Annotated in this window: 41 protein-coding genes (1 of these 41 only partly in view); 25 read left to right on the top strand and 16 right to left on the bottom strand. The window is 67.5% G+C overall.

Features of this window, described 5'->3' with window-relative positions:
• On the top strand, positions 1-1825 hold part of the coding region annotated (locus RV045_RS08735) for an SdrD B-like domain-containing protein (protein WP_423235396.1) (this coding region is incomplete at its 5' end). 1947 nt of the annotated region lie to the left of the window's left edge; 1825 of 3772 annotated nt are visible.
• A gap of 131 nt (positions 1826-1956) precedes the next feature.
• Here RV045_RS08735 and rpsT read toward each other — a convergent pair.
• On the bottom strand, positions 1957-2259 hold the full coding sequence (gene rpsT, locus RV045_RS08730; RefSeq protein WP_423235395.1) for a 30S ribosomal protein S20: 303 nt from the start codon (positions 2257-2259) through the stop codon (positions 1957-1959).
• A 140-nt stretch (positions 2260-2399) separates the two neighbouring features.
• Here rpsT and murJ point away from each other — a divergent pair, with 140 nt between their 5' ends.
• The 5 genes from murJ (at position 2400) to RV045_RS08705 (ending at position 16623) form a co-directional block, all read left to right on the top strand.
• Positions 2400-3956, top strand: a complete 1557-nt coding sequence (gene murJ, locus RV045_RS08725) for a murein biosynthesis integral membrane protein MurJ (RefSeq protein ID WP_423235394.1) — start codon at positions 2400-2402, stop codon at positions 3954-3956.
• 40 nt (positions 3957-3996) lie between these two features.
• Positions 3997-5184 (top strand): AI-2E family transporter, encoded by a 1188-nt coding sequence (locus tag RV045_RS08720; protein WP_423235393.1) that lies wholly within the window; start codon positions 3997-3999, stop codon positions 5182-5184.
• Entirely contained in the window at positions 5177-5950 is a 774-nt protein-coding gene (locus RV045_RS08715; protein WP_423235392.1) for an HdaA/DnaA family protein, read from the top strand. Before RV045_RS08720 ends, RV045_RS08715 begins: the two co-directional genes overlap by 8 nt.
• Before the next feature lie 34 nt (positions 5951-5984).
• Positions 5985-7001 carry a 1-aminocyclopropane-1-carboxylate deaminase gene (locus RV045_RS08710; protein ID WP_423235391.1) on the top strand — a complete coding sequence of 339 codons (1017 nt, stop codon included), beginning with the start codon at positions 5985-5987 and terminating at the stop codon, positions 6999-7001.
• A 262-nt stretch (positions 7002-7263) separates the two neighbouring features.
• Positions 7264-16623: a VCBS domain-containing protein gene (locus tag RV045_RS08705; protein WP_423235390.1), complete on the top strand. Its 9360-nt coding sequence runs from the start codon at positions 7264-7266 to the stop codon at positions 16621-16623.
• Between the two features lie 77 nt (positions 16624-16700).
• On the opposite strand, the gene RV045_RS08700 is transcribed toward RV045_RS08705, so the two are convergent.
• Genes RV045_RS08700 through RV045_RS08680 form a run of 5 tightly spaced genes read right to left on the bottom strand, consistent with a single transcriptional unit; the run spans position 16701 to position 24378 of the window.
• The gene (locus RV045_RS08700; protein WP_423235389.1) at positions 16701-17690 is read right to left on the bottom strand and encodes a hydroxymethylglutaryl-CoA lyase; all 990 of its coding nucleotides are present in this window, start codon (positions 17688-17690) and stop codon (positions 16701-16703) included.
• The gene (locus RV045_RS08695) at positions 17687-19429 is read right to left on the bottom strand and encodes an AMP-binding protein (RefSeq protein WP_423235388.1); all 1743 of its coding nucleotides are present in this window, start codon (positions 19427-19429) and stop codon (positions 17687-17689) included. The genes RV045_RS08700 and RV045_RS08695 overlap by 4 nt, the downstream gene beginning before the upstream one ends.
• Complete coding sequence (locus RV045_RS08690) at positions 19426-21567, bottom strand: ATP-binding protein (RefSeq protein WP_423235387.1); 2142 nt, start codon at positions 21565-21567, stop codon at positions 19426-19428. The genes RV045_RS08695 and RV045_RS08690 overlap by 4 nt, the downstream gene beginning before the upstream one ends.
• 11 nt (positions 21568-21578) lie before the next feature.
• Positions 21579-23186, bottom strand: a complete 1608-nt coding sequence (locus tag RV045_RS08685) for a carboxyl transferase domain-containing protein (RefSeq protein WP_423235386.1) — start codon at positions 23184-23186, stop codon at positions 21579-21581.
• A gap of 13 nt (positions 23187-23199) precedes the next feature.
• On the bottom strand, positions 23200-24378 hold the full coding sequence (locus RV045_RS08680; RefSeq protein ID WP_423235385.1) for an isovaleryl-CoA dehydrogenase: 1179 nt from the start codon (positions 24376-24378) through the stop codon (positions 23200-23202).
• A gap of 217 nt (positions 24379-24595) precedes the next feature.
• On the opposite strand from RV045_RS08680, the gene RV045_RS08675 reads away from it, so the two are divergent.
• The 4 genes from RV045_RS08675 (at position 24596) to RV045_RS08660 (ending at position 28319) form a co-directional block, all read left to right on the top strand.
• Positions 24596-25501, top strand: a complete 906-nt coding sequence (locus RV045_RS08675; RefSeq protein ID WP_423235384.1) for an ABC transporter substrate-binding protein — start codon at positions 24596-24598, stop codon at positions 25499-25501.
• Between the two features lie 8 nt (positions 25502-25509).
• Entirely contained in the window at positions 25510-26379 is an 870-nt protein-coding gene (locus tag RV045_RS08670) for an amino acid ABC transporter permease (RefSeq protein WP_423235383.1), read from the top strand.
• Entirely contained in the window at positions 26376-27146 is a 771-nt protein-coding gene (locus RV045_RS08665) for an amino acid ABC transporter ATP-binding protein (RefSeq protein ID WP_423235382.1), read from the top strand. Before RV045_RS08670 ends, RV045_RS08665 begins: the two co-directional genes overlap by 4 nt.
• 120 nt (positions 27147-27266) lie before the next feature.
• Positions 27267-28319, top strand: coding sequence for a PDDEXK nuclease domain-containing protein (locus RV045_RS08660; protein WP_423235381.1), 1053 nt, complete (start codon positions 27267-27269; stop codon positions 28317-28319).
• An 86-nt stretch (positions 28320-28405) separates the two neighbouring features.
• Here RV045_RS08660 and RV045_RS08655 read toward each other — a convergent pair whose 3' ends face one another.
• From RV045_RS08655 to RV045_RS08640, 4 genes are all read right to left on the bottom strand, one after another.
• Entirely contained in the window at positions 28406-29476 is a 1071-nt protein-coding gene (locus RV045_RS08655) for a diguanylate cyclase domain-containing protein (RefSeq protein WP_423235380.1), read from the bottom strand.
• Entirely contained in the window at positions 29463-34880 is a 5418-nt protein-coding gene (locus RV045_RS08650) for a response regulator (RefSeq protein WP_423235379.1), read from the bottom strand. The genes RV045_RS08655 and RV045_RS08650 overlap by 14 nt, the downstream gene beginning before the upstream one ends.
• A gap of 110 nt (positions 34881-34990) precedes the next feature.
• Positions 34991-36061 (bottom strand): MBL fold metallo-hydrolase, encoded by a 1071-nt coding sequence (locus RV045_RS08645; RefSeq protein ID WP_423235378.1) that lies wholly within the window; start codon positions 36059-36061, stop codon positions 34991-34993.
• A gap of 5 nt (positions 36062-36066) precedes the next feature.
• Entirely contained in the window at positions 36067-37296 is a 1230-nt protein-coding gene (locus RV045_RS08640) for an MFS transporter (RefSeq protein ID WP_423235377.1), read from the bottom strand.
• 146 nt (positions 37297-37442) lie between these two features.
• Between RV045_RS08640 and RV045_RS08635 the strand changes: the two genes are divergently transcribed.
• Entirely contained in the window at positions 37443-38387 is a 945-nt protein-coding gene (locus tag RV045_RS08635) for an exopolyphosphatase (protein ID WP_423235376.1), read from the top strand.
• Between the two features lie 70 nt (positions 38388-38457).
• Entirely contained in the window at positions 38458-38796 is a 339-nt protein-coding gene (locus RV045_RS08630) for a P-II family nitrogen regulator (RefSeq protein ID WP_423235375.1), read from the top strand.
• Positions 38797-38893: 97 nt separating this feature from the next.
• Here the strand turns inward: RV045_RS08630 and RV045_RS08625 are convergent, their stop codons facing one another.
• On the bottom strand, positions 38894-40186 hold the full coding sequence (locus RV045_RS08625; RefSeq protein ID WP_423235404.1) for an MFS family transporter: 1293 nt from the start codon (positions 40184-40186) through the stop codon (positions 38894-38896).
• A gap of 63 nt (positions 40187-40249) precedes the next feature.
• On the bottom strand, positions 40250-41116 hold the full coding sequence (locus RV045_RS08620) for a ChbG/HpnK family deacetylase (protein WP_423235374.1): 867 nt from the start codon (positions 41114-41116) through the stop codon (positions 40250-40252).
• A gap of 177 nt (positions 41117-41293) precedes the next feature.
• Here RV045_RS08620 and RV045_RS08615 point away from each other — a divergent pair, with 177 nt between their 5' ends.
• The 10 genes from RV045_RS08615 to RV045_RS08570 all read left to right on the top strand — a co-directional run bounded on the left by RV045_RS08615 (position 41294) and on the right by RV045_RS08570 (position 52991).
• Positions 41294-41704 (top strand): DUF4332 domain-containing protein, encoded by a 411-nt coding sequence (locus tag RV045_RS08615; RefSeq protein ID WP_423235373.1) that lies wholly within the window; start codon positions 41294-41296, stop codon positions 41702-41704.
• Positions 41705-41790: 86 nt separating this feature from the next.
• Complete coding sequence (locus RV045_RS08610) at positions 41791-43404, top strand: peptide ABC transporter substrate-binding protein (RefSeq protein ID WP_423235372.1); 1614 nt, start codon at positions 41791-41793, stop codon at positions 43402-43404.
• Positions 43405-43434: 30 nt separating this feature from the next.
• On the top strand, positions 43435-44355 hold the full coding sequence (oppB, locus tag RV045_RS08605; protein WP_423235371.1) for an oligopeptide ABC transporter permease OppB: 921 nt from the start codon (positions 43435-43437) through the stop codon (positions 44353-44355).
• Positions 44356-44364: 9 nt separating this feature from the next.
• Complete coding sequence (locus RV045_RS08600; RefSeq protein ID WP_423235370.1) at positions 44365-45297, top strand: ABC transporter permease; 933 nt, start codon at positions 44365-44367, stop codon at positions 45295-45297.
• Positions 45298-45326: 29 nt separating this feature from the next.
• Positions 45327-46373, top strand: a complete 1047-nt coding sequence (locus RV045_RS08595) for an ABC transporter ATP-binding protein (RefSeq protein WP_423235369.1) — start codon at positions 45327-45329, stop codon at positions 46371-46373.
• Entirely contained in the window at positions 46370-47395 is a 1026-nt protein-coding gene (locus tag RV045_RS08590) for an oligopeptide/dipeptide ABC transporter ATP-binding protein (RefSeq protein ID WP_423235368.1), read from the top strand. The genes RV045_RS08595 and RV045_RS08590 overlap by 4 nt, the downstream gene beginning before the upstream one ends.
• The gene (gene bioD / locus RV045_RS08585) at positions 47388-48188 is read left to right on the top strand and encodes a dethiobiotin synthase (protein WP_423235367.1); all 801 of its coding nucleotides are present in this window, start codon (positions 47388-47390) and stop codon (positions 48186-48188) included. The genes RV045_RS08590 and bioD overlap by 8 nt, the downstream gene beginning before the upstream one ends.
• A 96-nt stretch (positions 48189-48284) precedes the next feature.
• Positions 48285-49301 (top strand): biotin synthase BioB, encoded by a 1017-nt coding sequence (bioB, locus tag RV045_RS08580; protein ID WP_423235403.1) that lies wholly within the window; start codon positions 48285-48287, stop codon positions 49299-49301.
• Positions 49302-49304: 3 nt separating this feature from the next.
• Entirely contained in the window at positions 49305-50687 is a 1383-nt protein-coding gene (locus tag RV045_RS08575) for a cytochrome P450 (protein ID WP_423235366.1), read from the top strand.
• Between the two features lie 180 nt (positions 50688-50867).
• Positions 50868-52991, top strand: a complete 2124-nt coding sequence (locus RV045_RS08570; RefSeq protein ID WP_423235365.1) for a sialate O-acetylesterase — start codon at positions 50868-50870, stop codon at positions 52989-52991.
• Between the two features lie 17 nt (positions 52992-53008).
• Here RV045_RS08570 and RV045_RS08565 read toward each other — a convergent pair whose 3' ends face one another.
• Entirely contained in the window at positions 53009-53278 is a 270-nt protein-coding gene (locus RV045_RS08565; RefSeq protein ID WP_423235364.1) for a hypothetical protein, read from the bottom strand.
• A gap of 7 nt (positions 53279-53285) precedes the next feature.
• The gene (gene orn, locus RV045_RS08560; RefSeq protein WP_423235402.1) at positions 53286-53852 is read right to left on the bottom strand and encodes an oligoribonuclease; all 567 of its coding nucleotides are present in this window, start codon (positions 53850-53852) and stop codon (positions 53286-53288) included.
• Positions 53853-54074: 222 nt separating this feature from the next.
• On the opposite strand from orn, the gene RV045_RS08555 reads away from it, so the two are divergent.
• Entirely contained in the window at positions 54075-55433 is a 1359-nt protein-coding gene (locus RV045_RS08555) for a M48 family metallopeptidase (RefSeq protein ID WP_423235363.1), read from the top strand.
• Positions 55433-56467 (top strand): ribosome small subunit-dependent GTPase A, encoded by a 1035-nt coding sequence (rsgA, locus tag RV045_RS08550; protein WP_423235362.1) that lies wholly within the window; start codon positions 55433-55435, stop codon positions 56465-56467. The genes RV045_RS08555 and rsgA overlap by 1 nt, the downstream gene beginning before the upstream one ends.
• A 37-nt stretch (positions 56468-56504) precedes the next feature.
• Here rsgA and RV045_RS08545 read toward each other — a convergent pair whose 3' ends face one another.
• Together RV045_RS08545 and RV045_RS08540 are read right to left on the bottom strand one after the other, a co-directional pair.
• The gene (locus RV045_RS08545; RefSeq protein WP_423235361.1) at positions 56505-56822 is read right to left on the bottom strand and encodes a helix-turn-helix domain-containing protein; all 318 of its coding nucleotides are present in this window, start codon (positions 56820-56822) and stop codon (positions 56505-56507) included.
• Positions 56815-56925: a type II toxin-antitoxin system RelE/ParE family toxin gene (locus RV045_RS08540; RefSeq protein ID WP_423235360.1), complete on the bottom strand. Its 111-nt coding sequence runs from the start codon at positions 56923-56925 to the stop codon at positions 56815-56817. The genes RV045_RS08545 and RV045_RS08540 overlap by 8 nt, the downstream gene beginning before the upstream one ends.
• A 167-nt stretch (positions 56926-57092) precedes the next feature.
• Between RV045_RS08540 and ahpC the strand changes: the two genes are divergently transcribed.
• On the top strand, positions 57093-57656 hold the full coding sequence (gene ahpC, locus RV045_RS08535; RefSeq protein ID WP_423235359.1) for an alkyl hydroperoxide reductase subunit C: 564 nt from the start codon (positions 57093-57095) through the stop codon (positions 57654-57656).
• Positions 57657-57671 lie beyond the last annotated feature (15 nt).

Here is a 57671-nt window from a genome sequence, read left to right as displayed (position 1 = left end):
TGACAACAGCAACTCCGGCTGGAGCGCGCCGTTCACGCTGTCGCAAGGCCAGCAGGTCAGCATCGACGCGGCGGCTTCTGAAAACATGGGCTCCACCATCAAGGGCATCGTCTGGCAGGACGCGGGCGGCGGCAAGGGCTACTGGGCGGCGAGCCAGGGCAGGCCGGGATCGAACAATGGCCATCTGAACGACAACGAGATTGGGGTCACAACGCCGGGCATGCAGGTCGATCTGGTGACCAAAGACGGCCGGGGTGAGAACATCTACAAGACGACCTATCTCGACTCCAGAGGCGAGTACCGTTTTGAGGGTGTGACCGAGCCTGGCACCTACTACATCATGTTCAACCGCAACGCGGCCAATCCCACCCCTTTCTGGATGACGGGCGAGGCCTCCGGTGACACAAACAGGGGCACTCAGGTGACCGGGCCGTACTGGGGCTCCAGCCACCTGGGCTACACGGACGTGTTCCGGGTGTCGGGTCAAGGGGGCGAAGTGATCCAGCGCAACGGGGCGTACCAGAGCCCGATCGCGCTTGATCTGAACAACGACGGCCAGATCAATACGGCCGGTCTGGATGCGGCCGGGCACGCCTTTGATCTGCTGGGCACCGGCGATAAGGTGCACTCGGGCTGGCTGGCCAAGGGCGATGGCTTCCTGGTCATCGATACCAACCACAACGGCAAGATCGACAGCATCAACGAGATGTTCGGTGGCGCTCTGGGGGCCGGTTTTGGCAAGCTGGCCAAATACGACACCAATGGCGACGGCTATATCAATGTCCATGACGCCGAATTTGGCACCTTCAAGGTCTGGGTGGATACCAACGGCGACCGCATCACCGATCCGGGCGAGCTGAAAACGCTGGCTGAGGTGGGTATCGTCGCGCTGAAAGTCTCTTACGAGATCGACCCCAGCAACGACGGCCACGGCAACATCGTGATCGAGAAGAGCACGGCCATCATGGCCAACGGCCACGAAGTGCTGATGGGCGATGTCTACTTCCAGGTCGACATGGGCACGCTGAGCGAAGCCAACCTGGCGGCGCTAGCCAAGTCTGCTGCGGAATCCGAGGCGCACCTGGCCACGCTGACCGATGCCGAGCGCGCTGCCATCGCCCAGGGCCAGGCGGACACGGATGCCCACAAAGCCACCGAAGTCGATGCCCACAAATCGGCCGCGCATGACGATGTGCCGGTGGTGGCGGACACGCACGAGGTGGCGGGCCACGACGACGTGCCCGTCATTGCCGACACGCACCAGGTGATGGGGCTGGATGCGCCTGTGGTTCCTGCGACGGTGGACAGCCATGCCGCCGCCGACAGTCACGCGCTGGCGTCTGATCTCAAGACGGTGCTGACCGAGGCGCGTCCCATGCTGGAGGAGCTGGCCGAAAACCACGGCTTCATCGCCAGCAGTTTCGACGCCGCGCCGCTGATGGCCGATGTCTTCACCTGGGCCAGCACGCAGATCGGCGATCCGGGCGAGCCCCACGTCACCGTCATCCCCGATTTCAATGCGGCGGCGGTGGAGGAGGGCGGCGACGTGCTCAACCTGAAGGATCTGCTGCAGCCGGCCGATCAGGCCGCCACGCAGGATCTGTCGCAGTTCCTGCACTTCGAGAAATCCGACGAAGGCACGGTGATCCACATCAGCCAGTCGGGCGGCTTCGCGCAGGATGGCTCCAACGTGTCCAGCACCGAGAACCTGCAGATCGTGCTGCAGAACGTCGATCTGACGCACAGCATGCACGGCACGCCGCTGACCGACCATCAGATCATCAATGACCTGATGAAGGTGGGCAAGCTGGTGACCGATCTCTGAGTCAGAGGTGAGGGGCTGCCCTGCAGCCCCTGTTTGGGCCCGGGCCGTTCTGGCCTGGGCTTTTTTTGCCGTGTGGCGCAGACGCAAAAAAACCAGCCATCGGCTGGTTTTTTTGTGGGGCAGCGGGCGGCTTAGGCGGCAGCGACCGACAGGGCGCGGACCTGCTGCGACAGGCGACGCTTGTGGCGCGCGGCCTTGTTCTTGTGGAAGATGCCTTTGTCGGCCACCGAATCCAGCACCGACTGGGCGTTCTGGAAAGCGGCTTTGGCCTGGTCGGCGTTGCCCGTGGCAACCGCCTTGCGCACGTTCTTGACGGCGGTGCGGAACTTGGAACGCAGCGCGGTGTTGGCGGCGTTGAGCTTGACATCCTGGCGGGCGCGCTTGCGGCCGGATGCCAGACGAACGGTTTTTTTCTTTTTCGCAGAAGTGGCCATGGTGTGTCTTGAAAGGAAAGGGGTGAAAACCAGATGGCCAGATCGGCCGCAAAGCCCAGTCAGGGCATAATCGCGGGATTGTAGCAGGGCTGTCCGGGGTACGCAACGAATCCCGCGGCCTCGCGTGTTTGGATGACTGTATGAACCTGTTCCGGGCCGCCTCGCTGGTCTCTTTTCTGACCCTGCTGTCGCGCATCACGGGCCTGGTGCGCGAGCAGATGGTGGCCGCCATGTTCGGCGCCAGTGCCGTCACCGACGCCTTCAACGTCGCCTTCCGCCTGCCCAACCTGCTTCGGCGCCTGTTCGCCGAAGGGGCTTTTTCGCAGGCCTTTATTCCGCTGTTTGCCGCCACCCGCGCCCGCGATGGCGACGCCGCCACGCGCGATCTGCTGGACGCCGTGGCCTCGGTGCTGGTCGCCGTGCTGCTGGCGGTGTCGATACTGGGTGTGGTTTTTGCGCCCGTGCTGCTGTGGCTGATGGCGTCTGGCCTGCAGGCCGAAGACCAGGCGCTGTGGATGACGCGGGTGATGTTCCCCTACATCCTGCTGATGTCGCTGGTGGCGCTGGCCGCCGGGGTGCTCAACACCTGGAAGAAGTTTGTGGTGCCTGCGGCCACGCCGGTGCTGCTCAACCTGTCGATGATCGCCTGCGCGGCGCTGCTGGCGCCGTGGTTCAGGCGCCATGGCATCGAGCCGATTTACGCCATGGCGGTCGGGGTGATGATCGGCGGCGTGCTGCAGCTGGCGGTGCAGCTGCCCGCGCTGTGGCGCCTGGGCATGGTGCCGCGCCTGCACCTGACGCCGGGTGGGCTGCGCCGCTCCTGGCATCACCCGGGCGTGCGCCATGTGCTGCGCCAGATGGCCCCGGCGATTCTGGGCGTGTCGGTGGCGCAGATTTCGCTGCTGATCAACACGCAGCTGGCGTCTCACGTGGGGCCGGGCGCGGTCTCCTGGCTGACTTACGCCGACCGGCTGATGGAGTTCCCCACCGCGCTGCTGGGCGTGGCGCTGGGTGTGGTGCTGCTGCCCCAGCTGTCGGCCGCGCGGGCGAAAAACGAGCTGGGCCAGTACTCGCAGCTGCTGGATTGGGGCCTGCGCCTGGTGCTGCTGTTCAGCCTGCCCTGCGCCGTGGCGCTGCTGCTGTTTGGCGAGCCGCTGGTGGCGGTGCTGTACCACTACGGCGCCTTCCGCCCGGTGGATGTCGCCGAGACGGTCGTGTCGCTGCAGGGCTACGGCGTGGGCCTGCTGGGTCTGGTCGCCATCAAGGTGCTGGCGCCGGGTTTTTACGCGCAGCAGAACCTGCGCACACCGGTGAAGATCGCCGTGGCGGTGCTGGTGCTGACGCAGCTTCTTAATATCTATACCGTGCCGCGCTTTGGCCAGGCCGGGCTGGCGCTGTCGATCGGCATTGCCGCGCTGTGCAACGCGGGCCTGCTGCTGACCGGGCTGCTGCGCGGGGGGCTGTATCAGCCTCAGCCGGGCTGGGGGCTGCTGGTGCTGCGCATCGTCATTGCGGCGCTGCTGCTGGCCGGGGCGCTGTACTGGATGCAGCATCACTGGAGCTGGCTGACCCTGCCCAAAGGCCAGCGCGTGGCCATCGTCAGTGGCTGTCTGGCGGCTTCGGTTGGCCTGTATTTCGCGGCCCTGGCGCTGCTGGGCCTGCCCTGGTGGCGTATGCTGCGCCGCGCTGCCCTCTAACTGCCCTTTTAACCATCCTGCCTTTGCTGGAGTTGCCCGCATGAGCCCCGAGCCCCGACCCTCCCGGCACAGCCTGTTTCCGCCGGGCTGGAACAGCCGCGCCACCTGGACCTGGCTGGCCTTGATCGTCCTGACGCTGTGGTTGCTGTGGCTGCTGGCGCCCATCCTCACGCCTTTTGTGGTCGGCGTGGTGCTGGCCTATGTGCTGCAGCCGGCCGTTCGTGCCCTGGTGGCGCGGCGGGTGCCGCCCTCGCTGGCGGTGGTCGGCGTGCTGGTGCTGGTCATCCTGTCGCTGCTGTCGCTTTTTCTGCTGCTGGTGCCAGTGGTGATGACGCAGGTGCCCAAGCTGGTGACGCAGGTGCCGCTGCTGGCCGAGCGTTTCAACGACACCGTGGCGCCGCTGCTACAGCGTCTGGGGCTGGACGTGCAGATCGACGTCGCGGGCGTGCGCCGCCTGGTGCTGGAGCATTTCCAGGTCAATTCCGAGGGCTGGATGACCCAGGGCCTGGCCTGGCTGCGGACGGGCAGCGGGGTGGCGCTGTCGGTGCTGGGCAATGCGGTGCTGATTCCGCTGGTCACCTTCTTCATCCTGGCCGATTTCGCCACGCTGTCAGCCAAGGCCAAACGCCTGGTGCCGCCGCGCTGGCTGCCTGCGGTGCAGTCCTTCATGGCCGAATCCAACGAGGCGCTGGGGCAGTATCTGCGCGGCCAGCTCAGCCTGATGCTGGTGCTGGCGGCCTACTTTTCCATCGGCTGGTCCATGGTCGGCCTGAGCGTGGCGCTGCCCGTGGGCGTGTTCACGGGTCTGGCCTTCTTCATTCCTTATGTGGGACCGGGCCTGGGCATTCTGCTGGCGACGCTGTCCGCGCTGCTGGACGCCACAGGCTGGGGCACGGTGGCGGGGGTGATCGGTGTGTTCATCACCGGCCAGCTGCTGGAAAGCTTTGTGCTGACCCCGCGCCTGGTGGGCGAGCGCCTGGGCATGAGCCCGGTGGCGGTACTTTTTGCGCTGATGGCGTTTGGCCACCTGCTGGGCTTCACCGGCGTGCTGATCGCGCTGCCCGCCAGCGCCGTGCTGCTGGTGGCGCTGCGCCGTGCCAGCGGCTGGTACCTGGCCAGCGATATTTACACGGGCGATGACACGCAGGACGATGCTGACAACGACAGGCCAGGCGGTGCTGACGCCGTAAACCCGTCGCGCCGCAATCCCAGTGGCCGTGATGCCTGACGCCGTGGGCCAGCGGCCTCAGCGCCAGCTCAACCTGCCGCTGCTGCCCGAGACCGAACCCCGCCTGGCCACGCTGCGCCCCGGCCCCAACGCCCTGGCGCTGCAGCAGGTGCTGCAGTGGCTGGACGATCTGCCTGCCGGGCCTGACGCTGACGCCTCCAGCGTGGTCAGCCCGCTGTTTGTCTGCGGGCCGCAGGGCAGTGGCAAGACGCATGTGCTGCGCGCGCTGTACGCCGAACTGCAGTCGCGCGGCGTGGGTTGCGCCTGGTTTGACCCGCGCGCCGACTGGACGCCAGTGCGCCAGCCGCACTGGCGCGTGCTGTTTTTTGACGGTCTGGACGCCGTACAGGGCGACGGCGTGGCCGCGCGCGCCCGCCAGGAGACCCTGTTCGCACTGATGGGCCAGGTCTGGTCGGCGGGCGGCACCTGGGTGGGCAGCGCTCAGCCCGCGCCGGGCCGTCTGGCGCTGCGCGACGACGTGCGCACCCGCCTGGCGTCGGGCACCGTGTGCGCCTGGCAGCCGCCGGGCGAGGCCGACATGGCGCGCATCCTGCAGGATCTGGCTGACGAGCGCGGCCTGCACCTGCCGCCCGAGGTGCTGTCCGACATGCTGGCCCGCCTGCCGTGCCGCCTGTCGGTGCTGCGCGGTGTGCTGGTCCAGCTGGACGAGTGGACGCTGTCGCAGCACCGCGCCATCACGCGGCCGATGCTGCGGCAGTGGCTGGCGCAGGCCGGGCCGCTGACCGACCCGCTGTCTGGGCTATGATGGTCAGACCATTTTTACAGCCCCGGAGACCCGCATGAATCTGACCCAGTTTGACCGCTATCCGCTCACATTCGGCCCCACGCCCATCCAGCCGCTCAAGCGGCTTTCGGCCCATCTGGGCGGCAAGGTCGAGCTCTTCGCCAAGCGCGAGGACTGCAATTCCGGCCTGGCCTTTGGCGGCAACAAGACGCGCAAGCTGGAATACCTGATCCCTGACGCCATCGCCGGGGGCTACGACACGCTGGTGTCTATCGGCGGCATCCAGTCCAACCAGACGCGCCAGGTCGCTGCCGTGGCCGCGCACCTGGGCATGAAGTGCGTGCTGGTCCAGGAAAACTGGGTGAACTACAGCGATGCGGTGTACGACCGCGTGGGCAACATCGAGATGTCGCGCATCATGGGCGCCGAGGTCACGCTGGACGCCGCCGGGTTCGACATCGGCATCCGCCCCAGCTGGGAGCAGGCCATGGAATCCGTGCGCCAGCGCGGCGGCAAACCCTTCCCGATTCCGGCGGGCTGCTCCGAGCACCCCAAGGGCGGCCTGGGCTTTGTCGGCTTCGCCGAAGAGGTGCGCGCCCAGGAGGCCGAACTGGGCTTCAAGTTCGATTACATCGTGGTGTGCGCCGTCACAGGCAGCACCCAGGCCGGCATGGTGGTGGGTTTTGCGGCGGACGGCCGCGCCGACCACGTGATCGGCATCGACGCTTCGGCCAAGCCCGAGGCCACGCACGCCCAGATTCTGCGCATTGCCCAGAACACCGCCAAAATGGTCGAACTGGGCCGCGACATCACCGCCGCCGATGTGGTGCTGGACACGCGCTACGGCGGCCCCGAGTACGGTCTGCCCAGCGAGGGCACGCTGGAAGCCATCCGCCTGTGCGCCCGTCAGGAAGGCATGCTGACCGACCCGGTGTACGAGGGCAAATCCATGCACGGCATGATAGCGCGCGTGCGCAACGGCGAGTTCCCGGCCGGATCGCGCGTGCTGTACGCCCACCTGGGCGGCGTGCCTGCGCTCAACGCCTACAGCTTCCTGTTCCGTAACGGCTGACGTTGCACGTGGCGGCCTGCCACGGCGGCTTGTCCCTGATCCAGCCCGGGTTGATCCCGGGTTTTTTTATGGTTGTGGCGTGAATTGTTCACGTCCCTGTGGCCGCCCACAACAGCCACACCTCAGCGTTGATGCCAGTCTGTAAAAAATGCAACGGGTAGCGCAATACGTTACACAAGCGCGCCGAGCTTTGGCACAATGGCGCCCATCTTCCCGACCACGGGCGTTTACGCTGAATCTGTTTTTCTCTTAAGGAATACGCATGGCCACCTACATCCTGACCAACGTTGTCTCCCAGTCGCCTGACCTGACCGTCACGCGCAACGCTGATGGCTCGTTCACGCTGACCCATCCGTATGGTGTGGACACGCTGCTCCCGGACCTGACGGGCACCTACCAGCGTAACGAGCTGTACAAGGCCCTGCCGCAAGCCGAGTACTACAAAAACGCCGATGGCTCGCCCAAGCTGGATGCCAAGGGCGAAATCCTCTACATCCCCCAGACGTCCTACCCGCTGATCTACACGCTGGCCAACCCGGCCAACCTGACCCAGACCGCGCGCGTCAACTACTCCTGGAACATCGTCGGCGCCGACGACGCCCCCACCATCACCGGCACCACCAGCGGCGCCATTTTTGAAGATGCCGTGACCCTGACCGTGACGGGCACCGTCAACGTGGTCGATCCCGATCTGAAGAACGGCGTGGCTTACCAGAACGGTACCGTTGCCGCCACGGGGCTGAAGGGCACTTACGGCTCGCTGTCCATTGACGCCAGCGGCCACTGGACGTACACGCTGAACAACAGCGCCGCCAACGTGCAGTCGCTGCCGGCCGGCGTCAAGGTCACCGACGTCATCAATGTGACGGCGGGCGACGGCAAGACGCCCATCCCCATCACCGTGACCATCACCGGCGTGAACGACATCGCCACCGTGAGCAGCGCAACGGGCAAGCTGACCGAAGGCCAGACCACCATCCTGAACGGCAAGCTGACCGTGGTGGACGTGGACGCGGGCGAAGCCATCGTGGGCAAGGTCAACGGCACGACCGTGTCGGGCGATACGACGATCAAGGGCACCTACGGCACGCTGCACCTTCAGCCCGACGGCACCTGGACCTACCAGCTGGACAACTCGCTGGCGGCGGTGAAGGACCTGCGCGCGGGCGCCACGGCTGACGAGACCTTCAACGTGGTCAGCAAGGACGGCACGGGCACGGGCAAGATCACCATCACCATCAGCGGCATTGACCAGACGGTCAGCATCAACGATGGCAAGGCGGTCTTCACCGAAGACGCCCAGCCCTTCGTGCAGAGCGGCAAGCTGGTGGGCACCGATGCGTCGGGCAACGCCGTCGTGTTCCCGGCGGGCACCCAGGACAGCATTTACGGCACGTTTGTGCTGAAGGCGGATGGCAGCTGGACCTACACGCTCAAGAACGACAGCGATGCCGTGCAGTCGCTGGCCCAGGGCGATGTGCGCACCGAGAAATACACCATCACGTCGGGTGAAGTGACGACCACCGTCAACATCACCATCAACGGCGTGAACGACGTGCCCACCATCACGGGCACCAGCACGGCCACGGTCACCGAGAACAACGGTGCCGCTACGCCTGTGACGGCCGAAGGCACCCTGACCGTGGTCGACAAGGACCACGACCAGAGCGGCACCACGGCGGGCAACTACCAGGGCCAGTACGGCACCATCGCGCTGGACGCCAAGGGCCACTGGGTGTACACGCTGGACAACAAGCGCCCCGACGTGGTGGCGCTGCTCAACGGCCAGAAGCTGACCGACACCGTGGTCGTGCGCACCCTGGACGGCACCGAGAAGCCCATCACCATCACCATCAATGGCACCAGCACCGGCGTGACCGTCAACGACGGCAAGGTCACGCTGGTGGAAGACTCCAACAACTACGTGGGCACCGGCAAGCTGGCCGGCAACGACGCCAACGGCCAGGCGCTGGTCTTCCCGGCGGGCACCAAAACGTCCGATTACGGCACCTTCACGGTGGATGCTGCTGGCAACTGGCGCTATGTGCTGAACAACAGCGCCGACAAGGTCCAGGCCCTGCCCAAGGACGCGACCATCACCGAAACCTATGATCTGACGACCACGGCGGGCATCAAGACCCAGGTGGTCGTGACGGTGGTGGGCGTGAACGACGCCCCCACCATCACCGGCACGGCGACGGGCACGGTCATTGAAGACACCACCCTGAGCACCAGCGGCAAGCTGACCGTGGTGGACAAGGACACCGGCGAATCGGCCCTGATCCCGGGCACGACGGCGGGCACCTACGGCTCGCTGGTGCTGCAGGCCGACGGCAGCTGGGTGTACACCCTGGACAACGCCAAGGCCCAGCCGCTGCAGCAGGACGAGACCAAAACCGAAGTCTTCAAGGTCCACACCGTGGACGGCACCGAGACGACCATCACCGTGACGGTGAAGGGCGTGAACGACGTGCCCACCATCACGGGCACGACGACCTCCTCGGTCACCGAGAACAACAACACCGGCGTGGTGACGACCACGGGCACCCTCACCGTGGTGGACAAGGACCACGACCAGAGCGGCACCACCGCCGGCACCTACACGGGCACCTACGGCAAGGTGGTGGTGGACGGCAGCGGCCACTGGACTTACACCCTGGACCAGAGCAAGCCCGGCGTCACCAGCCTGAACACCGGCGACAAGCTGACCGACACCATCAAGATCAAGACGACGGACGGCACCGAGCAGGCCATCACCATCACCATCAACGGCGACACCAGCCTGACCGTGGTTGACCAGGCCACGCTGAACGCCCACCCCACCGTGGGCGTGGAAGACACGACGCTGGCGCTGGCCTGGAACCTGTTTGGCGTGACCGGCTCGGGCACGCCGTCGATCAAGGTGACCAGCCTGCCGGCAGATGGCGTGCTGCAGTTCAACGGCCACAATGTGACCGTGGGTGAAACCATCAGCAAGACCGACATTGACGCGGGCAAGCTGGTCTTCAAGCCGGACGCGAACGAGTCGGGCATTGCCGCCTTCAACGCCCCGGGCGTGGGCAACGAGAAGAACGATTACGCGCAGTTCAGGTTCCAGGGCGTGGAAGGCACGGCGACGACGGCCGAGCGCACCGCCACCATCGACATCAAGCCGGTGACCGACCAGCCCACCTGGGGCCCGGTCAACCAGACCGTGACGGTGACCACCCAGTCGGCCAACACCCATGGCCATGTCAACTACTTCGAGAACCTGAACGACGGCGAAGCCCAGGGCTGGCGCGCGTATAGCTCGGCCACGCCGAACGTGACTGCGCGCACCGAAATCCTGCCCGAAACCTATTACGGCGCCAGCGACCCGAGCCGCAAGGTTCTGGAAGTGGAATCCGACCCGGGCGTCAACACCCTGGGCCGCACTTTCGCGACCAAGGCCGGTGCCACCTACACCTTCGAGCTGGATTATTCCGCCCGTGCCGGTGTGACCGAGGGCACCAACAGCGAACTCACCGTTTTGGTCAACGGCAAATCCATCGGCGTGATGAACACGCACACCGTGAACTGGTCGCATCACAGCTTCACCTTCCAGGGGTCGGGCTCTGACCTGATCGAGCTGCGCTCGACCGATGCCAATGCCCAGGGCGGCATCGTGGACAACATCGCGCTGACCAGCAACGCGGCGTACAGCAGCGGCCTGGTGCGCGAGGTGTGGACGGGGCTGAATATCCCGGTCAGCGCAGGCGGCGTGGGCGCCGACCTGAACGTGGTCGAGAACGCCGTTGAATCGGCCGGTGCGGCCAACCGCACGCAGAACATCACCGACCTGAGCCTGGCCAGCGTGCCGGCCGGCGAGACCAGCCGCGTGACGGGCCTGATCTACCTGGAGAAGGGCCACACCTACACCTTCACGGGCGCGGCCGATGACAGCTTCCGCCTGGAAGTGGGCGGCGTGACCACCGTGGCCAGCGCCACCTACGGCACCAACGGCGGCCGTTTCAGCGGCACCTTCACGCCCACCGAAGACGCGTGGCACACCCTGACGGTGTTCCACCGCAACGAATCGGGCCCGGGCAGCCTGGACGTGAACGTTAGCGTGGACGGCGGCGCGGCCAAGGATCTGAACGCCAGCAACTTTGCCCTGGCCAAGAACCTGGCCGACCTGACCAGCGCGGGCATCCAGGTCAGCGCCCTGCAGGAGAACGCCTCGGGTGAGGGCGGCTACTACGTGTCGCAGAAGACCTCGTCGACGACGACCGTGACGGTGGTGTCGGACGGCACGCAGCCGATCGAGATCACCACGCTGGAGAACATTCCCCAGGACATCCCCAAACTGACGCCGAAGTTCTTCGACAACGACGGCAGCGAGGTCGAGAAGATCTTCATCAAGGGCCTGCCGGCGGGCTTCCGCCTGGTGGACGGCCAGGGCCACGGCTACACCATCACCGAGGCCAACGCGGCTGCGGGGGTGCCGGTGTACAGCAACAAGGGCTCTGCGTCTGGCAACTGGGATCTTTCCACGCTGGAAGTGATTCCGGCCAAGGATTTCGTGGGCACCGTGAACGCCATCGCCGTGGCGACCAGCCAGGACGTGGGCGACGTGGAGAAACACGCCGACCTGCCGATCAAACTGACCTGGACGCCGGTGGACGTGGTGACGCTGGGCACGCCCGCCGTCATCACCGGCACGGCCACGGGCACCGTGGTGGAAGACACCACGCTGAGCACGAGCGGCAAGCTGGTCGTGACCGACCCCGATGCAGGCCAGGCTGCCCTGATCCCGGGCACGCAGACGGGCGCTTACGGCTCGCTGGTACTGCAGGCCGATGGCACCTGGAAGTACGACCTGGACAACGCCAAGGCCCAGCCGCTGCAGCAGAACGAGACCAAAACCGAAGTGTTCCAGGTCCACAGCGTGGACGGCACCGAATCGACCATCACCGTGACGGTGAAGGGCGTGAACGACGTGCCCACCATCACGGGCACGACGACGCAGACGGTCACCGAGAACAACAATACCGGCGTGGTGACCACCACGGGCAAGATCACCGTCGTCGATGCCGACCACGACCAGAGCGGCGTGACGGCCGGCACCTACACGGGCGCCTACGGCAAGATCATTTTTGGCGCTGACGGCACCTGGACGTACACGCTGGACCAGAGCAAACCGGCGGTGACCGGCCTGAACGACGGCCAGCATCTGACCGACACCATCACCTACAGGACGCTGGACGGCACCCAGGAGACGATCACCGTCAACATCAACGGCAAATCGCTGCCGGATACCGCCGCCATCAACGGCCTGGTGTTCAAGGACCTGAACGACAACGGCATCCGCGACACGAACGACACGGGCATTGCGGCCGTGGGTGTGGAGCTGCGTGACGCCGCAGGCAAGCTGGTGGCCACGACCACCACCGACGCCAGCGGGGCTTACCACTTTGGCAACCTGGCCGCAGGCCAGTATGTGGTGGACTTTGTGCAAAGCAGCGCTGCGCTGAGCGGCCTGAAGCTGGTGGCCGCCAACCAGGGCACCGACCCGACGCACAACAGCGACGTGACCAACATCGCCGCGAACTCCACCAGTGTGCTGGCTCTGGCCCAGGGCCAGACGCTGAACAACATCGACGCCGGTTACGCGCCGCCGCAGGTCGGCACCGTGTCGGGCACGGTGTGGAACGACACCAATGGCGACGGCATCCGCCAGGCGGGCGAGGCCGGTATTGCCGGCGCGACGGTGGATCTGCGCATCGCCGGGGGCACGACCTCGGTGGGCACGACCACGACCGACGCCAACGGCAACTACAGCTTCACCAACGTCAAGGCCGGCAACTACTTTGTGGACTTCGCCGAAGACAAGGCCCCGCTGCTGGGCAAGACGTTCTCGGCCGCCAACCAGGGCAGCGATGACAGCAAGGACAGCGATGTCACCAACGCCACGGCGGGCTGGACGGGCAACTTCGCGCTGGCCGCGGGCGGCGCGGTCGAGCACGTGGACGCGGGCATCAACACCTCGCGCACGTCGGCCATCACCGGTCTGGTGTTCAAGGACCTGAACGACAACGGCATCCGCGACACGAACGACACGGGCATTGCGGCCGTGGGCGTGGAGCTGCGCCAGCCGGACGGCACCCTGGTGGCCAGGACCACCACGGACGCCAGCGGCGCCTACAGCTTCACCAGCCTGGCGGCTGGCCAGTATGTGGTGGATTTTGTGGAGGGCAGCGCCGCGCTGAACGGCCTGAAGCTGGTCGCCGCCAACCAGGGCAGCGATGCCACGCGCAACAGCGACGCGAGCAACACCGACTGGAACGCCACAGGGGTGCTCAACCTGGCCCAGGGCCAGACCCTGAGCAACATCGACGCCGGTTACGCGCCGCCCCAGAAGGGCACTGTGTCGGGCACGGTGTGGAACGACACCAACAACGACGGCATCCACCAGGCGGGTGAAGCCGGGATTGCCGGTGTTGTGGTGGACCTGCGCATCGCGGGCGGCACCACATCGGTCGGCCAGACCACGACGGACGCCAACGGCAACTACGTGTTCAACAACGTCACGCCGGGCAACTACTTTGTGGACTTTGCCGAAGACAAGGCGCCTCTGGTGGGCCGCAGCTTCGCATCGGCCCTGCAGGGCAGCGACCGCAGCGTGGACAGCGACGTGACCAACTACACGGCGGGCTGGACGGGCAACTTCGCAGTGGCTTCGGGCGGCAGTGTCGAGCACATTGACGCGGGCATCCGTCCGGTTCCCGTGGCCTCCAGCGTGTCGGGCTCGGTGTGGAACGACACCAACAACGACGGCATCCGCCAGGCGGGCGAAGCCGGGATTGCTGGCGTCACTGTTGACCTGCGCATCGCCGGAACCCGGACCTCGGTGGGCACGACCACGACGGACGCCAACGGCAACTACACCTTCAGCAACGTCAAGGAAGGCAGCTATTTTGTTGACTTTGCCGAAGACAAGGCGCCGCTGATCGGCCGCAGCTTCACAGCCGCGCACCAGGGCAGCAACACCGCCGTGGACAGCGATGTCACCAACGCCCAGATCGGCTTTACGGACGACTTCACGCTGAAGACCGGCCAGTCGGTGGAACACATTGACGCGGGCATCCGCCCGGCCTCCAGCGTGTCGGGCTCGGTGTGGAATGACACCAACAACGACGGCATCCGCCAGGCGGGTGAAGCCGGTATTGCTGGCGTGACCGTTGACCTGCGTGTGGCTGGCACCATCAACTCGGTGGCCACGGTCACGACCGATGCCAACGGCAACTACGTCTTCAACAACGTCAAGGAAGGCAATTACTTTGTTGACTTCGCCGAAGACAAGGCGCCGCTGATCGGCCGCAACTTCGCATCGGGCCTGCAGGGCAGCGACCGCAATGTGGACAGCGACGTGACCAACTACGTCGCAGGCTGGACGCACGACATCAGCGTCACCAGTGGCAACTCGGTGCAGCACATTGACGCGGGCATCCGCCCCATCCTGCCGAACAGCGTGTCGGGCCTCGTGTGGCTGGACAGCGACAACGACCGCCAGTTCACCGCCGGTGAAAAAGGCATCGCGGGCGTGACCGCCGTGCTGTACGCCACCGACGATGCAGGCAACGCCATGAACAAAGTGGTGGCCACCACCACCACGGACGCCGATGGCCGCTACACCTTCACCAACGTGCCTGCAGGCCGCTATTTCGTGGACTTCAACGAAAGCCAGCTGCCTTCCGGCGCCCGCTTCTACGGTGGTGGCGCGTCTGAAATTCGTGACAGCAGCAACTCCGGCTGGAGTTCGCCGTTCACGCTGGCGCAAGGTCAGCAGGTCAGCATTGATGCGGCGGCGAGTAATGTGCCTCAGTTTGGTACTATTATTACCAAGTCGTCGACTCCGCTTGGCTGGGGTGCTTATGTTGAGTTGAAGGATGCTGTGACCCAGCAGGTTGTCAGGCATTACGACTATCCCAACAACACAAGCAATTACACATTCAACGATGTACCGCCCGGCCAGTACTATCTTATTGTGCGAGCAGCTGGTATGCTGGCTGGTGGTGACATTGTTGACCGTTGGGCCAGTAGTGGGGCTTTCTACAATACAGGTTCTACCGCTGTATTCACTGTTGAAGGCGGTCAAACTTATACCAAATTGTTTAACGCGCAATCCCCGATCGCCATTGATCTGAACGAGGATGGCCTTATCAACACCGTGGGTGTTGAGCACGCCGGTGACCACAAGTTTGATCTGCTGGGCACGGGCGACAAGGTGAAATCGGGCTGGCTGGCCAAGGGCGATGGTTTCCTGGTCATTGACACCAACCACAACGGCAAAATCGACAACGTGAACGAGATGTTCGGTGGCGCGATTGGCCAGGGTTTTGCCAAACTGGCCAAGTTTGATACCAACGGCGACGGTTACATCAACGTCCAGGACAAGGACTTTGGCGAGCTGAAAGTGTGGGTGGATGCCAATGGCGACCGCATCACCGATCCGGGCGAGCTGAAAACCCTGGCCGAAGTGGGCATCGTGGCCATCAAGGTGGGTTACGAAATTGCTCCGGGCAGCGATGGCACGGGCAACGTGGTGATCGAGAAGAGCTACGCCATCCGCGCCGACGGCAGCCATGTGCTGCTGGGCGATGTCTACTTCCAGTTGGACAGCGACAACCTGAGCCAGGCCAACGTGGATGCCCTGGCCAACCAGGCCGCAGCCAGTGCCGAAGCCGTGGCCAGCCTGACCGAAGCCGAGCGTGCTGCGATTGGTCTGGCCCAGAGTGCGGCCCTGTCCGGCGCGCAGCTGGAGCATGGCACCAGCGGCAGCGACGTGTTCGCCATCAACCTGGACAGCAACGGCCACCTGCACGCCGGAACCGCGCTGCTGGTGAAGGGTTTTGGCACCGCCAGCATCGCTGACGGCGGCGACGCCCTGGACCTGCGCAACGTGGTCAACCTGAAGGACGGCGCCGCGCACAGCGATTACGTCAGCTTCGAGGCGGTGAAGGACGGCAGCGGCACCGTGGTGCACATCATGAGCAATGGCGATGGCGTAGAAACCGCCGCCGTGCTGCTGCAGGGTGTGGACCTGACCGCAGGCGGCACGCTGAGCGACAGCGCCATCGTGTCGCAGCTGGAAAACACCGGCAAGCTGTTCCTGTCGGGCGGCAAGGGCGTTGAAGTGGTCAGCGACAGTGTCGCCACGACCCCCGATGCGTCGGCCACCGACGCGAGCACCGCTGTTGACACGCACCACACGGCGCTGGTCGATCACGGCCAGGCCCTGCTGGCCGACGTGCTGGACATCGCCCTGGGTCACGCGGGCGCCGACAAGGCGGCTGCCGACACCTCGTCGCTGAAGGGTCTGCTGCAGGCGGGCGAGAGCCTGCATCTGGCCGACCTGCTGCCCACGGCCAGCAATGGCCAGGTGGATCTGACGGCGCTGCTGGGCGGTCTGCCCACCGGCACGACGGCCAGCGATGTCAGCCACGCGGTGCAGACGGTGACGACGGCCCTGGCCGACAGCAGCAACAGCCTGCACACGGTGGTGACCGACGCGCTGGGCGCGCTGGGCGGCGACCCGCAGCAGCTGGTGGCCGAGCTGACCCGCCTGGGCGACCAGCTCAAGACGCAGCAGCAGCACAGCTGATCCGTCTGAGCTTTGGCTCAAAAGCCAGTCCGCGCAAGCGGGCTGGCTTTTTTTACGCCCGCACGGCCCGGCTGTCGTCAGAAATCGGCGGGTTTTCGAATCGACGCATGCGCAGATGTTGCCGCCTGCTGTGCTGGCGCCTGCCCCCGCAGCGCCTGCGCCGCCCGCGATGCGGGCGCGCGGCCGATCTGGTGGCTGATCCAGGCGCCGGTGTCGGCCAGGCGGGCCAGATCGACGCCGGTCTCCACGCCCAGGCCCTGGAACAGCCAGACGAGGTCTTCGGTGGCGACATTGCCGCTGGCGCCCTTCGCGTAGGGGCAACCGCCCAGGCCCGCGACCGCGCTGTCGAAGCGCCGCAGCCCGAACTGCCACGAGGCGTAGACGTTGGCCACGGCCATGCCCCAGGTGTCGTGGTAATGCCCGGCCAGCAGCGCCGGGGGCACTTCGCGGGCGACGGCGTCCAGCATGGCCAGGATGCTGCGCGGCGTGCCGACGCCGATGGTGTCGCCCAGCGAGACCTCGCAGCAGCCCATCTGGTGCAGGTCGCGCGCCACGGCCGCCACCTGTGCGGGCGCCACCGCGCCGTCGTATGGGCAGCCCGCCACGCAGGAGACATAACCGCGCACGTCCACGCCCTGCGCTGCAGCGCGCTCGAGCACCGGCGCGAAGCGCGCCATCGATTCGGCGATGCTGCAGTTGATGTTGCGCTGCGAGAACGATTCCGACGCCGCCGCGAACACCGCCACATGGCGCGCCCCAGCGGCCACAGCGGCCTCGAAACCGCGCAGGTTGGGCGTGAGCACCCAGAAGCGCGGCGCGCCCGGCCGTCCGGCCCACGCGGCGCTGACCGCCCGTGTCAGCCCGGCGTGGTCGGCCATGGCGGGCACCCACTGCGGCGAGACAAAGGCCGTGGTCTCGATCTCGGTCAGGCCGCAGGTGGCCAGACGCTGGACCAGCTCCAGCTTGGTCGCCGTGGGCAGCTGCGCGGCGGCGGGCTCGTTCTGCAGGCCATCGCGTGGGCCCATTTCGATCAGGGTGACGGCATCGGACGCGGGACTGGAGCTCATGCGGGGTCTTTCAGTTCGGCCTGCAGCGCTTCGCGCAGGCGGAATTTCTGGATCTTGCCGGTGACGGTCAGCGGGAATTCGCTCATGAAGCGCACATGGCGCGGGATCTTGTGGTGCGCGATCTGACCCTGGCAGAAGGCGCGCACGCCCGCCGCGTCCAGCGCCTGTCCGGGCTTGAGGATGATGCAGGCGCACAGCTCTTCGCCCATGCGCGCGTCGGGCACGCCGACCACCTGCACGTCCTGGATGGCGGGGTGGCGGTAGAGAAACTCTTCGATCTCGCGCGGGTAGAGGTTCTCGCCGCCCCGGATCACCATGTCCTTGATGCGACCGACGATCTGGCCGTAGCCCGCCGCGTCGATCTGCGCCAGATCGCCGGTGTGCATCCAGCCGTCTTCGTCGATGGCCTGGCGCGTCTGCGGATCGTCGTCCCAGTAGCCCTGCATGACGCTGTAGCCGCGCGTGCAGAGTTCGCCCGTGGCGCCGCGCGGCAGGGTTTCGCCCTCGGGGCCGGTGATTTTCACCTCGCAGTGCGGGTGGATGCGGCCCACGGTGCTGACGCGGCGCTCCAGCGGGTCGTCGGTCTGGCTCTGGAAGCTGACGGGCGAGGTTTCCGTCATACCGTAGGCGATGGTGATGTCGCGCAGGTTCATGCGCGCGATGACCTGGCGCATGACCTCGATGGGGCAGGGGCTGCCCGCCATGATGCCGGTGCGCAGCTGCGGGGTGGCGAAATCCGCGAAGCGCGGGTGATCCAGCAGCGCGATGAACATGGTCGGCACGCCGTGCAGCCCGGTGCAGCGCTCGTCCTGCACGGCCTGCAGCGTGGCCAGGGGCTCGAAGCCCGGCGCCGGGTAGACCAGCGCCGCACCGTGCGTCAGCGCCGCCAGGTTGCCTAGCACCATGCCAAAGCAGTGGTAAAGCGGCACGGGCACGCACAGCCTGTCTTCGGGCGTCAGACGCATGGCCTCGCCGACAAAATAGCCGTTGTTCAGGATGTTGCGGTGGGTCAGCGTCGCGCCCTTGGGCCGCCCGGTGGTCCCCGAAGTGAACTGGATGTTGATGGGCTGGTGGCGGTCCAGCCGCGCTTCGCAGGCCGCAATGGCCTGCACTTCGGCCGCGCTGGCAGGCTGGCACAGCGACTCAAACGCCACCATGCCGCGCGTGAGCGCCTGGGCCTGCGCGGCGTCCACCCCCCCGGCGTGGCCGCCGGGCAGCAGCGGCAGTGCGACGATGTGGCGCAGCGCGGGCAGGGCGGCGCAGTGCAGCGGGCGGCGGGCGTCGTGGCCGACCAGCTCGGGGATGAGATCGTGCAGCATCTGCGCGTAAGCGCTGGTCTTGAACTGCACGGCGGTGATCAGGGCGGCGCAGCCGACCTTGTCCAGCGCGTAGATCAGCTCGTCGCGGCGGTAGGCGGGGTTGATGTTGACCAGCACCAGACCCAGCCGCGCCGTGGCCAGCTGCGCCAGCAGCCACTCGGCGCAGTTGGGCGACCAGATGCCCACGCGGTCCCCCGTCTGCAGCCCCAGGCGCAGCAGCCCGGCGCACAGGTCCTGCACGCGGCGGCCCAGCTCGGCATAGGTCCAGCGCACCTGCTGGAAGGACACGACCAGGGCCTCGCGCCCGGCGTGGCGCTGGCAGACTTCGGCCAGCAGTGCGCCCAGCGTGCGCTCGTCCAGCGGCGGATCGCTGGCCCCGATGACGTGGCTCAGGGCGGGATCGGGCGGGGCGGCGCTCATGCGGCAGGCTCCAGATCCAGCAGATCCACCCCATCCCCGACCTGGTCACCGACGGCGCAGTTCAGCGCGGCCACCACCCCGGCGTGGGGTGCGGTCAGGGTGTGCTCCATTTTCATGGCCTCCATCACCGCCAGTGGCTGTCCGGCTTCGACGCGGTCACCGGCCTGGACCAGCAGCGCGATCACCTTGCCGGGCATGGGGGCGCGCACATGGCCCGCGCCGCCCTGCGCCGCATCGGCGTCGGGGCCGGGCAGGATGCGCTCCAGCGTCCAGTGTCCAGCCTGCGCGCCGCTGGCCACCAGCACGTGCACGCGCGCGGCCTGACCCGGCTGCATGTCGGGCAGGGTGGTGGCCTGCCAGCGCTGGCCGTCCTGCAGGATCTGCCAGTGAATCAGGCCTGCCGTCGCCGCGCTGTCGCCGGGGCGGGATTGCACTTCGATGTCCTGCGCCACTCCTGCGGCATCCATGAGGCGCCAGCACGGCGTGCCAGCAGGGTCGCCGGTCCCCTGAGCAGGCCGGGCCTGAAGCCGCCACAGGCTGTCCAGCTGCACGCCGTCGCTGGCGTGGGCCACGCGGCGAAGTCGGACGGGGATGGCGGCTTGTGCGTCGTTCAGGCGCCAGCCTGTCGCGGTGTCGGCGTTGACTTCGGCGCCGCCCGCCAGCGCATGGGCCCAGGCGCTGCCCGGTGCGGGCGCTGCGCGGGTCTGCGCGTCCAGGCGGTGCAGGGCCAGTGCGGCCAGCGCCTGCACGGCGTCCGGCACGGGAGCGGGCGGCGGCACCAGGCGCTCCAGCTCGCGGGCGATCAGGCCGGTGTCCAGGCGCGCGGCGGCGAAATCCGGGTGCCCGGCCAGACGCTGCAGAAAGCCCAGGTTGTGCGTCACACCCACGATCTGGTACTGCGCCAGCGCCGAGAGCAGGCGCTGCAGCGCCTCGCTGCGGCTGTCGCCGTGGACGATGAGCTTGGCGATCATCGGGTCGTAATGTGGCGTGATGGTGTCGCCGCTCTCGACCCCGGTGTCGATGCGCACCTGGCGGCTGGCGGGCGGCGGCTGGACGTGCTGAAGCAGGCCGGTGGCGGGCAGGAAGCCGTGGTCGGCGTCTTCGGCGTAAATGCGCACTTCAAACGCATGGCCCTGGCAGGGGATGGCGTCCTGTGCCAGCGGCAGGGGCTCGCCCGCCGCGATGCGCAGCTGCCATTCGACCAGGTCCAGGCCGGTGATCATTTCGGTCACCGGGTGCTCGACCTGCAGGCGGGTGTTCATCTCCATGAAATAGAAGATCAGTTCGCCGCCGGGCTGCTGTTGCGCGATGAACTCGACCGTGCCCGCACCGACATAGCCCACGGCCAGCGCCGCATCAACGGCGGCCTGGCCCATGGCGGCGCGCTGGCCGGGCGTCAGGCCGGGCGCGGGCGCTTCCTCGATGACCTTCTGGTAGCGGCGCTGCATGGAACAGTCGCGCTCGTACAGGTGGACGGCGTGGCCCTGCGTGTCGGCAAAGACCTGAACCTCGATGTGGCGCGGGTTCTCCAGGCATTTTTCGACCAGCACGCGCGCATCGCCAAAGCTGCTGGCTGCTTCACGCTGGCAGCTCGCCAGGGCGGCGGCGAAATCACAGCGGGCATCGACGCGGCGCATGCCTTTGCCGCCGCCGCCTGCGCTGGCCTTGATCAGCACCGGGTAGCCGATGGCGTCGGCCTCGGCCTGCAAAAGCGCGCCGTCCTGGTCGTCGCCGTGGTAGCCGGGGGTGAGCGGCACGCCCGCGCGCTGCATCAGCGCCTTGGACGCCGATTTGCTGCCCATGGCCTCGATGGCGCTGGCCGGCGGGCCGATGAAGGTGATGCCGGCGGCCTCGCAGTCGCGGGCGAAGGCGGCGTTTTCGGACAGAAAGCCATAGCCGGGGTGGATGGCCTGCGCGCCCGTGTCGCGGGCGGCCTGCAGGATGGCGTCGGCGCGCAGATACGATTCGCGCGCGGCGGCGGGCCCGACGCAGACGGCTTCGTCGGCCAGGCGCACATGGCGGGCGTTGCGGTCGGCTTGCGAGTAAACGGCGACGGTGGCGATGCCCATTTTGCGGGCGGTCGCAATGACGCGGCAGGCGATTTCGCCCCGATTGGCGATGAGGATTTTCGTGAACATGGGGGCCTTCCTCACATGCGGAACACGCCAAAGCGCGTGGGCGCAATGGGCGCGTTCAGGGCGGTGGCCAGCGACAGCGCCAGCACGCGGCGGGTCTGCGCCGGGTCGACGATGCCGTCGTCCCACAGGCGGCTGCTGGCGTAATAGGGGTGGCCCTGGGTCTCGTACTGCTGGCGGATCGGCGCTTTGAAGGCTTCTTCCTCGTCAGCCGACCAGGCGCCGCCTTTGGCTTCGATGCCGTCGCGGCGCACGGTGGCCAGCACGCTGGCGGCCTGTTCGCCGCCCATGACGGCGATGCGCGCGTTGGGCCACATCCACATCAGGCGCGGGCTGTAGGCGCGGCCGCACATGCCGTAATTGCCCGCGCCGTAGCTGCCGCCTATCACCAGGGTGATCTTGGGCACCTGCGCCGTGGCCACCGCGGTGACCATTTTGGCGCCGTGCTTGGCGATGCCGTCGCTTTCGTACTTGCGCCCGACCATGAAGCCGGTGATGTTCTGCAGGAAAACCAGCGGAATGCCGCGCTGCGCGCACAGCTCGATGAAGTGCGCGCCCTTCTGCGCCGATTCGCCAAACAGGATGCCGTTGTTGGCGACGATGCCCACTGGCATGCCCTGGATGTGGGCAAAGCCGGTGACCAGGGTGGGGCCGTAGCGGGCTTTGAACTCGTCGAAGCGCGATCCATCGACCACGCGGGCCAGCACCTCGCGCACGTCCCAGGGCTTGCGCGTGTCCACGGGGATGATGCCGTAAAGCTCTTCGGCGTCGTAGAGCGGCGCCTCGGGCGTGGCCAGTTCCAGCCGCGCGCCGGGCGGGCGGTTGAGCGTGGCCACCACCTGGCGGGCCAGCACCAGCGCGTGGGCGTCGCTGTCGGCCAGGTGATCGCACACGCCCGAGATGCGCGTGTGCACGTCGCCGCCTCCCAGGTCTTCGGCGCTGACGACTTCGCCTGTGGCGGCGCGCACCAGCGGCGGTCCACCCAGGAAGACGGTGCCCTGGTGGCGCACGATGATGGCCTCGTCGCTCATGGCGGGCACGTAGGCGCCGCCTGCGGTGCACGAGCCCATGACCACGGCGATCTGCGCGATGCCGCGTGCGCTCATATTGGCCTGGTTGTAGAAGATGCGGCCAAAGTGTTCGCGGTCGGGGAAGACCTCGTCCTGATTGGGCAGGTTGGCCCCACCCGAATCGACCAGGTAGACGCAGGGCAGGTGGTTTTCGCTGGCGATCTCCTGCGCGCGCAGGTGTTTTTTGACCGTCATCGGGTAGTAGGTGCCGCCCTTCACGGTGGCGTCGTTGGCGACGACCATGCAGGGGCGGCCGTGGATCTGGCCCACCCCGGCGATCAGCCCGGCGCCGGGGGCGGCGTCGCCGTACTGGCCGTGGGCGGCGAGCTGGCCGATCTCAAGGAACGGCGAGCCCGGGTCGAGCAGGGCGTCCACCCGGTCGCGCGGCAGCAGCTTGCCGCGCGCCACGTGGCGGGCGCAGGCGGTTTCGCCCCCGCCCTGGCGCACGCGGGCGGCCTGGGCGCGCAGGTCATCAACCAGCGCGCGCATGTGGGCGCTGCTGGCGGCAAAGGCATCGCTGCGCGGTTTCAGCGCAGAAGTCAGAACGGGCATGGTGGTGCTCCTGTCAGGCGGTTTCGCTGAACAGCTCGCGCCCGATCAGCATGCGGCGGATCTCGGAGGTGCCCGCGCCGATCTCGTACAGCTTGGCGTCGCGCCACAGGCGTTCCACGGGGAATTCTTTGGTGTAGCCCACGCCGCCCAGCACCTGGATGGCTTCGCCCGCCATCCAGGTGGCTTTTTCGGCCAGATACAGGATGACCCCGGCGGCGTCCTTGCGCAGTGTGCGGTCGTGGTCGCGCCGGTCACAGGCCTGGGCCACGGCGTAACCGTAGGCACGGCAGGCCTGCCAGGTGGTGTACAGATCAGCGATCTTGCCCTGCATGAGCTGGAATTCGCCAATCGCCTGGCCGAACTGTCTGCGCTCGTGCACATAGGGCAGCACCGCGTCCATGCACGCAGCCATGATGCCCAGCGGGCCACCGGCCAGCACGGTGCGCTCGTAATCCAGCCCCGACATCAGCACCTTCACGCCCTGACCGACGCCGCCCAGCACCTGCTCTTTGGGCACGCGGCAGGCGTCAAAAAACACCGGCCAGGTGTTGGAGCCGCGCATGCCCAGCTTGTCCAGCTTCTGCCCGAAGGACAGGCCGGGGAAATCCTTCTGGACGATGAAGGCGGTGATGCCTTTGGGTCCGGCCGCCGGATCGGTCTTGGCGTAGACGACCAGGGTGTCGGCGTCGCCGCCGTTGGTGATCCACATCTTGCTGCCGGTCAGGGCGTAGTGATCGCCCTTGTCCTCGGCGCGCAGCGTCATGCTGACGACGTCGGAGCCCGCGCCCGGTTCGCTCATGGCCAGCGCGCCGACGTGCTCGCCGCTGATGAGTTGGGGCAGATAGCGCTGCTTTTGCGCCTCGGTGCCGTTGCGGTGGATCTGGTTGATGCACAGATTGCTGTGCGCGCCGTAGGACAGCCCGACCGAAGCCGATGCGCGCGAGACCTCTTCCAGCGCGATCATGTGCGCCAGGTAGCCCATGGCGCTGCCGCCGTAAGCCTCGTCCACCGTCAGGCCGTGCAGGCCCAGATCGCCCATTTTGCGCCACAGGTCGGCGGGAAAGAGGTTGTCTGTGTCCACCTGCGCCGCGCGGGGCGCGATTTCGGTGGCGGAAAACTGGGCGACGCTGTCGCGCAGCATGTCCAGGGTTTCGCCGTGGTCAAAGCTCAGGCTGGGCAGGTGTGGGCTCATGGGATCTCCGTTAGGCCGTGTTGGGGCGCGGCCCGCTTGTAACCGGCCGCGCGCTGGTGCGCAGTCTAGTCACATGACCCGGGGACGTTTACCAGGGTTTGTGCGGTTTCCGCAAGGGGGCAGGCTGTGCCTGGCCGCTAGAATCTCCGCTGGATTTGCCCTTTCTCCATTTCTCTATTTCTCCCTTTCATCCTGACCGGCCCTGCGCGGAGCTGCCATGCCCTCTTATCCCCTGATGTCCCTGACCCTGCTTGCTGCGGCCCTGGGCCTGGCGGGCTGCCAGCCCTCGGCGCCTGCCGCTTCTTCAGCCCCGGCAGCGCCCAGCGCGGCGCCTGCCGCTGCGGCCGACCTGTCGGCCTGCAAGCCCGGTGACATGCCCACACACACGCCCGGCGTGCTGACCATCGCCACCGACGATCCGGCCTACGCGCCCTGGTTTGTCGGCAACGATCCGGCCAATGGCCAGGGCTTTGAATCGGCCGTGGCCTACGCCGTGGCGCAGCAGATGGGCTATCCAGCGGACAAGGTCAAGTGGGTGAAAGTGCCCTTCAACGCCGCCGTATCTCCCGCGCCCAAGGCCTTCGATTTCGACATCAACCAGTTCAGCATCTCGGCCGAGCGCCAGAAGGTGGTGGATTTCTCCACGCCCTATTACGCCGCCACGCAGGTGGTGGTGGGCCTGCAGGGCGGGGCGCTGAAAGACGTGAAAGCTGTGGCCGATCTCACCGGCGCCAAACTGGGCGCCCAGGTCGGCACGACCAGCCTGATCGCGCTGCGCAACGGCATCAAGCCGTCCAGCCCGCCAGCGGTGTTCGACACCAACGACCTGGCCGTGGCGGCGCTCAAGGCCGGTCAGGTGGATGGCATCGTGGTCGATCTGCCGACCGCGTTTTACATGACCGGATCCGATCAGCTGGGCGGCAAGGGCCTGATCGTCGGACAGATTCCGTCCGGAGCGGCTGCCTCGGGGGACAGCGCCGATGACCCCTTCGGCCTGCTGCTGGAAAAAGGCAGCGCCATGACCCCCTGCGTGTCGCAGGCGGTCGACGCCCTGCGCGCGGCCGGGACGCTGGACAAGCTGGCCGGCCGCTGGCTGACGCAGCAGGGTGCGCCCATCCTGTGACGGCACCTGTGACTTCAGACGCCCCGCAGGACAGCTGGCAGCCCTCGAAGCGGGCGCAGGAGCGCACGGCCTGGCGCCGCGCCCGCGCCCGGCGCAGTGCGCTGGTGGCCGGGGTTTCGACGCTGGCCGTGATCGCGATTCTTGTCGCGCTGGTGCTGGCCACGCCAGGCTGGCCGCTGGTGCGCGACAGCTTTTTCGACTGGCGCTACGGCCTGCAGGTGCTGCCCGACATTGCGCGCGGGCTGATGGTGAACGTCGCCATCATGCTGGGCTGCGGGGCGGTCATCGTGGTGCTGGGCCTGCTGATCGCCTGGTGCCGCACGCTGCCGGGCGCGGTCTTTTTCCCGCTGCGGGCGCTGGCGGCGGCCTACACCGACCTGTTCCGGGGCCTGCCGCTGATCCTGCTGCTTCTGCTGCTGGGCTTTGGCGTGCCGGGGTTGCGTCTGGCCTGGCTGCCGTCGTCGGGCCTGTTCTGGGGCTGCGTGGCGCTGGTGCTGACCTACAGTGCCTACGTGGCCGAGGTGTTCCGCGCGGGCATCGAATCGGTTCATCCCTCGCAGCGGGCGGCGGCGCGCTCGCTGGGCCTGAGCCACAGCCTGACCATGCGCTGCGTGGTCGTGCCGCAGGCGGCGCGGCGCGTCATGCCGCCGCTGCTCAACGATCTGGTTTCGCTGCAGAAAGATTCGGGGCTGATCTCGGTGCTGGGCGTCACCTACGACGCCGTGCTGCAGGCGCGCATCGCCTCGGCCGAGAGCTTCAACCTGACGCCTTATGTGGTCGCCGGTCTGCTCTTTGTGCTGCTGACGATTCCCATGACGCGCCTGACCGACTGGCTGGCGCGCCGCCAGGGCTGGACGGCCGCCGGGGGCGCGCTGTGACGGCGCTGCAGCCGCCGCCGCTGGCGCCCTTGCTGGCCTTGCGCGGCCTGCGCAAAAGCCACGCCAGCCAGGTGGTGCTGCGCGACATCACCCTGGATGTGCCCGAGCACGACTGCCTGGTGCTGGTCGGCGCGTCCGGTTCGGGCAAATCGACGCTGCTGCGCTGCATCAACCTGCTGGACGAGGTGGATGATGGCGAGATCGTTTTCGCCGGGCGCGACATCGCCGATCCGCGCATCAACCCCGACAGCGTGCGCGGCCAGATCGGCATGGTTTTCCAGGCCTACAACCTGTTCCCGCACATGACGGTGCTGGAGAACATCGTGCTGGCGCCGGTGCGTGTGTTTGGCCGCGAACGGGCCGAAGCCGAAGCCGCCGCGCGCCAGATGCTGGACCGCGTCGGCCTGCTGGACAAGGCGGGGCGCAAGCCCGACCAGCTCTCGGGCGGACAGCAGCAGCGCGTGGCCATCGCGCGGGCGCTGGTCAACCAGCCGCGCCTGATGCTGTTCGACGAGGTGACCAGCGCGCTCGATCCCGAGCTGGTGCTGGAGGTGCTCAGCCTGCTGCGCGATCTGAAAAACGACGGCATGACCATGCTGGTCGCCACCCACGAAATGGGCTTTGCCCGCCGCGTCGCCGACCGCGTCTGCCTGCTGTCGCGCGGCGCCATCGCCGAATGCGCCCCGCCCGAGGCGTTTTTTGACGCCCCGCAAAGCGAGGCCGCAAAGCACTTTCTGGGCGCGATCCGGGGGGCGGGGCGGGTTTAGGGGGCGATGCGGCCCTGTGGGAGAATTGATTCAGATCATTCGCCAGAGCAGACTTCCACGGGGTTATTTCTTGGACAACAAACCAGACCTGTTGTGTGACACGACCGGGCATAGCCAGCCATGAGCGGGCTGAGCGCTGCAGTTCCGAGGGACTATGCCGACTGGCTGGCCGACATCAAGGCGCGCGTAGCGACGGCCCGTCAGCGTGCCGCACTGGCCGCCAACGCAGAACTGATCCGGCTTTATTGGCACATTGGCAATGACATTTTGCAGCGCCAGCAAACCGCCACTTGGGGTGACAAGGTGTTGCAGCGGCTGGCCAGCGACTTGCGTGAAGCTTTTCCGGAGATGAAGGGTTTCTCGCTCGCTAACCTCAAATTCATGCGTGCGTTTGCCCAAGCTTGGCCTGATGCGGCAATTGGCCAACAGGCTGTTAGCCAATTGCCCTGGGGCCACAACGTGATGCTGCTGACCAGGCTGAAGGATCGTGGGCAGCGCCTCTGGTATGCCGAAAAAGCCATCGCGGAAGGCTGGTCGCGTGCCACGCTGGAGCTGCAGATCCGCAACCGGCTGCATGATCGCCAAGGGCGAGCGATCACCAATTTTGACGCCCGTCTGACCACACCGCATTCGGAACTGGCGCATGAAACGCTGAAAGATCCGTATCTGTTTGACTTTCTGGGTCTGGGCGATGAGGCCCATGAGCGTGACATCGAAAACGCGCTCGTACGGCATATCACCAAATTCCTGCTGGAACTGGGCAGCGGCTTCGCTTTTCTGGGCCGGCAGGTGCGCCTGGAAGTTGAAGGCGACGAGTTTTTCATCGACCTGCTGTTCTATCACACGCGCCTGAAGTGCCACGTGGTGGTCGAACTGAAGGCGACCGCGTTCAAGCCAGAACATGCTGGTCAGCTGAACTTTTATCTGACGGCGGTGGATCGGCTGGTGAAATCGCCCGATGACAACCCCACCATTGGCCTGCTGCTGTGCAAAACCCAAAAGCGCACGGTGGTGGAGTATGCCCTGTCGGGCATCGACAAGCCCATGGGGGTGGCCGAGTACCAATTGGTGCGGGCCTTGCCAGATGCGCTGGCCAGCAGCTTGCCCACGGTGGAAGAGCTGGAGAGCGAGTTGAGTGGCATGGAACAACACGACCAGGGAGGCGACGCATGAATGCGCGTGTTACAGGCTTTCCACCTTTGTGTGCCTTGGTTTAATCACCTCCGACGGCTCAGATCGATTGGACAGATCACATTGACTCATTCCAGCACCTGCCCGCACACCCGGTGGCGGCCTTCGGTTTTGGCCTTGTAGAGCTGGCGGTCGGCGCCGTGCATCAGGGCGGCGGTCAGGGCAGGGACGTCGTGGCCGGGGCCGGTCTGGCGGGTGCAGACGCCGACGCTGATGGTGACGTGCGTCGCCACGTCTGAGGCGGCGTGCGGCAGGTGCTGCTCCAGCACGGCCTGGTTGAAGCGCTGCGCCATCAGCATGCCGCCTTCGAAATCGGTCGAGGGCAGGACGCAGACAAATTCTTCGCCGCCATAGCGCGCCAGCACGTCGGCCGGGCGGCGCAGCGCGCGTTTGAGCGCCCAGGCCACGCGGCGCAGGCAGTCATCGCCCATCTGGTGGCCGTAGTGGTCGTTGTAGCGCTTGAAGTAATCGACATCCATCATCATCACCGTCAGCGGCGAGTGCTCGCGCAGGCTGCGGCTGATCTCCAGCGCGCAGCGGTGATCGAAATAGCGCCGGTTGAAGAGGCCCGTCAGCCCGTCGACGAAAACCCAGCCGCGCAGCAGGTCGGCCTGGTGCTTGAGCGTGACCTGGTTGCGCACCCGCGCCCGCACGATGCGCGGGTTGATGGGCTTGACGATGAAATCGACGCCGCCCACGTCCAGGCCGCGCGTTTCGGCTTCCTCGTCGCCATGCGCGGTGACGAAAATCACCGGGATGTCCTGCGTGTCCTCGCTGGCCTTGAGCTGCTGGCAGACGGTGTAGCCGTCCATGTCGGGCATGCCGATGTCCAGCAGGACGACGTCGGGTTTTTTCTCGTGGCACAGCGCCAGCGCCTGTGCGCCGCGCGTGGCCATGAAAACCTGGTGGTCGTGCGCGAAAACCTGATACAGCGCCTGGATGTTGGCGATCTGGTCGTCCACCACCAGCAGGCGCGGGCGTGCGGGCGGCTGGCTGGCCAGCGCCCAGGGCGAGGTGGACAGGGGCTCGTCGCTGCCCGGCGGGCCGAGGTCGGCCAGGGCCTGCTGGGCGGTGGCGCCATCGTTCCAGCCGGGAACGGCGCCGCGCGTCGGGGCGGGCTGGGGGTCAGCGGGGCTCATGGTCTTCCATCTCTTTCAGCCAGGGCTCGATCTGGGCGATTGCGGCCTCGAAATTCAGGGTCTGGACCGCCTCTTCCAGCCCCTGCTGGCGCTGGTGGCTGCGGGCGTCCACGGGCGGGGGCAGGCGGTCCAGCAGCGCCAGGGCGTCCATGTCGCTGGCGCGCAGCAGGCCCAGCATCTGGTTCAGGGTCTGCGCCCGGAGGGCGCGCTCGGCTGGGTCGGCGGGAACGGGCTCAGGCGTTGCTGCCCCGGTCGAAGCCGCCAGTGGGGCGTCGGAGGCGGCCCACAGCGCCATCAGCTGGTCCAGCTGCGACTGGGCGCGGGCCATGGCGCCCATGACGGGCTGCAGGGCCGTCAGCAGGGCCGGCGCGTGGCGCGCGCCCCCCAGCGCTTTTTCGGCGCTGGCGGCGGTCTGCGACAGCGCGCTCAGGCCCAGCGTGGCCGCCAGGCCTTTCAGCGTGTGGGCGTGGCGGCTGAGTTCGGCGGCGGACGGGGGGCTGTCCTGCCCGTGGCCCGCAGCGCCCGGATCGGCCATTTCGGCCATTTCGGCCAGCGCCCGTTCGCGGCCCGCGTCCATCTGCTGCTGCAGGCGAATCAGCTCGCCGCCCAGATTGGCCAGCATGCGCCTGTAGACGGCCAGGCGCCCGCCCATGCGGGCCAGCGCGGCGGGCCAGTCCAGGCCCATGTCCTGCGCGGCGCGGACGATGGACGGCGGCAGGGCGCTGCCGCCTGTCGCGAGGGCCGGGTCTGGCGCCGGTGCGGCAGCAGGCGCTTCAGGGTCAGGAGCGGTTGCGGCCTGCAGGGCGCGTGGCTGGGGTGTCCAGCGCAGCAGGGTGGCGATCAGGTCGTCGAAATCAAAGGGCTTGCCGACGTGGTCGTCCATGCCGGCTTCGGTGCAGGCTGCGCGGTCGCTGGCGTGGGTGTTGGCCGTCATGGCGATGACGGGCAGCTGGCGCAGCGACGGGTTTTCGCGCAGGCGGCGTGTGGCGGTCAGGCCGTCCAGCACCGGCATCTGCAGATCCATCAGCACGGCGTCAAAGCCGGTGGCGTCGGGCTGCAGCGTGGCCAGCAGGCGCTCCACGCCCTCCTGGCCGTTGCTGGCGACTTCCACCTGTGCGCCTTCGCTCTCCAGCAGTTCGACCGCGACCTGCTGGTTGATGGGGTTGTCCTCGACCAGCAGCAGGCGGCGCTGCGCCAGACGCAGGCGGGGTGCAGCCGCCCCGGCGTGGGGGCTGCTGCGCTGCTGGCGCTCCAGCTGCGCGGCGCGCAGGCCTTCGCGCAGCGTCGCAGGCGTCACTGGCTTGATCAGATAGCCGTCCAGCAGCGCGCGGTCGGCTTCGGACTGGCGCGCCATCATCTCGGCGCTGTGCGCGGTCAGCAGCAGGCGCAGCGACTGCGGCGGCAGCAGCGACTGCTCCTCGATGCGCCGGGCCGTGGCCAGGCCGTCCAGGCCGGGCATCAGCCAGTCGATCAGCACAGCGTCGGGCGGCGTGCCGCTGGCCTGGTCGCGGGCCAGCTGCGCCAGCGCGGCTTCGCCGGAACTGACGCTGCGCACCGTCCAGCCCAGCGCGCGCCCCATGTGCTGCATGATCTCGCGCGCCACGGCGTTGTCGTCCACCACCAGCACATAAGCGCCCGGCGGGGGCGCGATGTCGCTGTTGCGGGCGCTGTCGGCCGGGGCCTGCGCCAGTGGCAGGTCCAGGATGAAGTAGAAGGTGCTGCCTTCGCCGGGCTCGCTCAGCAGGTTCAGCTCGCCGCCCATCAGATCGACCAGGCGCTGGCAGATCGCCAGGCCCAGGCCCGTGCCGCCAAACTGGCGCGATATGTGCGATTCGGCCTGCGTGAAACCCTCGAAAATGCGCTGCTGGTTCTCGGGCGCGATGCCGATGCCGGTGTCGCTGACCTCAAAGGTCAGCCGCACCTGGTCGTCGGGCAGCTCGGGCGCCGGAGTGCGGCGGATGCGCAGCACGACCTCGCCTTCGCGGGTGAACTTGATGGCGTTGCCGCCCAGGTTGACCAGCACCTGCTGCAGGCGCATGCCGTCGCCCAGCACCCAGGCGGGCACGTCCGGGGCGATGTCGAACAGCATCTCGACCTGCGGGTTGCTCATGCTGGCGCTGTAAATGACGGACAGATCGCGCATCAGGGCGTCCAGGCTGAGCGGGCGCACGTCCAGCTCCATTTTTCCGGCCTCGGCCTTGGAGAAATCCAGGATGTTGTCCAGCAGCGTCAGCAGCGAGCGCGACGCTGTCTGCGCCTTGCCGACCAGATCCTTCTGCTGGATCGCCAGGGCGGTGTGGCCCAGCAGCGTCAGCATGCCCAGGATGGCGTTCATGGGCGTGCGGATCTCGTGGCTCATATTGGCCAGGAACTGGCTCTTGGCCCGCGCGGCGGCCTCGGCCGCTTCGCGGGCGGCGACGAATTCGGTGATATTGACGCGCACGCCCACGATGTGGCCGCTGGGCAGGCGCTTGTCCACGATGCTTTCGACCAGGCCGCCGCCGCGCGTGGCGATCCACTTCTGGCCGATGCGCGCCTGGCGGTCGCCCAGCAGCGATTCGAGCAGGCCGGCGCAGGTCTGCGGCGTGCAGGGGTGGCCGTTGATCGAGGTGATGTCGGCCGTGGCGCGCAGCATGTCGCTGTAGGGCACGCCCGGCTTGAGCAGATGGCCGATGCCCGCGTTGATGCGCCGGAAATGCTCGTTGAACATCACCAGCCTGTCCTGCGGATCAAAAATCGCGAAGGATTCGTCGATGACATCGATGGCGCCGCGCAGCAGTTCGCCCGATTCGCGGGCCTGTTTTTCGGCGCTCAGGCGCGCGCTGATGTCAGTGTAGGTGGTGATGAAGCCGCCGCCGGGCAGCGGGCTGCCGCGCACGTCCAGCGCCGTGCCGCTGGCGCGCAGCAGCTCGTGGTCGAAGCTGCGCATGTCGCCGCCCGCCCGCGCCAGCCAGCGCGCCACGTGGGCGGCGGTGCCACCGGGCCCGTAGTCGCCGCGCTCGGCGCAGCGCTCCAGAATCTCTTCAAAGTAGAGCTGGCCGGGCTGCAGCATGTCCTGCGGCGTGTCCAGCAGGCGGCCGAACTCGGCGTTGGCCAGCAGCAGGCGCTGGTCGGCATCGAACACGCCCAGGCCGCAGGGCAGGCTGTCCACGATGCTGCCCAGCAGGGCGTTGTTCTCGGAGATGGTCTGCATCAGCGAGCGCCGCTCGGTGATGTCCTGCAGCGCGCCCACGAGGCGCACGGGCTCGCCGCTTTCCAGCTCGACCTCGGCCACCACGCGCACCCACAGCGTGCGGCCACTGGCGGTGGCGACCTCGATCTCCTCGTCAAAACCCTGGCCGGTGGCGCGCGCGCGGGCCAGCAGGCTGGCGGCGTGCTCGCGCTGAGCGGGCGCCAGCCAGCCGCCGATTTCCTCCAGCGTCGGGCGGTAGCCCTCGGGCAGATCGAAAATGCGGCAGGCGGTGTCGGTCCAGGAGACGGTGTTCTCGCCCAGCTGCACCTGCCAGCCGCCCACGCCGCCGATGGCGCCGGTGCGGTTGAGCAGCGAGCGGCTGGTGCGCGTTTCCAGTTCGGCCAGGCGCTGTTCGGTCACGTCCTGGACGACGCCGACCAGGCGCACTGGGCGCCCTTCCTCGTCGCGCTCCAGCTGGGCGCTGAAGGCGACATGGCAGTCGCGCCCGTCGAAGCCGCTGAAGTGCATTTCGCAGCGCAGCGCCTGGCGGCCGTCCAGCGCGACCTCGACCTGGCGCGACAGCCCGGTGAGATCGGCCGCAGACAGGCGCTGCGCCAGAACCTCCAGCGGCGTCAGCCCGGCGGCCGACGGCGCGGTGGCGCCAAAGAGGCGGGCGCAGCGCTCGTCCCAGCGCAGGGCATCGGGGCCTTTCTCGCGGCTCCATTCCCACACGCCCAGACCGGCCGTGTCGGCGGCCAGCTGCAGACGCGCGCCCTGTTCGGCCAGGCGCTGCTGCATGCGCAGCAGCGGCGTGATGTCGTGGTGGACCGAGACGATGCGGTTCAGGCGCCCGTCGCTGCCGAAAAAGGGCGCGATCACCGTGTCCCACCAGATCGGCTTGCCGTCGCGCGACTGGTTGCAGACCACGCCCATCCAGGTTTTCCCGCGCTGCAGGGTGCGCCACATTTCGCTCCAGAACTCGGGCGCGTGCGTGCCGCTGTCCAGCATGCGGTGGCTCTGGCCCAGCAGCTCGTCGCGCGGGTAGCCGCTGACGCTGCAGAACCTGTCGTTGACTTCGGTGATGCGGCCTTCGCCGTCGGTGACCGACACCAGCGAGTGCTGGCGGATGATGCCGAGCAGCGAGCGGATGTCGCGCGAGGCCTGCTGCAGATCCTGCGAGCGCTCCTGCACCAGGGTTTCGGCGCGGCGCCGGGCGCCCAGCGTGATGTACACCCCCCAGGCCAGGCCCAGCGCCAGCGCGGTGCTGACCGCGCCCAGCACCAGGCTGAAGGACGACAGCCCCCCGTACGCGGCGGCGGGCGGGCTGACGGTCAGGCTGAAGGTCTGTCCCTGCCAGCGCAGCGTCTGGGTCAGCGCGCTGGCCTGGCGGTCGGCGCTCAGCGCACCGGGCGGCAGGTTGGGGCTGGTGTAGAGCAGGGGCAGCGGGGCCGCAGCGGCGCTGGCGTCGCCCAGGGCGAGCTGTACGCCCATGCCGTCTTCGCGGTCATCGACGATATCGCCCATCAGCGGCCCCACTTGCAGCACCGCCACCACCCAGCCCGTGGGCGGCTGGCTGCGCTGGTCCAGCGCAAACACCGGCAGCGCCAGCACGAAAGAGGGGCTGTCGCCCGGCGGCAGGAGGTCGCCGCCGGGTTCGGGCAGCAGCGACAGTGTGGCCAGGCCGGCGCGGGCGCGGCTGGCCCAGGCGGCGCGCAGGACGGCGCTGCGCGCCAGATCCTCGCCCACCGTCAGCCCCGGCGCCTGGCCGGGCCGGGCGTGGACCTCGCGCACGCGCAGCGCGCTGCTGGCCGGGTCGGCGCCGGGCGGGTCGGTCTCGACACTGGCGTAAGCCAGCACGGCGTCGGTGACGCGGTCGCCGGGCGATGAATCGAGGTAAGCGCCCAGCTCGGCGCTGCCGATGCGGCCGGTGGCGGTATAGAGGCCGCGCACGCCCTCCAGCGTGCGCAGGGGCAGCGTGAGGCGTTTGAGCACATCGACGTTGATGCGGTCGGCGATGCGCGCCAGATCGGCCTGGCGGCGCTGGGCTTCGCCCTGCTGTGACCAGTGCACCAGCCAGGCGCTGAGCATCAGGCCCAGCAGCAGCACGGCTGCGGTCAGCATCAGGGTGCGGCGCGGCGCAATGGGGTCTGGCGCGCGCTGCGGCGTGGACTCGTCAAACGACGAATCCAGCAGCAGGGTGGGCTGAAAGCTGGGGCGGGACGACGGTCTCATACCAGCGCTATTAGAAGCCAGTACCCCCCTGGCTGAGGGGAGGGTCAATGATCCATCTGCCTGATTTAGCGGGCGGAATTGTCAATTTATGACGAAATATGAAGGCGCTGTCATCCGCCTGCGCTGCGCCACCAGGGCTGCAGCAGCGGGCCGTGCGCGGGCTCCAGCGCCTGCCCCAGCCGGGGCAGCAGCAGCGGTGCCTGCCGTGTGCTGGCGTGTTTCAGCAGGGTCTCGACCGGCTGGTCCCAGTCGTGCAGCGCCAGCGAAAACGTGCCCCAGTGCACCGGCAGCAGCGCGCCACCACCCAGCAGATCCAGCGCCTGAAGCGCGTTGTCGGGCCCGAGGTGGACGTGGCCCCAGCTGGGGTGGAAGGCGCCGACCTCCAGCAGGACCAGATCGAAGCGCCCGAAATGCGCACGGATGGCGCGGTATTCGTCCGTCAGGCCGGTATCGCCGCTGAAAAACACCCGGTGACGCGGTGTTTCGAGGACCAGCGAGGACCACAGCGTCGCATTGCGGTCGCCCAGCGACCGGCCGGAAAAGTGCTGCGCCGGCGCGGCCGTGATGGCCAGATCGGCCAACGGGTGCTGCCAGCGCTCCCACCAGTCCAGCTCGTGGATGAGCGCGGGCGGCACGCCCCAGCGCTGCAGGTGCGCGCCCACGCCCAGCGAAGTCACAAAAGGCACGCCGGGCTGGTGGCGCAGCAGGGCCTTCACCGTGGGCCAGTCCAGATGATCGTAGTGATCGTGCGAGATGAGGACCGCGTCCAGCCGGGGCAGCGCCGCCACGCTCACCGGCACGGGCTGGAAGCGGCGCGGCCCGATGAAAGGCAGTGGCGAGGCGCGCTGGCCCCAGACCGGATCGGTCAGCACGCGCAGACCCCCGGTTTCGATAAGCACCGTGGAGTGGCCCAGCCAGGTGGCGCGCAGGCCGCTGCCGGGTGGCTGGCGCCAGGCGGGTAGCGGGTCCAGCCCAGGCAGCGGCGCGGGTGGGCGCTGGCGCGCGCCGGGGAAGATCATGTCGCGCAGGCGGGGCCGCTGCGCTTGCGGGTCGCGCAGGCCGGGCGCGATGGGATGCAGGTTGCGAAAGCCCTGGCCGTCCCAGCGCGGCGAGGCGCTCATGCGCTCCAGGCGCAGGCCGGTGGCGCGGTCGCCCAGGGCGGTCAGCAGCGGGGGGGCCACGGGGCTCAGTCGCTGGTGTGCAGGGTCAGGCGCCGCGCCAGCAGCAGCGCGCCCAGGCTGCTCAGGATGCCCAGCAGCGCCGAGGCCGGGTAGTTGTGCAGCAGGCCCTGGCTGTCCTGGGTGACGATCAGCCCGGCGACAAACGAGGCCGCCCCCATGGCCGCCGACTGCACGGCCGAATTCAGCGTCATGAAGGTGCCGCGCACCGCCGGGGCTGTGGCGGCGGTCAGGATGGCCATCGCCGGGATCATGCGCCCGCTGACCAGCGTGAAAAACAGCGTGGTCACCACCAGCACCGCCGCCAGCGGCCAGGCGGGCGTGATCAGCGTGGTGGCCATCAGCGGCACAGCCATGCCCACGGCCAGCACGCTGTAGGTCGGCACCTTGCCGTACTGGTCGCTGCTGCGCCCGATCAGGCGCGCGCTGAGCAGCGTGGCTGCGCCGCCGACCAGATACACCAGCGGAATCACGTCCGGCGCCAGCCGCGCGTTGGCGGTCAGGTACACGGTGATGAAGGGGATGACGGTGAACCCGGCGAAATTGTTGAGCGCGGTGAACATCATGGCGCGCCGTGCGCCTGCGTGGCCCAGCACGCTGGCCAGGCGCTGTGCGAAACCGCCACCCCGGACGCTGCCGCCGTCCAGATGGCCGCGCAGCGGCGGCAGGGTCAGCGCGGCGAACACAATCAGCAGCGCCGACAGCACGGCGATGGCCACAAAGGGCATGTGCCAGCTCCAGCGGTTGGCGATCCACAGGCCCAGCGGAATGCCCGCCACGGTCGAGGCCGAAAACGCCGACATCACCACGCCCATGGCGCGCCCGCGCCGCTCGAAGGGAATCACGTCCCCGACGATGGTCTGCGCCAGCGCCATCAGCACCCCGCCAAACAGCCCGGCTGCCACGCGCGCGCCCAGCAGCGTGCCGTAGGTGGGCGCCAGCGCGCAGGCCAGCGTGGACAGCGCAAAGCCGCCGTAGAGCACCAGCAGCAGCGTCTTGCGGTCCAGCCGGTCGATGTAGGTGGCGGCCAGCAGCCCCGAGGCCCCGGCGGCGAAGGTATAGGCCGAGACCAGCACGCCAAACTGCGCGCTGCTGATGCCAAACAGGTGAATGAACTGTGGCCCCAGCGGCATGATGATCATGAAGTCCAGCACATTGGTGAACTGGATGCCGGCCAGCGTCAGCAGCAGGAGCAGTTCGCGGCGGGGCGTGAGGCCGGTCGGGGCGGATGGGGTCATGGGGTGTGGGCTTTCAGAGGGTCGCCGATTGTGCGGCGGCGCGGGCTGCCCCGCTGGCCGCGGGGAATAAACGGCAAAAAGCCGCGCTGATCGTGGCCCGCAGAAGCGCCGCCCTGCGTAAGCTGCACGGCATCACGAGGACGCCCATGACCACCGCCCAAACAACCGACAAATTCCGACTGGTGACGCGCAGCGATTTCGACGGCCTGGTGTGCGCCGTGCTGCTCAACGAGCTGGATCTCATCGACGACATCAAGTTCGTCCACCCCAAAGACATGCAGGATGGCACCGTGGCCATCACACCGCGTGACATCGTCACCAACCTGCCCTATGTGGCGCAGGCGCATCTGGTGTTCGATCACCACCTGTCCGAAACGCTGCGCAACGCGGGCGAGCGCCCCAACCACATCATCGACCCGGATGCGCCCTCGGCGGCGCGCGTGGTCTACCGCCACTACGGCGGCGAGGCGACTTTCCCGCGCATCGGCCAGGACATGATGGACGCCGTGGACAAGGCCGATTCGGCGCAGTTCAGCCGCGACGAGATCCTGAACCCGACCGGCTGGGTGCTGCTGAATTACCTGATGGATTCGCGCACGGGCCTAGGGCGTTTCCGCGATTTCCGCATCAGCAATTACGCGCTGATGATGGAGCTGATCCGCTACTGCCGCGACCACACCATCGAGCAGATCCTGCAGCTGCCCGACGTGCACGAGCGCGTCGAGCTGTTCTTCCAGCACGAGCCGCTGGCGCGCGACCAGATCCAGCGCTGCGCGACTGTCCACGGCAACCTCGTCGTTCTGGACCTGCGCGGCGAGGAAACGATCTACGCCGTCAACCGGTTCATGATCTACGCGCTGTTTCCGCAGTGCAACATTTCCATCCACGTCATGTGGGGGCTGCAAAAGCAGAACACGGTGCTGGCCACGGGCAAATCCATTCTGGACCGCAGTTCGAAAACCAATGTCGGCGAGCTGATGCTGCGCTACGGCGGCGGTGGCCACAACGCGGCGGGCACCTGCCAGCTGGACAATGCGAAGGTCGATGCGCAGCTGGCCGACATCGTCCAGATCATCACCGCCGACGGCTGAACGGCCGGGCGGGCCGGAGATTGCAGGGGCGGATTTCCGGTATAAACTGGGCTTTTACCCAGGAGCGCCCATGAAACAAGTCACCGCCATCATCAAGCCCTTCAAGCTCGAAGAAGTCCGCGAGTCGCTGGCTGAGATCGGGGTCTCCGGCCTGACGGTTTCCGAGATCAAGGGTTTTGGCCGCCAGAAGGGCCACACCGAGCTGTATCGCGGCGCCGAGTACGTGGTCGATTTCCTGCCCAAGATCAAGGTGGAAGTCGTGCTGCGCGACGAAGACGTCGACCGCGCCATCGAGGCCATCATCAAGGCCGCCAAAACCGGCAAGATCGGCGACGGCAAGATTTTCGTCTCGCCTGTTGACCAGGTCATCCGCATCCGCACTGGCGAGACGGACGAAGAGGCGGTTTAAGCCTGCGACCTCAGCGTTTCCCCGCAAAAAAGCCCGCTCCTTGAAGCGGGCTTTTTGCTGTGGCTTGTTTCAGCGCATCAGTTTCAAAGCTGCCGTTTCACCGCAGATGGCTGGCATGCAGATGCGGTTTGAGCTTCCACACCGAAAACCAGCCCACCGCGCAAATCACCAGGGTGTAGGCGTAAAACCCGTTCTCGTTCCCCATATTTTTGAAATTGAGGGCGACAAATTCGGCGCTGCCACCAAATAGGGCGTTGGCGACACCGTACGATAAACCCACCGCCAGAGCGCGAATGTGTGCAGGAAATACCTCCGCCTTGAAAATACCCCCGATCGAGGTATACAGGCTGTTCACGCACAGACCCGTCATGATCAGGGCAAAAGCAATATACGGGTTGCTGACCCCCTGAAGCAGCAGCATGATGGGCGCCAGCAGCAGCACAGACAGCACGCCAAACCAGCGCAGGCTGTTGTAGCGTCCGATGCGATCGGCCATGGCGCCAAACAGCGGTTGCACACACATATAAACAAACAGTGCGCAGGTCATGATATAGCTGGCCACCTTGGGCTCGAACCCGACGGTATTGACCAGATACTTCTGCATATAGGTCGTCATGACATAAAACGCCAGCGAGCCCCCGGCGGTAATGCCCATGATGATGAAAAACGGCGCCTTGTACGGCAGCAGGCCGCGCAGCGTTCCGGCCTCCTTGCTGACCTTGACGTTGGAGCCCGTGGTTTCATGCATGCCCCGGCGCAGGTAAAACACCACCACGGCGGCCAGCGCACCGATCACGAATGGCACACGCCAGCCCCATTCGCGCAGGGCCTCCTTGCCCAGCAGGCTTTCCAGGATCACCACCACCAGCACGGCCAGCAGTTGCCCGCCAATCAAAGTCACATACTGGAAGGAGGCGTAAAAGCCGCGTTTGCCATCAATGGCCACTTCGCTCATATAGGTCGCGCTGGAGCCATATTCACCGCCCACGGCCAGGCCCTGCAGCATGCGCGCCAGCAAAAGAAGCAGGGGCGCCCAGACGCCAATCTGCGCGTAGGTGGGCAGCAGGGCGATCATCAGAGACCCGCCGCACATCATCACGATGGAAACCATGAGCGCGAATTTGCGGCCCACGCGGTCGGCCAGTTTGCCAAAGAACCAGCCGCCGATGGGCCGCATCAGAAAACCGATGGCGAAAATACCGGCGGTCTGCAGCAGCTGCACCGTGGTATCGCCCTTGGGGAAAAACGAGGCGGCAAAATACAGTGAAAAGAAAGCGTAAATATAAAAATCAAACCATTCGACCAGATTGCCCGACGAGGCGCTGACGATGGATTTGATCCGGTTGGCGGGCGTGATATCGGCCATGCGGGACGAATCCTGCGGCGCCATCTGCGGCTTGGGGGTCATGGGGTATCTCCGGTTTGTTCTGTTCGGGGCTCAAACGGCCCGATCTTAACCGTGTCGCTCCATCTGCCCCATGCGTACCGGCCGGGCCCCGGCCTGATCCAGATCGCGGGCCAAGGCGGGGCTGGACAGGTAGCTGAATTCGGCGCGGCGCGCGGCGGCGATGCCGTCCTGCGCGGCGGCGGGTTCCAGGGGGCCGGACACGGCCTGCGCCGGGTGGCACATCAGCACCGTGCCGGGCTGCAGGGCGGCCAGCCAGCGCTGCATGTGGGCGCGGTAGGTGGCGGCATCGCCGTCAAAGCCGTAAACGCCGCTCAGCCAGGGCGCGTGCGGCCAGGCCTGCTCCTGCGCGAAGTGCAGCAGCGCCTGCGCGCCCATGGCGGCGATGATGCGGCCTTTGAGATCGCGCTCCGTCGCGTTCTGGCGCGAAACACGCAGCCAGGGCCGCTGCGGCCGGTCGCCATAGCGGCGCTGCAGCTCGGCCAGCAGCGCCTGGCGCAGGCCGGGAAACTGGTGCACGTGCTGGTGGCCGTCGATGTGGTCGGGCACGGCCTGCCAGTGCTGCTCGAAGGCGTCGAGCTGCCGGGCGATCAGGCCCTGCAGGCGCAGGCGGCCGGGCAGGGTGTGGCTGAGCGAGCGCAGCATCAGGGCGCCCAGGCCCATGCCGTGGCCCGCCTCTTGGGCAAAAGGACTGGTCCAGTCCAGGTGCAGGCCCACGTCCAGCAGGCCCCGGCGTTCGCGCAGCGGCGCGGCGTCCTGCGCCCAGCGCGGCGACAGCACCATGGCGCTGGTGGCGGTCAGCCGGCGCTGGTCGCCCAGCGCCAGGATGCCTGCGCTGACGCCCGCGTCGTGCGCGTAATCGTCGGCGCACAGGATGAAAGTGCGCTCGGGCCGGGGGCGGGTGGGGTTGCTCATGGCGGGATTATCGCGGCTGCGGTGGCGCGGCCCGGCACTGCCGCAGGCCTGAAATAACCCCAGGGATTACCCCGAATCCCCAGACCCCTCGCCCGGACCCGTCGGGCGACAGGACAATAATCGGCTGATTCCGGCAGCTTTGCCGGTGCTGTCATCCAGCCCACCAGGAGTTCACCCATGGCCAATTACAAGATCGAAGAAGTGGAAGGCATCGGTCCCGTGACCGGCGAAAAACTGCGCGCCCAAGGCGTGACCAACACCGATGGCCTGCTCAAGGCCACAACCACACCCGCGCAGCGCAAGGCCCTGGCCGCCGCCACAGGCATGTCCGAGGCGCAGGTGCTCAAGTTCGCCAACATGGTTGACCTGTTCCGCATCAACGGCGTGGGCGCCCAGTTCGCCGAGCTGCTGCAGGCCAGCGGCGTGAACACCGTGGTCGAGCTGTCCAAGCGCAACGCCGCCAACCTGGCTGCGGCGCTGGAAACCCTGAACGCCGAGAAAAAACTCACCCGCCGCGTGCCCACCGAGGCCGAGGTCACCCAGTGGGTCGAAGAGGCCAAAACCCTGCCGCGCGTGCTGCAGTACTGACCTCACCGACCCGCGCAGGGGTGGCCGGCCGGCTGCTCCTGCGTTTTGTTTTTCATGACCCGATCACACTGAATGAGGAGCTGTCCATGTCCACCCACCGCCTGACCCCCCTGATGATGCTGCTGGCCCTGGGGCTGGCCCCCGCCGTGCAGGCCGCCATCGTGCCGCCCGGCGTGCAGCTGGCTGCGAAGCAGGAGCTGGTGCGCAACAACGGCTCCGAGCCCGAATCGCTGGACCCGGCGCTGGCCGAATCGGTGCCCGCCAACAACATCGTGCGCGAGATTTTCGAAGGTCTGACCGCCACCGACAGCAGCGGCAAGGTCGTCCCTGGCGTCGCCGAAAGCTGGAAGCAGACCACGCCCACCACCTGGGTTTTCAAGCTGCGCAAGGACGCGCGCTGGAGCAACGGCCAGCCCGTCACCGCCGACGATTTCGTTTACGGCCTGCGCCGCTTCCTGGACCCGAAAACGGCCTCGTCCTACGCGGGCACGTTTGGCGTGTTCGTGGCCAACGGCATCGAGGCGTCCGAGGGCAAAAAGCCGCTGGACAGCATCGGCATCAAGGCCATCGACAAGCAGACGGTCGAGTACACCACGCCTTATCCTGTGCCTTACTTCGCCGAACTGGTGTCCAACAGCGGCTTTTACCCAATGCCCAAGGCCGCCATCGAGCAGCATGGCGTCAACTGGACCAAGCCGGAGAACATCGTCAGCAACGGCGCCTACGCGCTGAAATCGTGGCAGGTCAACAACCGCATCGTGCTGACCAAGAGCGACAGCTACTGGGACAAGGCCAATGTGCAGATCACCCAGGAAACCTTCCTGGCCGTGCCCGACGCCAGCACCGACGTGAAGATGTACCAGTCCGGTGAGAACGACTGGGTCTACCAGCTGCCGCCCAACAGCTACACGCGCTACAAGACCCAGTACCCGAAAGAAATCCGCAACGCGCCCATGCTGGGCCTGCGCTACTACAGCTTCAACAACCAGGACCCGCTGCTGAAGGACAGGCGCGTGCGCCAGGCGCTGAGCATGGTCATCGACCGCGACATCCTGGCGCAGAAGGTGACCGCCGACGGCCAGGTGCCGGCCTACAGCGCGCTGGTCAAGGGCGTGCATGGCGGCCTGCCGACCACCTATGACTGGGCCAGCTGGCCCATGGACAAGCGCGTCGCCGAGGCCAAAAAGCTGCTGGCCGAAGCAGGTGTGAAGCCCGGCACGACGGTCAACTTCGTCTACAACACCGACGAGTACCACAAGCAGATGGCGATTTTTGCCGCCTCGCAGTGGAAGACCAAGCTGGGCCTGAACACCACCATGGACAACATGGAGTTCAAGGTGCTGCTCAAGCGCCGCCACGATGGCCAGTACCAGATCGCGCGCAACGGCTGGATCGGCGACTACAACGACGCCACCACCTTCCTGACGCTGGTGCAGTGCCGCAGCACGCAGAACGACAACAAGAACGCCTGCAACGACGCCGCCGAAAAGCTGATCGACCAGGGCAACGCCCAGACCGATCCGAAAAAGCGCGAAGCGCTGCTGACGCAGGCGACAAAGGCCTACATGGAGGACTACCCCATGCTGCCGCTGCTGCAGTACACCGTGGTGCGCCTGGTCAAGCCCTGGGTGGGCGGCTATACGCTGAACAACCCCATGGACCGCTGGCGCGCCAAGGATCTCTACATCATCAAGCACTGATCCCAAACCGCACTGAGCCAAAGGGGCCCCATGCTGTCCTACATCCTGCGCCGCGTGCTGATGACGATTCCCACGATGCTGGCCGTCATCACCGTCTGCTACCTGATGCTGCACGCCACGCCCGGCGGGCCGTTTGATTCCGAGCGTCAGGTGTCAGCGGCGGTGCTGGCCAACCTGCAGGCCAAGTACCACCTGGACCTGCCGCTGTGGCAGCAGTATCTGTACTACCTGAACAACCTGCTGCACGGCGATCTGGGCGCGTCCTTCCGCTACGCAGACTGGTCGGTCAACGACCTGGTGGCCAGCGCGCTGCCGGTGTCGCTCACCCTGGGCGGTACGGCCATGCTGATCTCGGTGGTGCTGGGCGTGGGGCTGGGCATCGTGGCGGCGCTGCGCCAGAACAGTGCGGTCGATTACGGCGTGATGCTGCTGGCCAACCTGGGCAGCGTGGTGCCGTCTTTTGTGCTGGGGCCGCTGCTGATCCTGCTGTTCTCCATCGTGCTGGGCTGGCTGCCCTCGGGCGGCTGGAACAACTTCGAGCCGCGTTACCTGGTGCTGCCGGTGCTGCTGCTGACGCTGATCAACGTCGCCACGCTGGGCCGCGTCATGCGCGGCAGCCTGCTGGAGGTGATGAACAGCCCCTTCATCCGCACCGCGCACGCCAAGGGCCTGCCGCTGCGCACCATCGTGCTGCGCCACGCTTTGCGCCCGGCGCTGATTCCGGTGGCGTCGGCGCTGGGGCCGCTGGCCATCTCCAACATCACCGCCGCCGTGGTCACGGAAACCGTCTTCGCGCTGCCGGGCCTGGGCCAGCTGGTGGTCAACGGCGCGTCCAACCGCGACTACACGCTGGTGCTGGGCCTGGTCGTGCTGCTGACGGGCATCGCCGTGCTTTTCAACCTGCTGGTGGATTTGCTCTATGCGTGGTTAGACCCGCGCATCCGTTACTGAGGAAACCGCATGACTTCTCCCCGCAGCGCCAGCCCCTCCAAGCTGGAACAGGTCCTGGCCCCGGTGCAGGCCGCCACCGCCGCCGCGCCGCTGGCCAGCCAGGGCCTGTGGCAGCAGGCGCGGCGCCGCTTCGTGCGCAATCGCGCGGCCGTCGCCGGGCTGGTGGTGCTCACGCTGATCGCGCTGCTGTGCGTCATCGGCCCCTGGGTGCTGCCGCACGCCTTTGACGACAGCGACTGGGACCGCATCGCCTCGGCGCCCACCTGGGCCGGGATGCACTGGTTTGGCACCGATGAATCGGGCCGTGACCTGCTGGTGCGCACGCTGATCGGCGGTCGCATCTCGCTCATGGTCGGGCTGCTGGCCACGCTGGCCTCGGTCGGTGTGGGCATCGTGTGGGGCGCGACGGCCGGGTTCGTCGGCGGCAAGGTCGATGCGCTGATGATGCGCGTGGTCGATACGCTCTACGCCATTCCCTACCTGCTGATCGCCATCCTGATGGTGACGCTGCTGGGGCGCGATTTCTACCTCGTCGTGCTGACCATCACCGCGTTTTCGTGGATGGACATGGCGCGCGTGGTGCGCGGCCAGACGCTGACCATCAAATCGCGCGAGTACATCGAAGCGGCGCGGGCGCTGGGCGTGTCCACGCCGGGGCTGATTTTCCGCCACGTCGTGCCCAACCTGCTGGGCATCGTCGTCGTTTACACCACCATCACCATCCCGGGCGTGATCCTGACCGAATCGGTGCTGTCCTTCCTGGGCCTGGGCGTGCAGGAGCCCATGACCAGCTGGGGCGTGCTGGTCCACGACGGCACCAGTTCGATGGAGGCGCTGCCCTGGCTGCTGCTTTTCCCGGCAGCGATGCTGTCGCTGACGCTGTACAGCATCAACTTCATCGGGGACGGCCTGCGCGATGCGCTCGACCCCAAAGACCGATAAATCCGATCGCTGAACGGGCTGAACTGCGCATGACTTCAACCTCCCACCCCCTGCTGTCGGTGCGCGACCTGGGCGTGCGCTTCCAGGCGCACGACAGCGTCATTCACGCCGTCAACGGCATCTCTTTTGATCTGGAGCACGGCCAGACCCTGGGCCTGGTCGGCGAATCGGGTTCGGGCAAAAGCCAGACCGTGCTGGCGCTGATGGGCCTGCTGGCCCGCAACGGCCAGGCCAGCGGCCACGTCCGCCTGGACGGCCAGGAGCTGCTGGGCCTGCCCGTCGGCCCGCTCAACCGCCTGCGCGGCAACCGCATGGCGATGATTTTTCAGGACGCCATGACGGCGCTCAACCCCTATCTGAGCATCGAGCGCCAGATGACCGAGGTGCTGGAACAGCACCGCAGCATGACGCGCCGCGCCGCGCGCACCGAAGCCATCGCCATGCTGGAGGCCGTGCGCATCCCCGACGCCGCGCGACGCATTGATCTGTACCCGCACGAGTTCTCGGGCGGGATGCGCCAGCGCGTGATGATCGCGATGGCGCTGCTGTGCCGTCCCGACGTGCTGATCGCCGACGAGCCCACCACCGCGCTGGACGTGACCGTGCAGGCGCAGATCCTGTCGCTGCTGCGCGATCTGCAGTCGCAGTTCGGCACGGCCATCATCATGATCACGCACGATCTGGGCGTGGTCGCCGGGCTGTGCGAGCAGATCATCGTGCTCTACGGCGGCCGGGTGATGGAGCAGGGCGCTGCGGCCTCGCTCTTCGCCCGTCCCAGCCACCCCTACACGCGCGGCCTGCTGGCAGCGGTGCCGCGCATGGACGACGCCGACCGCCCGCTGGTCGGCATCCCCGGCGAGCCGCCCGACATGTCGCGTCCGCCCCCGGGCTGCCCGTTTGCGCCGCGTTGCCCCGGCGCGCAGCCGCGCTGCCACGAGGGCCTGCCGCTGCTTGCGGCCGTTGCTGGCGAATCCAGCCCCTGGCCGCTGCAGCGTGCCTGCCACCTGGACGCCGCGACCGTGCGCGCCTGGACGGGCAGCCAGCCGCAGTCCGCGCTGGAGGGGGCCGCGTCATGAGCGCCGCACCGACCAGACCCGCCCCCGGGCCATCCTCCCCCGTGCTGAGCGTGCGCGATCTGCAGGTGCATTTCCGCATCCCGGCCAGCCCCTGGCCCTGGGTTCCACCCAATACCCTGCGCGCCGTCAACGGCATCAGCCTGGAGCTGGCGGCGGGCGAAACCCTGGGCGTGGTCGGCGAATCGGGCTGCGGCAAATCGACGCTGGCGCGTGCGCTGATCAACCTGGTGCCGCGCACCTCGGGCGAAGTCGTCTGGATGGGCAAGCCGCTGGAGCCGGGCGACAGCCGCGGCTGGCACGACCTGCGCCAGCATGTGCAGATGATTTTCCAGGACCCGCTGGCCTCGCTCAACCCGCGCTGGACGGTCGAGCAGATCATCGCCGAGCCCCTGCACCTGCACCGCCCGCAGCTGGGCGCGGCGGCCATCCGCGAGCAGGTGCACGAGATGATGCGCCGCGTGGGCCTGCGCACCGACATGCTCAACCGCTATCCGCACGAGTTCTCTGGCGGCCAGTGCCAGCGCATCGGCATCGCCCGCGCGCTGGTGCTGCGGCCCCGGGTGGTGATCTGCGACGAGCCCGTGTCGGCGCTGGACGTGTCCATCCAGGCGCAGATTGTCGGTCTGCTGCGCGAGCTTCAGGCTGAACTCGATCTGACGCTGATTTTCATTGCGCACGATCTGGCCGTGGTGCGCCACCTGTGCGACCGCGTGCTGGTGCTGTATCTGGGCCAGATGATGGAACTGGGCCCCTGCCGCGAGGTCTTCGCCCAGCCCGCTCACCCCTACACGCGGGCGCTGATTTCGGCGATCCCCGTGCCCGACCCTGAGGTCGAGCGCCAGCGCCGCCCCGAGCTGCTGGGCGGCGATCTGCCCAGCCCGCTGGCCTTGCCCAGCGGCTGCCCGCTGCACACGCGCTGTCCGCAGGCTGAAGCGCGCTGTGCCAGCGAAACGCCCCGGGCGCAGGCGGTGGACACGTCGGGCCTGCACCTGAGCAGCTGCTGGAAATCGGCCCATGCCTGAATCGACGATTTTCATCACCGGCACCGACACTGAGGTCGGCAAGACCTGGGTCAGTGCGGCGCTGCTGCAGCTCCTCGGGCGCCACGGCGCGGCGCTGGGCTGCAAGCCTGTCAGCGCCGGGCAGACGCACCCCCAGCCGGGCGAAGCCCCTTTTGCGCCCTTCAACGAAGACGTGCGCTGGCTGCAGGCCTGCAGCGTCCCAGCGGTGGGCGATGCGCCGCTGCTGGACGCTCAGGTCGGCCCCATCCAGCTGGATGAGCCCTGCGCGCCGCACATCGCCGCCGCCCGCCAGGGGCTGTCCTGGGATCAGGACGCAGCGCCCCTGCGCAGCACGGTGCTAGGAGCGGTCGAGGCGCTGGCCGCGCGCTCGCGCTGGCTGGTGGTTGAAGGCGTGGGCGGCTGGGCCGTACCGCTGGCCCAGGGCTGGGACAGCGCTGCGCTGGCGCGCGACGTGTGTCCCCCGGGATCGACCGGCGGCGTGGTGCTGGTCGTCGGCCTGCGCCTGGGTTGCCTGAACCACGCCCTGCTGACCGCACAGGCGGTGGCGGCCAGCGGTTTGCGCCTGCTGGGCTGGGTGGCCAAGTCCGGCCCGCAGCCCATGGCGCACGAGGCCGAAAACCTGGCCACGCTGGACGCTCTGCTGCCCGCGCCGCGCCTGGGCCACATTCCCTGGCTGGGGGACGCGGACGTTGGCCACGCACTGCGCTACGACGCCGCCGCGCTGCGCGCGCTGGCGATGCGGGCGGCGTCTCACCTCGATCAAGCCCGACTGCTGCGTGCGCTGGGGTCTTGATCGCCGGGCGCCCTGGCTGCCGTTAAGATGTTGGCCTGTGTCCTTGACTTTCAGGTGAAGTGCCTTATGACGCCCAGCGACGTTTCTGCTCCCCCGATGACGGCCCCCGAAGCGGTGGTCACCCTGCACCGACGGGCCCAGCCCCAGACCGACAGCGGCCGCTGGAGCGTGGCGCAGGTCGAGGCGCTGTTTGCGCTGCCCTTCATGGATCTGATGTTCCGTGCGCAGCAGGTGCACCGCGAGCACTTCCAGCCGGGCGAGGTGCAGCTGTCCACGCTGCTGTCGATCAAGACGGGCGGTTGCGCTGAGGATTGCGGCTACTGCCCGCAGTCGGCGCACTTCGAGGCGGGCGTCAAGGCCGAGAAGCTGCTGCCGGTGGACGAGGTTCTGGCCGCCGCCCGCGAAGCGCGCGAGCAGGGCGCCTCGCGCTTTTGCATGGGCGCCGCCTGGCGCAGCCCCAAAGAGCGCGACATGCCGCAGCTGGCCGCGATGATCCAGGGCGTGAAAGACCTGGGGCTGGAAACCTGCATGACGCTGGGCATGCTGGACGGCGATCAGGCGCAGTCGCTGCGCGACGCCGGGCTCGATTACTACAACCACAACCTGGACACTTCGCCCGACTACTACGGGGCGGTGATCAGCACGCGCACCTACCAGGACCGGCTGGATACGCTGCAGCATGTGCGCCAGGCCGGGATCAATGTCTGCTGCGGCGGCATCGTCGGCATGGGCGAGACGCGCACCCAGCGCGCGGGCCTGCTGGCGCAGCTGGCCAACCTCGATCCTTACCCCGAATCGGTGCCCATCAACAACCTGGTGCCGGTGCCGGGCACGCCGCTGGGCGACCAGCCGCCGCTGGATCCGTTCGAGTTCGTGCGCACGATTGCCGTGGCGCGCATCGTCATGCCGGGCACCGTGGTGCGCCTGTCGGCCGGCCGCGAAACCATGGACGAGGCGCTGCAGGCGCTGTGCTTCATGGCGGGCGCCAATTCCATTTTCTATGGCGACCGCCTGCTGACCACCGCCAACCCGCAGGCGCAGAAAGACCGCGCGCTGCTCGAGCGCCTGGGCATGACGGCGTCCGGCCAGGTGGCCGGGCACGTCCACGGCTGACCCGTGGCCGACGGCAGCCTGCCGCCGGACGCGACCGACTGGCGCGCCCCGGCCACCTGGCGGGACCCTTATCCGCACTACGCCCGCCTGAGGGGCAGCGGCCCGCTGCACTGGAGCCCCCAGTTCTTCGGGGGCGCCTGGCTGGTCACTGGCCATGACGACTGCGAAGCCGTGCTGCGCGACCCCCGCTTTTCGGCGCAGCGCACTGGTGGCTGGATCGGCCAGGCGCTGGCGCGCCGATGGGGTCTGGATGGTGAAGGCGCTCCGCCTGACGATGCCGCTGCGTTGTCGGCCGGGGCGGGCGGGGTGGACGATGCGGCCCGTGCCGAGCGCCTGGCCTTCCAGCGCTTTTTCGCCCGCAGCCTGATTTTCCTGGATGCGCCGCACCACGGCCGCGTGCGCAAGCTGATGCAGAAGGCCTTTGCGCCCGTGGCGCTGCGCGCCTCGCAGGCCGCGATCTCGGCGATGGCCGATGAGCATCTGGACGCGGTCGACGCCGCCCTGCAGCGCGGCGAAACGGTGGACTGGATGCCCACCGTGGCCCGCGCCATGCCCGCCCGTGTCATCGCCCACTTGTTGGGCGTGCCGCTGCAGCCGCAGTTTGTGGCGTGGTCGGACGACATCGCGGCCTTCATCGGCGCGGTCCAGCCCGGGCGGCGACAGTTCATGGCGGCCAGCCGGGCGCTGCGCCAGCTCACGGCCTGGTTCGAACAGCATCTGGAGGTCCGCGCCCGCGCGGGCACGCCGCCAGAATCTGCGGGCGATCTGGTCGGTCACCTGCTGGCGCACACCGATTGGGACGAGGACCAGAGCGCTCGCACTGAAGGCCGGGAAAGCGGGCCGGGTGACAGTGCCCCGCTGTCCCGCGCCGAGCTGATCGCCCAGTGCGCCATGCTGCTCTTTGCCGGGCACGAAACCACGCGCAACCTGCTGGGTAACGGCCTGCTGGCGCTGCTGCAGCACCCGGCCACCTGGCGCGATCTGGCCGACCACCCCGAAGCGGCGAGCGGCGCCGTGCGCGAGCTGCTGCGCTGGGACAGCCCGGTGCAGTACACCGGCCGCCGCCTGGTCAGCGATCTGCACTGGCACGGCCAGACCCTGCGCCGGGGCGATCTGGTCATCGCGCTGATCGGCAGCGCCAACCGCGATCCTGCGCGCTACGCCCATCCTGACCAGCTGGACATCCGCCGCGACGCCGGGCTGCACCTGTCCTTCGGCCAAGGTCCGCACCTGTGCATTGGCCTGGGCCTGAGCCACATAGAGGCCGAAACCGTCTTCGCCCGCGCCGCCCGCCGCTGGCCCACGCTGCAGATCGCCTCATCGGCCTTCGATACCGCCAACGCGGTGTACCGCGGGCTGGAGCATTTGCAGATCAGGCTGGGCTGAAACGTGTCTTACAGAGCCCATCTGTCTGCATTGTCTTTCTTCATCTTCTAAATCATCAGGGTTTTTTCTGCCCGGATGAGTGGGTCAAGTCGGTATCATCCGCCTTCTGCGGGGCCTGATGGCTGGCCCGGTGTTGTGTTGTGCATGGGGCGTTTGATGGCTGGATTCAGAACAGATGCGGTGGCCTGTGCCGCCCTGGTGGTCATGGGGATGTGGAGCGCGTCCGCGCTGGCGGACACGGTCAGCTACGCGCAGGTGACCTCCACCAACGCCAGCTCCAAAGGCAATTACCCCGCGATGAGCTTTCTGCTGGGCGACCGCCAGGTGCGCGTGACGCGCCAGACCGCCGCCACGCCCGACACGGCGCAGCTGGCCCTGCGCACTTTCACGCTGTACGACGCGGGCGGCACGGGGGCCACCACGCCGGTGTTTCTGTCGATACGCGACAGCGTCACGGGGACCGAGATCGCGCGTTCGGTCAACAGCCTGTCGATGACGGGGGGCGACAAAGGCCGCCCGCTGAACTTCGAATTCGGCGCCAGCGCCCCTGCGATGCTGGATCGCAATACGCCTTACCGGGTCGCGTTCGTCAACGCGGCAGGCGCCGATGTGATGGGCCGCAGCGAGGCCAACAACACCGCCAGCCCCGACAGCCAGTTCCTGTCCAGAGACGGCAGGGTGCTGGAACCGGCCTACTCGCCGCGCTTCACGGTGTCGGGCGACGCGGTGGTTTTCCAGCGCGACGTGGCGCGCTTCAGCCGCGTGGGCCCGACCGATTTCGCGTCCAAAGGCACGTACAGCGGCTTCACGCTGGCGCTGGACGACGGCACGGCCGTGTCGCCCGCCAAAGCCTCGGTGCAGGGCGCGCAAAAGCTGGCGCTGCGCCAGATCGTGCTGTTTGACGCGGGCAGCCTGTCGCTGCCCGGGCCGGTGTATCTGTCGCTGCGCCGGGCGGGCAGCACGGTGGAGATCGCCCGTTCCAGCAACGCGGTGACCATGACCGGTGGCGCCAAAGGCCGTCGTCTGGTTTTTGATTTTTCCAGCCAGCTGCCCGAACTGGAGCGCAGTGCGCCATACACCGCCGTTTTCGTCACCCCCAATGGGCAGCGCGTGAACGGCCGTTTCGAGGTCAACCACACAGCGGCCAGCGCCCAAAGCCGCCTGCTGACGCTGGACGACGCCCTGATCAGCCCGGGCCATTCCCCGCGCTTCGAACTGATCGCCGATGCACTGCCTACTGCCTCGGCTGCAGCCACCATCACGGCCAAAGTCCCGTCTTACTACTACGTGCTGGTGCTGGCGGGCCAGTCCAACATGGTCGGCTACGGCGAAGAGCTGGCCGATCCGGACGGCCTGGATGCGCCTGACGCGCGTATCGTCCAGGTGGGCCGCGCGGCCGGGCGCGATCACACCGTGGTCCCGGCCACCTTCAACCTGGATCACGTGCAGGACATGGCCGGGTCCAGCCTGAAAAACGGCGTCAGCCACACCCTGGTGCGCAACGGCCAGCGTGACTGGGCCAGGTACGGCGGTACCGTGGGCGCGGGCCTGTCGCTGGCCAAAAAGCTGCTGCCATACATCCCGGCTGATGCGGGCATCCTGCTGGTCCCTGCGGCGCGTGGCAGTGCTGCTTTCACGACAGGGTCAGACAGCGCCTATACGCCGGGCCTGACCCGGGTCTACGTGGACGGCAGCCGGGGCGGCACGTCTACCGGCACCTGGACCCGCTGGGGCGTTTCGGGCGGCCACGCGGCCAACGAGGGCGGCAAGACCGGCCTCTACCTGGACATGCTGGAGCGCACGCGCTGGGCCCTGCAGCAGAACCCGCGCAACGTGCTGGTCGGCGTGGCCTGGATGCAGGGCGAGTCCGATCTGGGCAATCCCAGCGGACACAAAGCCGCGTTCGAGGCCCAGCTCAAGACCTTCGGCAGTGATCTGAACAGAACCAGCCGCGCCCAGTGTCTGGACAGCGACTGCAGCCGCACGCCCTGGATCGCGGGCGATACCTCCATTTCCTGGAAGCGCCCGGGTTACGACACCGTTTACCTGCAAACTTACGGGCGCAGCGCCCTGCCGCAGGTCAGCTTTGTGCCCTTCATGTACCAGGCCGATGGCGTGACGCCCACGTCCACCAACCAGGACTATGCCTACAACGCGCAAAGCAACCCGACGGGGGCGGACCGCCGCTCGTCAGCGGCGCCCACAACGCATTTTGGTACGCGCGCCCTGCGCGAGGTGGTCGGTCCGCTGATGGGCGTGGGCGTGATCGAAGCGGCCAACCGGGCTGCTGTGCGCCAGCCCTGATGCGGTGAGCGCGGGCTCTAGCTGGTCTGCGGGCGCGCCGTGCTCCGCCAGCCTCGGGCGTAGGGATCGATCAGGATTTGTGCGCCTTCCCGGGTCAGGCGGGCGACCATGGCCGCCGCGTTGTGCGCGCCGTGCCTGGGCGTCAGTGCGGCTTCGATCTCGGCCGGGTTGACCGCGACACCCACCCCGTCATCGAGCATGACGCGCAGACCCGAGTCATGCACGGAGTGGCCCTGCACCTCGTCGAAGTGCCAGAAGTCCTGCCATTTTTGGGCGTCAGAGGGCATGGTGGGCTCAGATCCTGGGCGCGTTGATGAAATGCTCGCGGTAGTAGAGCATCTCGTCGATGGATTCGTGGATATCGGCCAGCGCGGTGTGCTTCTGCGCCTTGGCAAAGCCGGGCAGGATGGCCGGTTTCCAGCGCCGCGCCAGCTCCTTGAGGGTGCTGACATCGATGTTGCGGTAGTGGAAGAAATTTTCCAGGCGCGGCATGTATTTGTTCAGAAAGCGCCGGTCCTGCCCGATGGTGTTGCCGCACAGCGGGCTTTTGCCCGCCGGGACCATGGTGCGCAGCCATTCGAGCACGCGCGCTTCGACCTCTTCTTCCGAAAAAGTGCTCTCGCGCACGCGCTGCGTCAGGCCGCTTTTGCCGTGCGTGCCGCGGTTCCAGGCGTCCATGGTGTCGAGCACGGCGTCGCTCTGGTGGATGGCGAAAACCGGCCCGGCCACGCGCACGTCCAGCTGGGCGTCGGTGACGATGACGGCGATCTCGATGATGCGGTCGGTGGCGGGCTCCAGGCCCGTCATTTCCAGATCCAGCCAGACCAGGTGATCCTCGCGGCGCACCCAGCCTTCGGGCATGGCTTCGGCGGGCGTGTACACCGGCGCAATCGGGGTGGACGGGTCGGGCGTGGCGTGGGGGGCAGGGGCGTCGGTCATGATGGATGGCGCTGAAGTTTCGCGCAGAAGTCAGGTCGGCCGCGAAGGCAGGAAAAGTACCGCTCTGCAAAGGCGCCTGTCATGGCTGACAATGCGCAGATGCGGGCAGGGCTGATGGCGTATTGTCGCAGCCTCAGGCCCGCGATGAACCGCCTGCGGCGCACCGCCGCCTTTGCCACCATGCCAGACCTGACACCCAGCCTGATTTTTTCGCTGCTGTTTGCCGTGCTCATCTCCTTCAATCTGGGGCTGAAGGCGTGGCTCAACCTGCGCCAGGTGCGCAGCGTACTGAGCCACCAGCACGACGTGCCCGCCGATTTTGCCGGACACATCGAGCCCGACAAACACGCCACGGCGGCGCGCTACACGGCCGACCGCCTGCAGCACGATCTGCTGGGTTCGGCAGTGGCCGTGCTGCTGCTGGTGTGCTGGACGCTGGCGGGCGGCCTGCAGTGGGTGCAGGAGCAGATTGCCGCCCAGCCTTTTCTGGTGCAGCACCCGCTGCTGGCCGGGCTGGTGCTGCTGGGCGTTTTCGCCCTGGTCGGCGCGCTGATTGATCTGCCCTTTTCCTGGGCGAGCACCTTCCGGCTGGAGGCGCGTTACGGCTTCAACCGCAGCACGCAGCGCCTCTTCTGGAGCGATCAGGCGCGCGGCCTGCTGCTTGCGCTGCTGATCGGCGGACCGCTGGCCGCGCTGGTGCTGTGGGCCATGGCGGCGGCAGGCCCGCTGTGGTGGCTGGCGGCCTGGGGCATCTGGGTGGCGTTCACGCTGGCGATGATGGTGATTTTCCCGCTGTGGATCGCGCCGCTCTTCAACCGTTTCGAGCCTTTGAAGGACGCCGAGCTGCTGGCCGGCATCGAGGCGCTGATGCGGCGCTGCGGCTTTCAGTCGCGCGGCGTTTTCGTGGTCGATGGCAGCCGCCGCAGCGCGCGCGCCAACGCCTATTTCACGGGCCTGGGCCGGGCCAAGCGCGTGGTCTTTTACGACACGCTGCTCGACAAGCTCAGCCCCGAGGAAACCCATGCCGTGCTGGCGCACGAGCTGGGGCATTTCCGCCTGAACCACATCGCCTGGCGGATCGGGATTGCGCTGGGCCTGGGCCTGCCGCTGCTGGCGCTGCTGGGCTGGGTGGGCCAGCAGGGCTGGTTCTACACTGGCCTGGGCGTGCTGCCCGGCACGCTGCCGCGCGATCACGCGGCGCTGCTCATCCTTCTGATGCTGGCGCTGCCCGAATTCACTTTCGCGCTGTCGCCTTTCACGGCGCGGCTGTCGCGCCGCCACGAGTTCGAGGCGGATGCCTACGCCAGCGCCCACGCCGACCGCGACGCGCTGCGCAGCGCGCTGCTCAAGCTCTACCGCGACAACGCCTCGACGCTGACGCCCGATCCGGTTTATGCGCGCTTTTATTACTCGCACCCGCCCGCGTCCGAGCGCCTGGCCGCGCTGGCCCGACTGCCGCGTCTGACGCCCGGGCTTGAGGCCCAGACGGCAGGGGCCGCCTGATGGCGCCGCGCCAGCCCCGCAGCGCGGGCTCGGGTCGGCCGGGCTCCGGGAAAAAACCCGTCGCCGCACCCGACGCCAGCCTGCAGGAGGGCTGGATCGTCGCCAGCCATGGTCGCCATGATCTGATGCGCACGCGCAGCGGCGAGACGATGCACGCGCACTCGCGCGGCAAGAAAAGCGAGACCGTGGTCGGCGACCGCGTGCTGTGGCGGCCGACGGGCGATGGCGCGGTCATCGAATCCGTCCAGCCGCGCAGCAACCTGCTTTACCGGCAGGATCTGTGGCGCAGCAAATCGTTCGCGGCCAATGTGGACCGGCTGTGGATCATGGTCGCGGTCGAGCCCGTGTTCAGCGAAAGCCAGCTGGCGCGCGCGCTGATCGCGGCGCAGTCGGCGGACATCGCGGCCGACATCCTCTTCAACAAGTCCGACCTGCCCGGCGCCGACGCGGCCCATGCGCGCCTGCAGCCTTACGCCGATATGGGCGTGGCCGTGCACCGCCTGTCGCTGGCGCAGCAGCCCGATGCGGCCAAAGCGCTGCTGGAGCCCCTGCTGGCCGGGCAGCGCGTGCTGGTGCTGGGGCCCAGCGGCACGGGCAAAAGCACGCTGGTCAACCTGCTGGTGCCCCAGGCGCAGGCGGTGACGGGCGAGATTTCGCAGGCGCTCAACTCCGGCCGCCACACCACCACGCACACGCGGCTTTTCGTGCCCGAGGGCGCCAGCGCGCATCCGCAGGACGGCTGGCCGGTGCCTGCGCTGCTGGATTCTCCGGGCTTCCAGGAGTTTGGCCTGCAGCACGTGGCGCCAGACGCCCTGGGCGGGCTCATGCCCGACATCGCCCGCCTCAGCCCCGACTGCCGCTTTCTGGATTGCCGTCACGGCCACGAGCCCGGCTGCGCGGTCAGCGCCGCTGTGGCCGCTGGGCGTCTTTCGCCCCGCCGGCTGGCGCTGTATCACGAGATTCTGAACGAGCTGGTCCAGGGCCGCCAGATGCGCCATGGCGCCGAAACGGTGGGGCCGGGGATGGGGGGGTGAGTCTGGAGAGCGGCGGTGCCCTGCTGCCGAGGGCGATTCAGTCCAGACGCAGTGCCAGGCGTTTGCCGCAGGCCTGCGCATAGCGTCTCAGCGTTGAGAGCGACGGCGCATGGCGCCGGTTGCCGACGCTGCTTTCGATGCGGGCCAGCGAGGCAGGCGCAATGCCCATGCGCTGCGCGACTTCCGCCTGGCTGAGACCGGCCTCCTTGCGGGCCCGCAACAGGACATCCAGCGCGCTGAACTCATCCTCCAGCGCGTCATGGGCGCTCTTGAACGCCGGATCGGCGGCACTGCGCTGCCTGGCGTAGGCTTCTGGCTCGAAGTCAACAGGTGCGAACTGCTCAGTGTCAGACACGGTGAACCTCCTTCATGCGTTTGCGGGCGATTTTTAGTTCGGCCTGCGGTGTGGCTGGTGTTTTCTTGATGAAGCCGTGAAGGATCACGATCCTCTGGTCCACAACAAAGAACTGGATACGTTAGATCAGGATTGAATGTTAACATGCATGTTAATTTTGTGGTGCATGAGTCAGTTAAGCGGTCGGAATAGCTTTTCACTATCAAATAAAGGGTTTTCCCTCGGTTTGTGCTATATTTTTGGCCTTATCAACTGTTCGCTTCAACGACCATGTCCCTGATCAACACCGAAATCAAGCCTTTCTCTGCCACCGCCTATCACAACGGCAAGTTCGTGCCTGTGACGCAGGACAGCCTGAAGGGCAAGTGGTCTGTGATGTTCTTCTACCCGGCCGACTTCACTTTCGTGTGCCCGACCGAACTGGGCGATCTGGCCGACCACTACAGCACCTTCAAATCGCTGGGCGTGGAAATTTACGGCGTGTCCACCGACACCCACTTCACGCACAAGGCCTGGCACGACACGTCGGACACGATCAAAAAGATCGCCTACCCGCTGATCGGCGACCCGACGGGCACCATCACCCGCAACTTCGGCGTGATGATCGAAGAAGAGGGCCTGGCGCTGCGTGGCACCTTCGTGATCAACCCCGAAGGCCAGATCAAGCTGTGCGAAATCCACGACAACGGCATCGGCCGTGACGCCAACGAGCTGCTGCGCAAGGTGCAGGCCGCCCAGTACATCGCCGCTCACCCGGGCGAAGTCTGCCCCGCCAAGTGGACGCCGGGCGCCGAAACGCTGGCCCCCAGCCTGGACCTGGTCGGCAAGATCTGATCGCAGGCCCTTGGG

Source organism: Amphibiibacter pelophylacis (assembly GCF_037688875.1).
In the GTDB taxonomy this organism is placed as follows: domain Bacteria; phylum Pseudomonadota; class Gammaproteobacteria; order Burkholderiales; family Burkholderiaceae_C; genus Amphibiibacter; species Amphibiibacter pelophylacis.
Note: the sequence above shows the minus strand (reverse complement) of the source record. Positions and strands in the feature narration are given on the sequence as shown.

What these genes read in the sequence shown, in the direction of transcription:
- RV045_RS08620 (WP_423235374.1), bottom strand. Translation starts at nt 41,116, where the DNA reads ATGAGCAACCCCACCCGCCCCCGGCCCGAGCGCACTTTCATCCTGTGC.
- RV045_RS08640 (WP_423235377.1), bottom strand. Translation starts at nt 37,296, where the DNA reads ATGACCCCATCCGCCCCGACCGGCCTCACGCCCCGCCGCGAACTGCTC.
- RV045_RS08615 (WP_423235373.1), top strand. Translation starts at nt 41,294, where the DNA reads ATGGCCAATTACAAGATCGAAGAAGTGGAAGGCATCGGTCCCGTGACC.
- RV045_RS08565 (WP_423235364.1), bottom strand. Translation starts at nt 53,278, where the DNA reads ATGCCCTCTGACGCCCAAAAATGGCAGGACTTCTGGCACTTCGACGAG.
- RV045_RS08555 (WP_423235363.1), top strand. Translation starts at nt 54,075, where the DNA reads ATGAACCGCCTGCGGCGCACCGCCGCCTTTGCCACCATGCCAGACCTG.
- bioB (WP_423235403.1), top strand. Translation starts at nt 48,285, where the DNA reads ATGACGGCCCCCGAAGCGGTGGTCACCCTGCACCGACGGGCCCAGCCC.
- murJ (WP_423235394.1), top strand. Translation starts at nt 2,400, where the DNA reads ATGAACCTGTTCCGGGCCGCCTCGCTGGTCTCTTTTCTGACCCTGCTG.
- RV045_RS08630 (WP_423235375.1), top strand. Translation starts at nt 38,458, where the DNA reads ATGAAACAAGTCACCGCCATCATCAAGCCCTTCAAGCTCGAAGAAGTC.
- RV045_RS08600 (WP_423235370.1), top strand. Translation starts at nt 44,365, where the DNA reads ATGACTTCTCCCCGCAGCGCCAGCCCCTCCAAGCTGGAACAGGTCCTG.
- RV045_RS08680 (WP_423235385.1), bottom strand. Translation starts at nt 24,378, where the DNA reads ATGAGCCCACACCTGCCCAGCCTGAGCTTTGACCACGGCGAAACCCTG.
- RV045_RS08660 (WP_423235381.1), top strand. Translation starts at nt 27,267, where the DNA reads ATGAGCGGGCTGAGCGCTGCAGTTCCGAGGGACTATGCCGACTGGCTG.
- RV045_RS08610 (WP_423235372.1), top strand. Translation starts at nt 41,791, where the DNA reads ATGTCCACCCACCGCCTGACCCCCCTGATGATGCTGCTGGCCCTGGGG.
- RV045_RS08675 (WP_423235384.1), top strand. Translation starts at nt 24,596, where the DNA reads ATGCCCTCTTATCCCCTGATGTCCCTGACCCTGCTTGCTGCGGCCCTG.
- RV045_RS08650 (WP_423235379.1), bottom strand. Translation starts at nt 34,880, where the DNA reads ATGAGACCGTCGTCCCGCCCCAGCTTTCAGCCCACCCTGCTGCTGGAT.
- RV045_RS08590 (WP_423235368.1), top strand. Translation starts at nt 46,370, where the DNA reads ATGAGCGCCGCACCGACCAGACCCGCCCCCGGGCCATCCTCCCCCGTG.
- RV045_RS08625 (WP_423235404.1), bottom strand. Translation starts at nt 40,186, where the DNA reads ATGGCGCCGCAGGATTCGTCCCGCATGGCCGATATCACGCCCGCCAAC.
- rpsT (WP_423235395.1), bottom strand. Translation starts at nt 2,259, where the DNA reads ATGGCCACTTCTGCGAAAAAGAAAAAAACCGTTCGTCTGGCATCCGGC.
- RV045_RS08705 (WP_423235390.1), top strand. Translation starts at nt 7,264, where the DNA reads ATGGCCACCTACATCCTGACCAACGTTGTCTCCCAGTCGCCTGACCTG.
- RV045_RS08710 (WP_423235391.1), top strand. Translation starts at nt 5,985, where the DNA reads ATGAATCTGACCCAGTTTGACCGCTATCCGCTCACATTCGGCCCCACG.
- ahpC (WP_423235359.1), top strand. Translation starts at nt 57,093, where the DNA reads ATGTCCCTGATCAACACCGAAATCAAGCCTTTCTCTGCCACCGCCTAT.
- RV045_RS08685 (WP_423235386.1), bottom strand. Translation starts at nt 23,186, where the DNA reads ATGCCCGTTCTGACTTCTGCGCTGAAACCGCGCAGCGATGCCTTTGCC.
- RV045_RS08690 (WP_423235387.1), bottom strand. Translation starts at nt 21,567, where the DNA reads ATGTTCACGAAAATCCTCATCGCCAATCGGGGCGAAATCGCCTGCCGC.
- RV045_RS08695 (WP_423235388.1), bottom strand. Translation starts at nt 19,429, where the DNA reads ATGAGCGCCGCCCCGCCCGATCCCGCCCTGAGCCACGTCATCGGGGCC.
- RV045_RS08720 (WP_423235393.1), top strand. Translation starts at nt 3,997, where the DNA reads ATGAGCCCCGAGCCCCGACCCTCCCGGCACAGCCTGTTTCCGCCGGGC.
- oppB (WP_423235371.1), top strand. Translation starts at nt 43,435, where the DNA reads ATGCTGTCCTACATCCTGCGCCGCGTGCTGATGACGATTCCCACGATG.
- RV045_RS08635 (WP_423235376.1), top strand. Translation starts at nt 37,443, where the DNA reads ATGACCACCGCCCAAACAACCGACAAATTCCGACTGGTGACGCGCAGC.
- RV045_RS08700 (WP_423235389.1), bottom strand. Translation starts at nt 17,690, where the DNA reads ATGAGCTCCAGTCCCGCGTCCGATGCCGTCACCCTGATCGAAATGGGC.
- orn (WP_423235402.1), bottom strand. Translation starts at nt 53,852, where the DNA reads ATGCCCGAAGGCTGGGTGCGCCGCGAGGATCACCTGGTCTGGCTGGAT.
- bioD (WP_423235367.1), top strand. Translation starts at nt 47,388, where the DNA reads ATGCCTGAATCGACGATTTTCATCACCGGCACCGACACTGAGGTCGGC.
- RV045_RS08715 (WP_423235392.1), top strand. Translation starts at nt 5,177, where the DNA reads ATGCCTGACGCCGTGGGCCAGCGGCCTCAGCGCCAGCTCAACCTGCCG.
- RV045_RS08595 (WP_423235369.1), top strand. Translation starts at nt 45,327, where the DNA reads ATGACTTCAACCTCCCACCCCCTGCTGTCGGTGCGCGACCTGGGCGTG.
- RV045_RS08655 (WP_423235380.1), bottom strand. Translation starts at nt 29,476, where the DNA reads ATGAGCCCCGCTGACCCCCAGCCCGCCCCGACGCGCGGCGCCGTTCCC.
- rsgA (WP_423235362.1), top strand. Translation starts at nt 55,433, where the DNA reads ATGGCGCCGCGCCAGCCCCGCAGCGCGGGCTCGGGTCGGCCGGGCTCC.